This window comes from Prosthecobacter sp. Pr1 (assembly GCF_057652315.1).
In genome coordinates, this window is record NZ_JBYFBS010000006.1 from 113,676 (window position 1) to 171,346 (window position 57,671).

Here is a 57,671-nt window from a genome sequence, read left to right on the forward strand (position 1 = left end):
GCTGGAGGGTGACACGCTGACCACCGGCGACTTCGTGCCAGGCACGGACACGAACATCCGCATGGACGGCCTGCTGAGCTTTGCACCTGTGGCGATTCGCGGGAAGGACGTTTATCGGGTGCGGCCTGAAAACGAACGGGGAGTCATGCGCCATCGGCTGGGCGCCAAAGATGACAGAGGCGAAGTGCTGACGATGGGGGGATATATCGCCCCACCTGTGCTTACCAAAAATCACGTCATTGTGGGAGATCTGAATGGACGCCTGCACATTGAGCCTATTGCAGAACATCTTGCGCGCGCCAGCTCCATCGAGGTCTCGGATGCAGCGATCTCCGCCCCGGTGGCGGTGGCTGATGGTCGGATCTATGTGCCCAGCGAGGACGGCCGAGTCCATGTTTTTGGTCCCAAGAAAGCCGAGACTGGAAAACATGACCGGGACGACATTGCCAAAATACGCAGCCCGCTCACCGGCAAGCTGGCCGCCTCCGAGTACGACTGGTACACGAACTACGGCAACTTCGCGGGGCAGAACTCTAATAACCAGGGCATCACGCCACCGTTGCGCATGCGCTGGGCGCGGCGTCTCGAAGGCACGGTGAAGCATCTGCCAGTGTGCGGAGGCGGACGAATCTACACGCACACCGCCGAGGGCCAGATCATCGCGTGCGAGCAGGACACGGGTAGGCTGCTGTGGCGGCGCTGGTGGCCGGATGTCTACTTGTCTTTCACGTCGCCGCTGTACATCGACGGCAAGCTCCTCATCCCGCAGGCAGGCATTAAAAAATCCTTTGTGCGCTGTCTGGATGCCGCGACAGGGCAGATGCTCTGGGAGGCACCCTTTACCGGTTCACCAAGCTGGAGCCGGCAGTTTCCGCCGGTCGTCTCCGGGAAGATCGCGATCTATGCGAGCGGCAGCGGCGACTACGCACCCCAAGGAAGCGAGAAGCCATGGACTTTTGGCGGAGCACCGGTCAAACCCGCCGACGGGCATGATGTGATGAGCTTCATCTATTCCAATGACAATCCGTACTACCCCACGAACCACCACCCGCGTGTCTGGGCCTGGGATCTCGACACCGGCAAGGTGGTATGGGAGAAAGACTTTTCCGATCAAGGCCGCGGCGGCAACGACTGCGGCATCTGCATCCTCGACGGCAAGCTGTATTACTCTGTGTTTTTCGGCTATGACGCCGACCAGCGCGCGCGCCGTGGGCAGCCGGTGGGAAACAACGGGCTCACGGTGTGCATCGAGCCGAAGTCAGGCAAAATCCTATGGCAGACCAACGACTATTACGTCACCGCCAAATGCACGCTGAGCGCACGCGACGGCAGGCTCTACATCGGCGGGTACAACAAGGCGGACGCAGGCACGGAGGACCGCTTTGTCTGGTGCCTTGACGCCAACACCGGCAAGCTCGTCTGGAAATCCGACGCCGTGACCTCGGCGCTGAACGTGGTCAGCGTCGGCGAAAGATTCATCTTTTCCAACGCGCTTCGCGGCAAAGGCAACATCTTTGACCGCGACACCGGCAAGGTCACCTACAGCATCCTCACGAACTATGCATGCTGCCGCTTCACCCTGAGCGAGCCGTATGTACTGGGCGCAAACATGGACATGATCGACCTCTCGCAAGAGGGCAAGCTGGTCTCCACAGGACCAGCCATCGATTCACGCGAATGCCTCGGCGCGGTGGTGAGCAACGGCCGCATCTTTTACACCTCACAGGCGAGCGGTTTTGTCGTGTCGCAAACGTATGGGCCGGAGTCCAAGGAACTGCCGCCAGCATGGGAGGTGCGGAGCGCTGTCAAACCTTGATGAGGATGCGTGCAACGTTCACTTTACCCAGCGAATGCACGATGGCATCGGCATCTCGACTGGAGCGCCGGTGGCTGTGATTTTCCCGCTCGTGGCATCAATCCGAAATACGACCACGCTGTTTCCCGGCATGTTCGCGCAGAGAAGCCATCGGCCATCCGGGGTGATGAGCAGGTTCTGCGGCCCTTTGCCGAGGCTGGGATCGATGGAGAGCAGTGTGAGTCTGCCATCGTCACCTATGCGATACGACGCGATGCTGTCGTGACCCCGATTTGTGCCGTAGAGAAACTTGCCGTCGGGGGTGATTTTCAAATCAGCCGTGTAGCTCTTGCCACTGAATCCGGAGGGAAGCGTGGCGACGGTCTGCCGCTCGGTGAGCGTGCCGGATGCGGCTGTATAATCAAAACAAGTCACCGTGTTTGCCAGTTCGTTGATCACGTACACATGCCTGCCGTTCGGATGAAAGGTGATGTGCCGCGGACCGGATCCGGGCTGCATCTTCGCAAAGGGCTGGGCCTCATTTGGCGTGAGCTTTGCCTTGGCCGCATCAAGTTGGTAAACCAGGATCTTGTCGATGCCCAGATCGGCAGCGAGAGCGAAGCGGTTGTCTGGACTGATGACGATGCTATGCGCATTGGGTCCCTTCTGGCGCTCGGGATCAGTGCTGGAGCCGCTGTGCTGCACAAATGTGGCTGCCTCTCCCAGCAGACCATCCTCTTTCACCGGCAGCGACGCGACACTTCCTGACGCATAATTTGCCACCACCACGGTCTTTCCCGTGGCATCGACATTAAGGTAACACGAAGCTGTTCCAAGCGCAGACTGCTGATTCAGCTTCTTCAGCCGGCCGGCACGGCCTTCAAGAGCGTAGGCCGCCACAAATTCATCATCCGCCCCACCGAACTTATCGGCATTGATCGCATAAAGGAAGCGTTGGTCGGGCGAAACAGCCAGGAAGAACGGATTCTGAATATCAGTGGTTCGATGCAATGGCTGCAAAGCGCCTGTCTTCGAGTCGAAGCGAAACGCATGAATGCCAGCTTTGTCCCCCGAGGCGAACGCGGAGATAAACACCACAGGCTCTGCCGCCGAAAGCGTGACGGAGGCCATGCAGAGAGCAGCTAGAAGTGAAGACGTAAAATAGCGCATAATGGAATGATATGCCTCACGCAAGAATGCCAGTCACCACATCACCGTACACGTCTGTCAGACGGAAGTCGCGACCGGCATAACGATAGGTGAGCTGTTCATGATCAAGGCCGAGCTGATGCAGAATGGTGGCATGCAGATCATGAACATGAACCTTCTTTTCAACGGCATTCATGCCGAGTTCATCGGACGCACCATAGGCAAGGCCGCCTTTGATGCCGCCACCGGCCAGCAGAGTGCTGAAGGCGGTGTGGTGATGATCGCGACCACGGCGCATGGGATCGACCTGCTTGTTTTTGTCCTGCGTTTCCTGCGAGTAGGGCGTGCGGCCAAACTCACCGGTCCAGACGACGAGAGTGTCCTCCAGCAGGCCGCGCTGCTTGAGATCGCTGATGAGTGCGGCGGAGGCGCGGTCGCTGTCGGCACAGAGCTTGGGGTGGTTCTTGTAATGGTCGCTGTGCGTATCCCAGGGCTGGTTGCTGCTGCTGGTGTAATAGACGCTGATGTAGCGCACGCCGGATTCGGCAAGACGACGCGCGAGGAGGCAGGAGCGGCCAAAGGGGGTGTCGCCATACATCTCGCGCATCTTTGCGGGCTCGCGACTGATGTCGAAGGCATCGCTGGCGGCGCTCTGCATGCGGTAGGCGGTTTCCATGGCCTTGATCTGGCCTTCGAGCGCCTGGTCCTGCTCGCGCTTGGCGGCGTGCAGGTGGTTGAGCTTTTGAATGAGGTCGATCTGGCGCCGCTGCTGCGCGGGGGCGAGCACGGAGTTGCGCACGTTGGCGACGAGCTTGTCCACGCTCATGTCGGAGGTGATGACACCGGTGGCCTGATACTCCGAAGGCAGGAAGGAATTGCTCCACAGGGCGGGGCCCACCACGATGTTGGGAGTGGGCCGCAGCACGACGAAGCCGGGCAGGTTTTCGTTTTCACTGCCCAGGCCATACAGCACCCATGAGCCCATGGACGGGCGGATGGGCTGGAGGTTGCCGGTGTTCATCATGAGCAGCGCGGGCTCATGATTTGGCACATTGGTGTGCATAGAGCGGATGACGCAGCAGTCATCAATGATGCTGCCCAGCGCGGGCAGGCTCTCGCTGACCTCGATTCCACTCTGCCCGCACTTGTGAAACTGCAGAGGGGATGACATGAAGCCGCTGGTCTTCGGCGCTTTGTAGAGTTTGCCGGAAGGCTGCTGGCCTTCGTATTTTTTCAGCGCCGGCTTCGGATCAAAAGTATCGATGTGCGAGGGCGCACCGTTCATGAAGAGGAAGATGACCCGCTTGGCGCGCGGAGTGATCTGCTGTTTCACTGCGGCACCGGCCTGCGAACCCATCATGCCCGCAAGGCCGATGGCACCAAAGCCAGCCGAGAGACGATGGAGGGCTTCGCGCCGGGTGAGCTGCGCGGGGTTGGGATCAGTCCACATAGAGCATTTCATTGGTGGCGAGAAGCGCCTGCGCGAACTGCTCCCACGCGTTGGGGCCGGATTCGGTGGCGGGCTGCTGCAAAAAATCACGGGCGATGGCGAGCTCCTCCGCCTCGGGCTCGCGGGCAAACAGGAGTGTGTAGGCGTGGCGGATGCGGGCGGCATCATCGCCGCCGCTTTGCTGGATGCGCCGGGCAAGTTGTTTTGACTGCTCGATAATGAAGGGGCTGTTCATCACATAGAGCTTCTGAGTGGGCGTGGTGCTATTGCTGCGCCGGGCGGCATGGACATTGGCATCCGGGTAGTCGAAGAGCATGAGCGTTTTGTTCAGCTCTCGGCGGCTGACCTGGGAGTAGATGGTGCGCTTGTGGTGCGTGGGTTCGTCCAGGTTCTGCGACTTGCCGCCCTCGAGCGTGAGCGTGCCTGCGGTGGCCATGATGGCATCCCGCCAGGACTCGATGCCGAGCTGGCGGCGGTTCATGCGCCAGAGGTGATCGTTAGCTTCATCCAGCTGTGCATTGGCCGCGCTGCCGCTGCTGCCCTGGCGATAGGTGGCGGACATGACGAGCTCGCGCATGAGGCGCTTCACGGACCAGCCGTTCTGCATGAAGCGCAGCGCGAGATCGTCGAGCAGTTCGGGATGCGTGGGCTTGTCTCCGGTGGTGCCAAAGTTGCTCGGAGTGCGCACCAGCGGCCTGCCGAAGAGCAGGTCCCAAACCCGATTCACCATCACGCGGGCGGTGGGTGGGATTGGTGATCTGGCGGGCGAGCTCGACGCGGCCGCTGCCTTGCTGAAACTTCACCGGCTCATCCTTGCTGAGCACCTGCAGCCAGCCACGCGGGACATTGGGGCCGGGCGTCTTAACATCGCCGCGATCATAGACGGGGAGGTCATGCGGATTCACATCACGCACGATGTGCAGGGTGCCGGGGTCCATTTTATCGGCCAGAGTTTTGCCGTCCTCATCCTTGCCATCGGGGCGCAGATTCACCAGCTGCATGGAGGCAAAGACGCCGGCCATGGCGTAGTAATCGCGCGCGGTGATGGGGTCGAACTTGTGATCGTGGCAGCGTGCGCAGGCCACGGTGAGACCGAGGAAGGTCTGTGACACGGTGTCCACCTGCTCCGACCACTCCTCCGCCTGCACATCGAGCTGGCCGCGGGCATACAGCTTGTGCCCGAGACCGAGAAAGCCGAGCGCCGCCAAGTCAGCCTTGTTCTGCGGCTCGATCAAATCCACCGCGAGCTGCTTCTGCACAAAGGCATCGTAAGGCAGGTCGGCATTGAAGGCGGCGATGACCCAGTCGCGATAGCGCCACGCGTTCGGATAGGCGAAGGAGGAATTGTTGCCCACCTGATGAGCCTGATCTTCGGCATAGCGGGCGAGGTTCAGCCACATGGCGGCCATGCGTTCGCCAAAGGCTCGGCGGCTGAGGAGACTGTCCACAAGTCGCGCGTAGGCGTCCGGGCGTGTGTCATTCACAAAGGCATGTAATTCTTCAGGCGTGGGCGGCAGGCCGGTGAGGTCAAAGGTGGCGCGGCGGATCAAAGTGCGCGCATCGGCCTCGCGTGTGGGCGTGAGGTCGGCGGCCTCCATGCTGGCGAGAATGAAGTGATCCACGCGCTCGCGCGGCCAGGAGGTTTCCTTCACCTTCGGCAGGGCCTGAGCCTTGGGCGGAACAAAGGACCAGTGCTGGCGCGCTTTGGTCCAGTCAATCGGCGCAGGATCCGCTGCCTGCGTGGTGACGCAGAGCAGAAGCAGCGTGGTGATGGTTTGAAACGGGGCGTTTGGCACCCGGACAGTACGCACGCAGGAGCCTTCTTTTACGCTCGATAATCGCTGCTAGGCAATAAGCCCCTTCACCACCTTGGCCGGGTTCACGCCGGTGAGGCGGAAGTCGAGGCCTTGGAAGCGGTAGCTGAGCTTGTTGTGATTGAGGCCGAAGAGATGCAGGATCGTGGCGTGGAAGTCGTGGATGGACACGGGATCACGCGCGACGTGCCAGGCAAAATCATCCGTCTCGCCATGGACCTGGCCGCCCTTGATGCCGCCGCCGGCCATCCAGAGGCTGAAGGCATAGGGATGATGATCGCGGCCAGTGACCTTCTTGAATCCTTTTCGATTTTCTCCCAACGCGGTGCGGCCAAACTCGCTGCCCCACACGACGAGCGTGGTATCGAGCAGGCCGCGCTGTTTGAGGTCTTTGAGCAGTGCCGCGATGGGCTGATCGACCATGCCGCAATTGTGCGCGAGCTGGGGATCAAGGGCGCTGTGGTGATCCCACGAGGCGTGGATGATGTTCACGAAGCGCACGCCGCGCTCCACCATCCGCCGTGCATTCAGGCAATGCCGCGAAAAGGTCTGGTAGTTGCCGATGCCACCGAGATTGCTCTTGATGGGCGGCTCGATGCGGTTCACACCATAGGCATCCAGCGTGGCCTGGGATTCACCGCTCAGGTCCACCAACTCCGGGGCGGCGCTCTGCATGCGGAATGCGAGTTCGTAACTGTTGATGCGGGCCGCTATCTCAGGATCACCGATGTGCTGGTGCTGAAGACGATTGAGGTCGTTCAAGGCGCGGATGCTCGCAGACTGCATCTCCGGCGAGATGCCTGCGGGATTGCCCAGGTTCAGAACAGGCGAGGCGCCATTGCGAAACATCACTCCAGAATAGGAGGATGGCAGGAAGCCGCTGGACCACGTGGAGCTGCCGCCCGGCAGCCCGCGACCTTTGCTGACCATGACGACATAAGATGGCAGCTCCTGCGAAGGATTGCCGAGACCATAGGTCACCCACGAACCCACGCTGGGGCGGCCGAGGCGGGATTCGCCGCAGTTCAGCATGAGCTGGCCCGGGAGGTGATTGAACTGCGTGGTGTGCATGGAACGCACCAGCGCAATGTCATCCGCACAGGTGGCGATGTGCGGCAGCAGATCGCTGATTTCCATGCCGCATTGCCCGTGCTTTTTGAAGACGCGGCTGGTGCCCATCACCGTGGCCGTGTCTTTTTGCAGGAAGGCAAACTTCGCATCTCCTACGATCGAATCGGGCAGCGGCTGGCCATCGTATTTGTTAAGCAGGGGCTTCGGATCAAAGAGATCCATCTGCGAGGGGCCGCCTTCGAGGAAGATGAAGATGCAGCGCTCCGCCTTCGGCGCAAAATGCGGCCTGCGCGTGGCCAGAGGATCGGCCGGCATGTCCGCGTCCGCAGCGAGCAGGCCATCCTGCTTCAGCAGGGAAGCCAGGGCGAGCGTCCCAAGGCCACAGGAACTCGTCGCTAGGAAATCCCGACGCGTTTGGGTGATGTACTCCTGTGGCGACATGATGGTCAGGCCAGTTCCTTGATCGACTGGAATTCGTTATCGACGAGATAGTGCGGACGCCCGGAGAAGTCGGACACCGTGCTGGTGTGGGGATTGATGCCCAGATTATTGTACAGCGTGGCGAAGATCTCCTGGAAATGCACCGGACGGTCTGTGGCCTCACCGCCGAGGCGGTCCGTGGCGCCGATGACCTGGCCATTCTGCATGCCGCCCCCGGCGAGCAACGCGCAGGACACATTGGGCCAGTGATCACGTCCGCCTTTGTCATTCACGCGCGGCGTGCGCCCAAACTCGCCCCAGGCGAGCACGGTCACATCCTTGTCCATGCCGCGTTCATGCAAATCCTCCACGAGGGCGGAGATCGCCTGATCAAAGTCCGGCAGGTTTTCCTGCGCGTTCTTGAAGTTCTGCCCGTGCCAGTCCCAGAAACTGTAGCTGAGTGTCACCACTCGCACACCGGCTTCGACCAGCCGACGCGCCAGCAGAAACTGCTCATTGAGGCGCGGCGCGGCATCGCCCTGGATTTTCTCAGTGCCTTTGCCGTAACGCTCGCGGACCTTGGGAGACTCTTTGGAAAGGTCGAGCGCATCGACAAGCTGCGAGGAGGTCAGAATTCCATAGGCCTGCTGCCGGAAGACATCGATGCCCGCCATGGTGCCCGAGGCATCCGTCTCGCGGCGGAAGGTGTCAAAAGCGGAGAGCAGTCCGCGGCGATCCCCCAGGCGCTCCAGTGTCACCCCATTGAGCGACATGTCTTCCTTGCCCCGCTCCAAAGGCATGAAGGGCGCATGTGCCACACCAAGGAAACTCGGACGCCCCTGATTGTAAGGCGTGTGCTTCATCTGCTGGGAGAGGTTTACATAGCCGGGCACCGTGGGTGCGCCGCCCTTGAGCTTGGACACCACGCTGCCGATCTCCGGCCAGCCACCCGGAGGCGCATTGTTGCTGAGGCGACCCGTCACACACTGAAAGCTCTCATGCCGGTCCTTCGCTCCCACGACGCTGCGAATGAAGGTGAGCTTGTCCGCCATCTTCGCCATGCGCGGCAGATGCTCGCTGATCTGGATGCCTGGAACGTTCGTGCCGATGGGCTTGAATGGTCCGCGAACCTCTGAAGGCGCATTCACCTTGATGTCATACATGTCCTGGTGCGGCGGTCCACCGGGCAGGTAGACAAGGATGAGCGCCTTCTGCGATTTGCCGACTCCTTGTGCCGACTCCGCACGCAGCAGTTCTGGAAAGCTCAGGCCCCCGAGACCGAGACCGCCGATGCGCAGGAAGGAACGACGCGACAGGCCATCGCAGCAGCGGTTGGAGGACTGTTTGGAAAAAAGGGTGAGCATGGGGTCTATACGGGGGCAGGGCGTAAGGTGTTGCGGTGGCGAGGTGTGGAAAGAAGGCTATTCACGATTGATGAACTCATCCAGATTCATGAGCACTCGCGCGACAGCGACGAGAGTGGCGGCTTCGATCTGATCGGGCAAGGGAACCAAGGTGCTGGTGCTGCCAAGGACCTCCAAGGTTTTTGCACCGCCCGTTTCCACACGGGCTTTCTGTTCATTGTGAAAACCGACAAGGCGCTGCATCTCCTCCGCGCGCGGCGAACGGTTGAGCGTCCATTCAAACAGGTGCCGCAGGCGGCTGGCCGTGTCGTGCGCTGACTCCCGCATCGCGCGCAAGGCGAGCGCCTGTGCAGCTTCCACGAAAACGCTGTCGTTCATCATGGCGAGAGCCTGGAGCGGTGTGTTGCTGCGCTCGCGCCGCACGCAGGCGTCTGCGGCATCGGGTGAATCAAAGGTGGTGAGAGTGGGATACAGCACGCTGCGCAGAGTGATGATGTACAAGCTGCGGCGGTAGATTTCGTCACCAGGACTGGCCTGCCAGTTTGATGAGCGACCCACATCAAAAACATCTTCTGGAAGGGGAGGCCGGAAGCTGGGACCGCCGAGGGTGCGCTTTAGCAAGCCGCTGACGGCAAGCGCGGAGTCGCGCAAGATTTCAGCGTCCAGGCGGATGCGGTTCTGGCGGGCCAGGAGGCAGTTCAGGGGATCGAGTTCCACGATGTCTTCACGATGCGCCGAGGACTGGCGATAGGTGGCGCTCATCACGATGAGCTTGATGAGCTTCTTGCGGCTCCAGCCGTTGCGCATGAACTCGGTGGCCAGCCAGTCAAGCAGATCGGGATGCGAGGGCGACTCACCGGCTGTGCCGAAGTCATCCGGCGTGCGCACGAAGCCAAAGCCGAAGAGCTTGCTCCAGATGTGATTCACCGCGACGCGGCTGGTGAGCGGATGCTGCGGCGAGACAAGCCAGTGCGCGAGATCGAGGCGGCCGGGCTCCGGCTGAACGGGCTTTGCCATCGGCGGCAACGCGGAAAGGCTGGCAGGAATGACGTCCGGACCGCGGCGGGTGTAGTCGCCCGCCAGATGGACATAGGTCTGGCGGCGATCCTTGTCAGCCTCGGCCAGGGCCTGCGCCTTGGTCTTCGCATCGTCACGGTCCACGGTGTTGTCGAAGAAGGCGTAGAAGCTGTAGTAGTCGCGGATGGTGATGGGATCGTATTTGTGCGTGTGGCACTGGGCGCAGCCCACGGTGAGGCCCATCCAGACACGACCGGTCGTATTGACTCGATCCACGAGGTTTTGATAACGCGCCTCCTCCTTGTCCACACCTGCCTCGGTGTTGAGCGCGGCATTGCGATGAAAGCCGGTGGCGGTGATTTGATCCGGCGTGGGTAGCTGCAACAGGTCGCCAGCGATTTGATCGATGGTGAACTGATCAAACGGAAGGTCAGCATTGAAAGCACGAATGACCCAGTCACGATAAAGATAGGCGTTGGGGCGAAGGCCATCACCGAGGAAGCCGTTTGAATCCGCGTAACGCGCCATGTCCAGCCAGTGGCGCGCCCAGCGCTCGCCAAAATTCGGCGAGGCGAGGAGGCGGTCCACGATCTTCTCGTATTTTTGTTCCGACCAATCGGAAAGAGCCGCGAGATCTGACGGAGATGGCGGCAGGCCGGTGAGATCGAGATAAACGCGGCGAATCAGCGTGGCAGGTGAGGCTGCGGGTGCGGGCTTGAGTCCATGCGTGCGGAGTCTGGCGGTAATGAAAGCATCAATGGGATTTTTACCGTCCGACTGCGGCACGGCAGGACGCTTGATCGGTTCGAAGGCCCAGTGATTCTGGTACTCAGCGCCTGCTGCGATCCAACGACGGATGAGGTCGCGCTCGATTTTGGTAAGCTGCTTCGGCGACGAAGGCGGCGGCATCACATCAGCGGGATCGGTGTGGGTGATGCGTTTCCACAGTTCACTCGCTTCAGGCTGGCCCGGCTTGATGGCCGTCTTCACGGCCTCAGCACGCACATCCAGCCGCAGATCCGCCTCGCGTTTGTCTTCGTCCGGGCCATGGCAGGCATAGCACTTCGCGGCGAGGATGGGGCGTATGTCGCGATTGAATTCCACACGTGGTTCTGCAGCGAGAGCGCTGCTGAAGACCATGATGACGAATGGAATGACAAGACGCATGGCTAGCTTATCAGCAGTTCACGGAAGGGCAGAGTCTGCGCGATCTTGGTACCGCCGTCTTCTCCGAGGACCTTCACCGTGATGGTGGCAGCGGCCCAGTCAATGCGCAGATGGCCAACGTTGGGCAGGTGGTAGGTCTGGGGAATGCAGCGGTGCTGGTTCGGCGTGGGCGTGCCGCGCGGATGCTTCTGCGTCATCGAGCTGGTGGTGAAGTCGAACACGCCATTGTGCGAGAACTCGCTCCAGTGGCGGTCGCCGCTTAAAATCACCGCCGTCTGCCCCTGCAGAAGTTTCAGCAGCCGCTGCTGCTCGTGCGGCATGTTCGCCCAGCATTCACCGCCATGTGCCTGCGGGGCAAACTGGATGCTGGACACGATGAGGCGGAGTTCCGCTGGCTGCTGAAGCACCTGGGCGAGCCAGCTCCACTGCGCGTCGCCCAGCATGGTGGCGGCAGTATCATCCGTGGGCACGTAAGAGCCGCCGAGCATGGCCTTGTCCTTCGGCACTTTTTTGAGCGGACTGCGAAAGTAGCGTGTGTCCAGCATGACGACCTGCACGCGCTTGCCGGCCGGGCCGAAGGTCTGCGCCTGATAAACGCCCTCCTGCTGACGGCGTGGTGATGTGACGGGCTCGTCGAGCCAGTTCCAGAACTCCACCTGCGCCTCCTTTTTGTGCGGGTAGCTCCCGCCACCGTCGTTTTCGCCAAAGTCGTGATCATCCCAGGTGGCGAGGATGGGCTTGTTTTGCAGGCCTTTGAAAAAGCGGCTGTTTTTAAGCAGCGCGTACTTTTCCTGCATCATCGGGATTCCGCCTTTGTCAGCATAGATGTTGTCACCCATGAAGATGAAAAGGTCACGCGGCAGCGTGAGGGTGCGATCGAGCATGGGATGCTCATGCGTGTCCAGGCAGGAGCCAAAGACGATGTCCTGCAGTGGAGAGTCATCCGCTGCATGGGCAGCAGCCCAACCGATGGCAGGAAGGGTGGCGAGGAAATGGCGGCGGGTCTTGAGCCTGGGCATAGAAGGGGGTGCTGAGTTCATGGCACAAGCTTCGCCGCATCTTGTTTCGCCTTCGCCAGCACCTCTGCCAGCGCGACAGGTTTGCCGCCTTGGCGCAGGCTTTCATCAGCTGCCTCCATGAAGGTGAATATTTCGATCGTCTCGGCTTCACTCACCGGCGGCTCTCCAGTACGGAAGAACTTGCCGATCTGGCGGCACAGCGCCTCATAGCTGATGGTTTTGGCCCCCTGACGCACGCCTTTGCTGCCATAAACTATGGCACCGAATTCGGCCTTTCCCCTCACAATGCCACGATAGGTGCCAATCCGCCCATCCTTCCACACGCCCGTGACTTGATCAGTGATGGGGCCTTTGCTGCGTGACACGGTTTCACATCCAGTTCCCATGAGCGTGAATAGGGATTCGATGCCGTGAATAGCGTAGAAAAACAAGTCCGGCGTGCCGCTCTGATATGAACACGGCCCCCAGGTGGTGACACCGAGGATGTCGCCAATTTCCTCATTGTCTTTCAAGGCGAGGAGATCGGCCCCGAAACGTGAGGATGAACTCGACCAGGTCTTGACGTGGTGCTTCTTTGCGAGCTCAAACAACGCGATGGTTTCTGGAAGAGTGCCAGCAATGGGTTTGTCGATGTACACGAGCTTGCCCGATTGAAAGACCTCACGCGCCTCTTTCAAATGGATGCGGCCATCCACGCTCTCAATCAGCACGACATCGACCTTTTCGAGAAGCTTGGAAATGGAGTCCACAATCTCCACGCCCATGCCGCTCACCTGCTCGGTGAATTTGGCCACGCGGTCTTTGCTGGCAGGCATGTCTGTGCCACCGGGATAACCCGCCACCACCTTGATGCCTGCGAGATCACCATCGGCCTTCGGATTGTTGAAGAGCTTGGTGAACGCGGGCACGTGTGAAGTATCGAGACCGATGATGCCGGCACGGAGTGGCTTGAGCGTGTCCTGGGAGAGCGCGGAGGCTGCCAGACTGAGGAAGAGAGCCGCTGCGAGCGGAAGAACCTGTTTCATAATGGCTTACACGTACGCAATGAAGTACTGAGGTTGATCAGGTCATCAGCCCCTGAATGTCGATCAGGTGCAACTGGCGCCCTTGATCGGCATGCGGAGCGTCGATGCAAACCCACCGTTCGTCACGGCTCGAACGCGGGTGACTGTCCACACGCCATTCGCCGGAGTATTCGCGGGGTAAGTGGAACTCGCCGAGGTCGATGCGTTTGTTGGTAGCGATGTGATACAGGTGTGGCGTCTGGATGCGGCGCACGCCTTTAGGATAGGTGTCGTTCAGAATCCACTCGTTGTGGCGCAGGTAGGTCAGGTGGCCGCCACTGTCGAGAACGCCATGACCTATCTCCTCAACGATGCCGCTGTCCTTGTCTTCGAAGAGGAAGTCGCCCCACTCCTTGTTGCCGAGCCAGTCCTTGGCCTGGGAGAGAATGTGCGTGGCATCGCGCCAGATGAAGTGTGAGGCATAACCATTGGGAATGACGATGCGCAGATCGCTGCCGTCCATATTGGCAGTGATCAGTCGGGTCAGATGCCCGCCCTTCGGTTGCGTCCAGCGATGCAGCATGATAAAGCGTTTGCCATCGGGGCCGACGAGAAGGTGGTAAGCGTGATGCTTCGAGTCGGGATGGTTTTCCATGACCACTCCGGTCTTGGCGAGCAGTTCGTGCGAGACGATGAGCTTCTCCTTACCGGTTTCGAGATTCACGTGGGTGACACCGCTGCCCGCAGGCGCCATGTCATCGAAGAAGCGATCCTTGATGCCGGCATAGCCGTAGCCGGGCCGGCAGTCGGCCACGCGTGAGAAATCACAGCTCACGGCTTCTTTGCCATTCGGAGCCAGCGCGTAGATGGGGCTGGGAATCGTGTGCTTCTCGCCCGTCTTCACATCAAGGATGTGACTCACGAAGCGATCCTTCTCACGATCATTCCAGATCACCTTGGATTCGGTTCCGGGAATCCATTGCAGCATGCAGCCCTGCTGCCAGCACCAGGCGCTGGACTTGCCGAGAGGGATCCATTTGTCTTTCTCCTGCAGATCGACCATGCCGACTTCGATCTCGTCGTCCGCAGTCGGAGAGCGATGTTCGAAGCTGGCTTTGTTGCTGAGCACAAAACGGTTGTCCGGCGAGAACTGGAGCTTGTCATAGTAGGCGAACCAGTGAAACCCGGGGCCTTTGGTGATGACACGCGTTCGCGGAAACTTGGGCGCATCCTGCCCACGTGCGACGAGCGATCCGAGAGCGAGCGTGGAGAGAAACTGACGGCGGTTGGGGAATGAGGTCATGGTTGTAAAATTTGACAATCTGTTATTTGGCGGCCTTTGCATCGAGCTCCGACAGTGTGAAACGGACGCTCACGATGTAGGGAGCCTCGCCTTCCGTCCAGTGGCCATAGGTGGTGGTGACGATGGTACCGTCTGGCAGCACTTCGATGCCAGGATAGGTGCAGTCAGCGCCTTTGGTGTTGTCCATGATGCGCACCCGATACTGACCCTCGGCGCCGTTGACGATGTCCTCGTATTTGCCCACCCATCCGACCCAGTCGCCTTTGGTCGAACTGACATGCGTGGTATCACGAAAGCTGATGAACAGGCGACCATCGGGCGTGTATTTGGCGACGTGCCGATCTCCCGTGAGTGCCGCAGGCAGTTCCTTGGGCTCGCTCCAGGTCTGGCCTTCATCGTTCGAGAAGATGACGAACGAATTGTACTTCCGTGAGTTCTCACGCAGCAACACGGCGATCTGCTTCCCATCCGGCGAGCGCAACGCGCCCGGCTCGCACAAGTTCGCATCTGGCAGCATGGCAATCGGGGTGGGTGCACTCCAGGTGAGGCCGCCGTCTTTGGAAAGCGTGGTGTAAACCCAGAAGCGCCAGGCTTTGGCCGGCGCGCCATGGATGAACCGACCGTCATCATGGAAGAAGGCCAGATAATGCCCCGGTGTTTTCAGATCGATCACCGTGCCCATGGTGACAATGCCGCCAAAATTGCCGATGGGATTCAATTCGCTCCAGTTTGCCCCATCATCCTCGGTGACAGCCATGCGTATGGGGTAAAGGCCGCTGAACATGATGATGCGCTTCTTGCCGCTGGCATCCACCACACGGTGCAGAGTCGGCACCTCCACTGAGGTCTCCCATGATTTTGGCGTCGGCAGCCGCTCGCTCCACGTCAGTCCCGTGTCGTTGCTGCGCTTGTAAACAATGGGGCCGCGCCCGTGACCCTTTGGATAGACGATGAGCATGGTTTTGTTGTCTTCGAGCAGCAGCGTGGTTGGATGACCAAGATACTGGCCTTTCTCCCGATCCACGATGACCTGGCGCTCTTTCTCACCGCTGATATCGACGATGGGAATCGTGTAGCCGGGAGCGAGTTTCGTTTTTAGGTTTTTCGGCGGCAGCAGCGTGACGTCCGCTTTTTGCACCCCGGTTTGTGCCAGAACGGAAGTGAGCAGTAGGGGAAAAAGGATGACTAGGGATCGACGATGCATGCAAAGCAAACGGACAACCTCGCGGAGGCTTTGCAAAGGAATCATCTTGGTGAAGCGGACTCACCACCCACTCACGGCGATCAAACTCCCAGGAGTTTCGTCATCGGATGTCCCTCGTTCTGGTCGATGCGTTCGGGACGGCCTTTGTGGTTATAGACGAGCTTGGTATGATCCAGGCCCATCAAATACAGGATGGTCGAATGGATGTCATGCACATGCAGGCGGTCTTCAATGGCATAGAGGCCGAGGTCGTCGGTGGCACCGTAGGTCTGGCCGCCCTTCACGCCGCCACCGGCCATCCACATGGTGAAGCCTGTGGGGTTGTGGTCACGGCCATCGCCCTGCTCGCTCATGGGCGTGCGGCCAAATTCGCCGCCCCAGATGACGAGGGTTTCGTCGAGCAGGCCCCGAGCTTTCAGATCGGCGAGAAGGCCAGCGATGGGCTTGTCGACAGCGTTGCAGAGCCGTGAGTGATTCACCTCTATGCCCTTGTGGCTGTCCCACTTGCTGCCAGCACCGCTGTAGAGCTGAATGAAGCGCACGCCGTTTTCGACGAGGCGGCGGGCGAGCAGGCAGTTCCGGCCAAACACAGCCGTAGCTTCGTTGTCCATGCCATAAAGCTGTTTCGTGGCCTCGGTTTCTTTGCTCAGGTCCACCGCCTGCGGCGCCTCGGCCTGCATCTTGTAGGCGAGTTCATAACCGCGGATGCGGGCATCGAGTTCAGTATTGCTGGCACGAGTTGCGCCGTAGTCGCGGTTCAAGGCACCGAGCAGGTCGAGTTTGTCGCGCTGCCGCTTGCGGTCCACGCCTTTGGGATTTTCGAGGTATTTGATCGGCACGCCGTCAGAGTTGAACTCCACGCCCTGATAAACGGCGGGCATGAAGCCGTTGCCCCAGTTGCGCACACCATTCACCACGGTGGCTTCGCTGTCCTTGATGACCACAAAGCCAGGCAGATTCTGATTTTCAGAGCCAAGTCCGTACGAGGCCCAGGCACCGAGCGAAGGCCGTCCGCCGAAGACGGAACCAGTGTTCATGGAGCACACGCCGCCTGCATGATTGATGCCGCTCGAGGCGCAGGAATGGATCACCGCAAGGTCGTCCGCATGCTGTGCCACGTTTTGAAACCAGTCCGAGATCCACAGGCCGCCCTGGCCGTACTGCTTCCAAGTGCGTTTGCATTCGAGCAGAGGCGACTTGGATTCACCCATGGCGGTGATCGGCGGCTTGAAACTTGCAGGCAAGGACTGGCCGGCGAGCTTGTTCAGCAGCGGCTTGTAATCAAAGGTGTCGAGATGGCTTGGCCCGCCTTCCATGAACAGGAAGATCACGCTCTTGGCCTTCGCCGCACGCTGCGGAAGCGTGGTGGCGGCAGAAACGTTTTGTTCACCCATCAAACCGGCCAGCGCCACAGCACCAAAGCCGCAGCCTGCGGTTTGAAGAAACTCGCGCCGTGTGTTTGGAAAATCGAATCGATTGCAGCTCATGGTGTTAGTGAAGGTAAAAGAACTCGTTGGTGTTCAGCAGGACCTGGCAGAGATCATTCATGGCCTGATGGAAGGGATCGTCCGCCTCAACCGTTTTCGCGTCCGAGCCCGACCACGCCAGCTGCGAAGTCAGCGGATCGGCAGAACGCCAGATGACGAGACCGGCCGCCCATTTCTCCGCGTCTTCATTGAGCTCCTTGTCATCCAGCGCGCCACTGGCCACGCGCAGAGCCTCGATCCGGCCATCCCATTGATGAGTGGGGGCGCGCTTGTGCAAACCACCAATCACAAGCTGCGAAGAGCCCATGCTGAGTTTCGAACGAATGTCCATGGGTACCACTGCAGTCTGCGCGGCAGCACCCGCCGTGTCGAGATCACGCACGGTGAAGGTGACGGTATGCCCCACGCATGAAACACGTGCAGCAATGTGATAACGGCGGCCCAGTTCAATGTGGATGTCCGAAGGCACGACCTGATAGCCGATGTTGGAGTTTTCATCCTCCCCAACCACCTGGATGATGACATTGCGCGGCTTGTAGCGTGATTTTTCACCTGTCACCCCAAGGCTCCAGCCAAACGCCTCCAGACTGTCCTTCCCGCCAAACCAACGCGAAGCGATGGTGCGCACTGAGGCATTCACATCGACGCTGTTGAGACTCGCGATGGCCTCCACGGTGAATTCATCGCCTTCCTTCTCGCCGTTTTGGACAATGAGGCGCTCATGCGGAGAGTTCTCCTTGAAAGCGCCGCTGCTTTCATCCGCATCGTTCGAAGCCACCGGCGCAGTCGCGGTTCCAGCGCGTTTCTTCAAAAAGGATTCCGCCTTTTCGCGTTCAATTTTCGTCGGCAGGCGACCCAGCACGGCGAGCCAGACATCATCAATGTTTTCCACGCGTCCAGCCAGCTTGCGCGCACGGGCCAGCAGCCAGTCGCCATTGAGCAGTTGCAGCGCCTGCGTCGGCGTGGTGGTGCTCTGACGTTCAGCCGTGCTGGCAAAACCGGCGGGCGCATCGAGAGCGCGCAGCAGCTCGTTCTGATTGTTGCGCTTCTTCATCGTGTAGATGGAGCGGCGCGTGCCGTTTCCATCTTCGGAGGGACCGCCGGCCTTCGCATCGAGTTCACCGCTCGCGGCCAGCAGCGCATCACGCACCTGCTCCGCATCAAGACGGCGGGGGTTGAAGTGCCACAGGTAATGGTTGGATGGATCGATCTGCGCGATGGCGGAGGTCGGCTCGCGTCGTGCCGTCTGGCGATACGTTGCGGAGAGCATGATCTCACGGTGCAGAGGCTTCAGATGCCAGCCATTCGCAACGAACTTGGTGGTCAGGTAATCGAGCAGTTCGGGATGCGTGGGTTTTTCGCCCAGCTTGCCAAAGTCACTCGCCGTCGCGACGATGCCGCGGCCGAAATGATACTGCCATACACGGTTCACGATGACGCGTGTGGAGAGCCGGTTGTCAGGGCGCGTGATCCAGTTTGCCAGGACAGTGCGGCGACCAGTGGAGTTGCCGATAGGTTTGATCTCGGGCTCCTTCGGCTCCAGCAAGGTGAGAAATCCGGGCGCGATTTCCTGCTCACCCTTGCGCGTCTTGAGCGCTACTGAGGGTGCTTTAGTCCCGGCATCCGTCGCCACAAAAGCATCCAGCAAAGGCTTCGGCTTGAGCTCGTCGAATTTCTTCAACTCCTCCGCCAATGCCTTGTATTCCGCCTTTTTTTCCTCCGTCTTGAGACTCTTCATCGGATCAAAGGTCTTGCGCTCCCGCTGCAATTGCCGCTCGCACAATCCGGCGAGCTGTTTTTCCAAGGCCTCGCGCTGCGCATCCGGCTTGCGCACCATTTCTTGCAAATCTTCGGTGAAACGTGTCAGTGCGCGCTCCACCTTGGGCTCGACCAGAGGCTTCGTCAGCGCGTCCATCTTGGCGCGAATGTCAGCGGTGGCGGTCTCCCACTTGGCCTGCTGCTCATCATAAGCTTTCTTTTCAGCAGGAGTCGCCAGCTTCATGTCATCGCGCCATTGCACCGGGGCGAGGAAGGCACGCAGACGGTAGTAGTCCTTCTGCAGGATGGGATCAAACTTGTGATTGTGGCAGTGCGCGCAGCCCATGCTCAGGCCGAGGAAGAGCTCGCCGGTGGTGTCTGTCATGTCGGTGAGAATGATGTCCCACTGACCCTTCACATCGCGCTGGTTCCATTCGTACACCGGATTGCGCAGGAAGCAGGTGGCTATCAGCACATTCGGATCATTCGGCGCGATCTCATCACCCGCGAGCTGCTCGCGCACGAACTGGTCGTAGGGTTTGTCGTCGTTGAATGATTTGATGACGTAGTCGCGGTAAGGCCACACGGATGGGCGATACTCATCTGCATTGTAGCCGTCGCTCTCGGCATAGCGCACGAGATCGAGCCAGTGCTGCGCCCAGCGCTCTCCGTATTGAGGACTGGCCAGCAGTTCATCCACCAGCTTTTCATAAGAACGTGGGTCCTTGTCATTTACAAATGCATCGATCTGCTCGCGAGTCGGCGGCAGACCATGCAGATCAAAATACACGCGTCTGACCAACTCATTACGGTCCGCTGCCGCAGCCGGGTCGAGTTTCATCTCCATTTGTTTCGCAAGTACGAAGCGATCAATGTCGTTGCGCACCCATGAACTCTTCACTGTGGGCGGTGAAACTTTTGCCACCGGCTTGAAGAACCAGTAGTTGCGCTGTTCTTCGGTGAAGCCGCCCTCCGTCACGACGACTTTCTCAGCCGCATCCTGAGGCCATGGAGCGCCCAGCTTGATCCACTTTTCCAGAACGGTGATCTCAGTGTCGGGCATCTTGCCGCCATTGTTTTTAGGCGGCATCTGAAACTCTTCGTCTTTATAATGAATCGCCTCGACCAAGGCCGACTTCTCCGGATGACCAGGAATCAAGGCGGGGCCGGTGTCACCGCCCGTCTTCAAATAGCCAATGTTGTCCACACGCAGGCCGCCTTTCTGCTTGGTGTTGCTGTGGCATTCGAAACAGCGTTTCACCAGAATCGGGCGCACCTCGTTTTCGAAGAATTTCATGGCCGAACGCGCTGCGTCGTCGTCTGCAGCAGACAACACTCCCGCAGTGTGGCAGGTGAGGAGAAAAAGGAAGGCTGGAAGGCGTGACCGTGTCATGTCGATAGTAAAAGGCCTGAAGAGTACGCTTTTGGACACGAAAATTGGCAAAATCCCTGCCTAATTGAGTGCGACTGCTCCCGTCATGCGACATGTCGCCGGCCTGTGACACCTGATATATTCACCGAATATATCAGGGAATCGCCTTCACCAGGGCCGCAGCGATGGCCGCCATGCCTTTGTCTCCAGGATGATTCGCCACGCCCGCGTGTTTGTAGGGCCGCTCTGAACGAGCGTAATTCGCTTCATCTTTACTCAGGCTGCCGATGTTGACGTAAATGCCATCCACGGCGGTGCAGGCCTGCTGGAGGGCTTCGTCCTTGGCGGCGTTGGCCCAGAAACAGCTGCGCACGAGGATGGTGGGCTTGCGATCGCCCTTGAGAGCACGCAGCAACGTGGTCACACTGGCTTGCAGTTTCGTCTTGTCTTCGGACGTCTTCAGACCCGGCACGTTCTCGCCGATGGCGAGGATGATGAGGTCCGCTTTGAACTCGATGGCTTCCTTCATCTTGGCTGCAATGTCGTAGCCAGAATAAGCGCGCTCAAAGTCGGCAATGTTCTTCACCATCACCTGGGGTGCAGTGCCTGCTTTTTCCGTCAGCGCCTTGGTGACGAGGTGCACGTAGTCGTTTGCCTCGGCACTCGCCGCCATGCCCCAGTTGCCTGACCAGTCGATGTCTTTCTTCGGACCATGTTTGGTGATGCTGTTGCCGAGGAAGAGAACCTTGGTCTGGGCAGTTGCGTGAACCGTTGCACAGACAAAGATGAGGGTGATTAGGAGGCGATGAATGGTCATAAGGATGGATGGAAAAAACAAGTGGCTATTGTGCAGGTGACCGCATCACCCAGTCCCAGCGATCACCCGCTTGCCTGAGCTGAGGTTCGAGATCTTGCTCGCTGAGGAGCCGTTGGCTGATGAGTTTTTGCAGGACGTCTTTCACCTGGGACAGATAGACTTCGCGGGATGCATATCGTTCCGCCAGTGCTGGACGAGGATCATGCGCCGCTTCGCGTTGTTCACGCGTGGCTGAAAAAGGAACCCAGGCACCGCGCAGCAACACAGGCTCCAGCGGTGAGCCCATCGAAGCCGGGCGAAACACCCATCCAGTCGCCGTTCCCAGAGGCACCGCCACGTCCGGCATGCGGATGCCCGCGATGTCATTGCCGTCCGCATCCACCTGCGGCACCAGCAGCGGCAGTTCCTGGCCTTCACCGGCACCATCCGCCCATTGCGGATTGCGCACGCGACCGCCAGCTTTCAGCAGCCTCGGATCTCCCATGCCTGGAATGGTGGGAAAACGCACCTCTGCGACCGGAATGAGCGTGCCGTCAGCGAGTTTCGGATACACACTGGGCGGCGGAGCGATGCCCTCCGTCACCCAGCGATGCATCGCCAGCCTCAGGGCCGTGACCACAGCGCTGGCATTGACGGGATTGGCCAGCGGCGCGCCCTTGGCCTGCGCGGTGGGAGGGAAGCTCGCTGCGCCATGCTGCGTGCCCGCGAAGAAGTAGGAGCGCACATTTTCCGGAAATGAAATGTCCTTGGCCCCGTCTGGAGTCGTATGCGTCAGCGCGGCCACGCGGCCCGCACCCCAATATTCAGCAGCGGTGTTGGTGTAAAATATTTTGGGCGGATGTTTCACCCGTGAGTTTTCCAGGAGCCCTTCCGAATGACCGCTCGCGGGATCAGCCTGCGCTGTGTCGGCAAACGGATACGAGGCCGTGTAAAAGCCCGCCACCGCACGCGGGGTGGACCAGCGCTGGTTCAGCACCAGCCGCCCTGCGCCTGCCACATGGGACATCACACCATCCAACGTCAGGCGGTCCTGCTCATCGGTATTGAAACCTAGATAAACAAAATCGCGCAAAAACCGTCCGCACTGCGAGGAGCCAAAAGCATACGCATGTTTCACCGGTGCAAGCGAGCTTTCATCATGCTTCAGCCATGCCACGGCATCGCGGATGGCCGCATAGCCGAGCCCGGCCAGAGGTGGTGCTTCTGCCAGATAGAAAATTTCATACGTTTTCCCTGGCTTAAACCCACCCTCCAGATGGAGGCGGTCGCCCTGCAGGCTCCATTCTTTTCGCGGAATCTCGGCACCCCCGGGATAGGCCATGCGCGTCCGCACGATCAACCGGCTCTCAGGTCCCTCCACATTCACAGGAGGGTAATTCGTCAGATCCGTGAGTGTTTGTTCATCCGCAGGTTTGTCCGGCGTAAAGGTGGCACTCACCACGCCGCGAATCGCACTGCCATCCTTGTTTCGCGCCGATGGCACCTTGATGCTCATTTTTCCGGGCTGCGCAGGCACATCGAACTCCCAGCCGACATTCAGCACGGTGAAGCCCTGCTTCACGATCCAATCGCTCAATCCCGCTTTGCCGCCGCGATTCGGGATCTCCACCCAGGCAGCGCCATTGCTGTGCGCCGCATCTTTCGGCTTCAGGAGGCGCAGATCAGATGAAAAACTGACCTTGCCAGCCGCATTCACCGGAGCCAGCGACACATCGGCGATGATGGCATTGCCGGGCAATGCTGGATCAATTTCGAAATGCAGTCGTCCGACGATCTGCTCATAGCCGGTCGTCCCCATGTCCGAACGCTCCAACACCTCCATGCGCACCACTGCGGCATGTGTGGAGCAGGCGGCCAAAAGGAAAAGAAAAAGACGTGGGAGTAAAGTCATCGATTTGATACCACACGGATTTCTGTTTTTTGGCAGCATCATCATCTCACGATCGTGGGGGGATATTCACAAAAAGTCACGCGAGACCTACATGCTTCAGCGCCTCGATAGGGGGCCCTTCGAAGGTGCCTGAGGGCATGTTGCCCACATAGCCAATGGCCTTCATGCCTTCGGGCGTGGTGTAGTAACCGCCTGCGGTGAGATCGCGAAAGCGTTTGAAGAATGACGCAGCCTTCTTGTGAGCAGGCAGCGGCTTGGCGGCAGCGATGTCAATGCAGATGGCAGTTTGTTGTTCGAGCGCGAGATCGGCAAATACTTTGCCAAAGCGAGTGTTTGCCTCCTGATCGATCCATTGCAGTCCTTCGAGCACGAGACGTCGATCGCCTGCCTGAGCTGGATAGGGTGAACTGATCCATTCATCAATGAAGTCCGGCACCCCGACAGCCGAGGCGCTGGGTGAAGTTTCATCCGCCGGCATGATGACATCGCACAGGGCACGCGTGGTGCGGCGCTGGGGCTCGGCCAATGTCAGCGGCCAGACATCACCGGGCTTGTAAACTTTCACCATCACGGGATCAGGTCCGTAGCCCTGGGCTTTGATGGGGCCGGGATCAGCCGCGAAAAGATTTGGATCGCGCACGGCCATGGTCGCCGTGGCGGTGAGCATCCATTGCAGCGCCTTGCGGCGGTCCATGCGTGGGAGGTCGTCGGGAGTGCTCATCAGATGTTTCCTTTCTTCATTTCGTCCATCAGGTGGTCGGCCATGCGCCACGCAAGCGCCATAATCGTGAGCGTGGGGTTCTTGTCCGCAGTGCTGGCAAAAGGGGCGCCATCAGCCATGAAAAGATTCTTCACGTCCCAGGTCTGGCTCCACTGATTGGTCACCGAGGACTCACGGTCTGCGCCCATGATTGCACCGCCGACCTCGTGAATCACCTCGCCACCGCGCCGGATCAGCTTGGCCGGATCTGAATCCGCCTTCGCCGCCACCTTGCCGCCCATGGCTTCAAGCAATTCACGGATGCGCTGCTGCTGATGGCGCACCTGATTGAGCTCGAAATCCGTCCACTTCCAATGAAACCGCAGCACGTGAATACCCCACTGATCCTTCAACTCGGGATCGAGTTCGCAGAAGGAGCCGTCGTTCGGCAGCATGGTCCCCTGCGCCCCAAAGCCAAGCTGACAGCCGTAGTACCGCCTTGCCTCTTCTTTAAGCTTTGCACCAAACAGCACGCCCTCGTGGCCCAGCTTGCTCTCGATGCCGTTCAGAGTCGTCAATGAAGGCATCTGCCGGCCGCTGGTGAACTCCAGATGATAGCCGCCGGGGAAGCCCAGCTCGCCTGTGCTATTTTGCGCATGCAGCGTCCATGGCACGTAAGCATGCGGACCACCGGCACCGTCCTCATTGTGGATCGGCATGCCCTCAAACGCCGGAATGTACGCGCTGAGACCGCTCGACACAGAATCCGTCACGTATTTGCCCACCTTGCCGCTGGAATTCGCGAGTCCCTGCGGAAACGCATTCGATTTCGAATTTAGCAGCAGGCGCACCGACTCCTGCGAACTCGCCGCCAGCACCACAGCACGACCCTTGGCATGAGCTTCGCTGCCGTTCGTCTTGTTAATGAAGGTGACGCCAGTGGCCCTGCCCTGTTTGTCCAGCGTGACCTCACGCGCCATGGCATTCGGCAGAATATCGAGATTTCCCGTGGCCAGCGCGGGGCGCAAATGTACCGTCTGTGAATCGTAGTTTGCCCGGATGGCGCAGCCGCGATGGCAGTCCGTGGCCCAAAAGCAGGGTGAACGTGTGCGCATGGAGTCCGCCAGGATGCTCTGCGCTTTCGCATTACCAGGGTGCAGCTTGGCAGGCAACGTGTCGGCATCCTGCGGCTTCGTCAGCACCGCACGGTGAATCGAGGCCACATGCGCACCGACCTTCTTTCCATGCTTCTGCGCATAGAGTTCGCCCACTCGCAGCTTTGGCGCTGGTTGCAATACGCCCGGCGATGAATTCGGCGAATTTTCCAAGCCCTCATTCGTGCCGAAGACGCCGATCAGCATCTCCACCTTGTCGTAGTAAGGCGCTATGTCGTCATAGCCGATCGGCCAGTCGAAGCCGAGGCCAAAGCGTGTGCGTGGTTTGAAGTCATACGGCCCGTTGCGCAGCGTGATACGTCCCCAGTGATTGGTGCGACCGCCCATCATGCGCTGCCGCCACCAGCGGAACTGGTCTGCGGGCTCCTTGCTCGCATTCGTGTAAGGTTCGCCGGGAATGTCCCAGCCGCTGTTGATCGAACAGTCGTGGAATCCGTACTGCTTGTCCGGCGTCTTCTCTCCGCGCAACGGCGCCTGGCTTGGCAATTGTAGCATCGCCACCTCAGACTGCACATCAAACGCACGCCCGGCCTCCAGAATGAGCACCTTCAGGCCCTCCATCGTCAGCGTGTAAGCCGTCTGCCCACCGCCCGCCCCCGAACCAACAATGACCACGTCATAGGAATCCTGGAGTTTGTCGGCGGTGATGATTGGCATGAGATGGAAGTGAAACTGAAAAGCGAAAACGCGGGTTTTTCAAACCTCTTCCAGCATCATTTTCGCATCGCCGAAGATCTTCGGGTGCTGGCCCATCTTGTCCATCATAGACATGAAGAGACGGCACATCTGGCGCTCAGGCTTGTCTTTGTAATCGAGTGCACGGCCACCTTTGAGGCGTCCGCCAGCGCCACCAAGGACAATCACGGGAAGCTGGTCGTTGTCGTGTTTGGCACCGGCCATCATGCTTGAGCAGTGCATGATCATCGTGTTGTCCAGCAGCGTGCGCGACCCCTCTTGAATGGCGTCCAGCTTGCGTGCAAGATAGGCGAGCTGCTCCATGAAGAATTGGTTCACCTTCAGCCAGTCCTCTCCGTCACTATGCGAAAGCAGATGGTGGATCATATAGTCGATGCCATGGCCGGCCTGCTGCACACTCGGCAAATTGGGAAATCGCAGGGCGCTGTGGTCGTTGTTCAGCTTCAGGGTGGTGATGCGCGTGGTGTCCGTCTGAAAACCGAGCACGAGAAGGTCCATCATGAGCCGCATGTGCTCGCCAATGTCCTGTGGAATGCCGTCGGCAGGACGCTTGATGTTCGGTTTGTCGAGCGTTGGCCGCCAGCCTTGCAGTTCACCACGCTTACCGGCATTTTCGATACGCTTTTCCACATCACGCACGGAATCCAGATATTCGTCGAGCTTGCGCTGGTCATTGCGGCTGATATCACGCCGCAAATCCTGCGCGTCGGCCAGCACCGCATCCAGCACACTCTTGTCGGCTGGAGATGCTTCATCCTTGAACAGGCGGTCAAAGGCCAGCGCTGGATAAAGCTCCAGCGGAGTCGGTGTCGTCGGTGAACTCCAAGAAATGTGCGAGCTGTAGAGCATCGAATAGTTTTTGTGCACCGACGGATTCGATTTCTCACACGCGAGCACAAGGCTTGGCACCTTGGTGCTGCGGCCATAAGTCTGCGCCAGCACCTGATCAAAGCTCGTGCCTGAACGGATCTCACCACCCGAGGCAATCGGCGCGCCCGAAAGCATGTTCCCGGTCTGCGACGAATGAATGTTCCCCTTCCGCGCTTCTTCATGATACAGGCCGCGTACAAACAACATCTTCTCACGGAATTCATGCAACGGCTGCAGCACCTTGCCCAGTTCCATCGCCTTGCCCTCCCCCTTGGCCCACCACTCTTTCGAATGGAAGCCATTTCCGGAAAAGGTCACGCACAGGCGTACCGGTGCTTCACTGGCCGGTTTGTCTCGTTTCGGTTCATCGCCCCAGACATTGAAGGATTCCAGCCACGGCAAGGCCATGGAGACGCCGGTTCCGCGCAGGAAAGCGCGACGTGAGTAACGGTGTGTGCTCATAAAGTGATTCAGTGTTGGGCGATGGTGTCTTTCCCGCGCACTTCGCGAAACTGCGGGCTGCGAACGATGAGATCAATCAGCGTGCCGATGCGATGATCACTGCGGACCATCGAGTCGATGAGGGGTCTGTCTGAAAGCTGCACACTGCGACCCAAGGCATAGCCGAGCAGCTTGCGGCAGAACTGGCGGAGGAAATCATCGCCACGTTTATTGGTCAGGTAATCACGCAAGTCATTAAGACCATCGACGGCGGTTCCATCCGGCAGCACGGTCTTTGTGTCAGCTATGCGAGCGCGACCAATGGCATCGAAACCTTCAAGTGCGAAACCAAAGGGATCAATGCGACGATGGCAGCCGGCGCAGTTTTCATCGCGGCTGTGTCGTTCGATGAGCTGTCGTTCGCTGAGGTCTGCAGGAGTTTCTTCGGGCAAAATAGGCACGCCTTTTGGCGGAATGGGCAGTTTGTCACCGAGAATGACTTCGCTGAGCCAGGTGCCGCGCAAGATGGCGCTCGTGCGTGAGGCACCGGACTGCTTGGACAGCGTGGCGGCGAAGCCGAGGATGCCGCCCCTGCCTTGAGACTGCAGGCCGTCGATGCGCTGCCAGTCATCTCCCTTCGCGCCAAGCCCGTAGTGCTTCGCGAGGCTGGCGTTGACGAACGTATGATCGGCATTGAGCAGCGAAAGCACGCTGCGGTCGTTTTGGAGCAGGTCGATAAAGAAACGCACCACCTCCTCCTGCATATCAGCGCGCAGGGAGACGAAGGTCGGAAAATGGCGCTCGCTCTTTTCATCCAGCGTCTCGACATCGCGCACATGCAGCCACTGGCAGCCGAACTCCGTGGCGAGACGGCGGATCTTATCGTCCTTCAGCATGCGTCGCGCTTGGGCCGCGAGCACCGCGGGGTCACGCAGTTTTCCAGCAGCCGCGAGCTGGTGAAGCCCCGCATCCGGGGATGACGACCAAAGGAAATAACTCAGGCGTGTGGCGAGCTCTCCATCATTCACAGGCGCGGATTTTGTTCCGGGCATGGCTTTCTCACCGCGATACAAAAACGCGGGGGCCACAAGCACACGAGCGATCAGCATGCGCACAGCAGCAGCATGCGGCAGTTCCTGCTTGCGCAGCTTTTGATATAAGGAACGCAGCTCAATCTGCTCCCCATCGCCGAGCGGGCGGCGCCACGCACGTGTGGCGAAGTCAATTACAGCCTGTACATGCCGGGGTTCGGCGGCAAGCTGCTGCTGCTTGAACAGTTCGGCGTCTCGGTAAATCGGCTCACGCAACGGCTCAAAGGCTTTGGGATCGGCGTCCTGAGTGGCGAACTGCCAGAGCTGCTCAAAGACATCGATCTGCTTCAAAGGTGCCTCACTGATGAAACGCAGTTCGTCCCACAAGCGGTCGATGTCAGAGATCTGATTCTTGTTAAGCATCAATTGCTTCAGCTGCTCATCTTCGCGATAGAACAAGGTGAGCGTTACCACTTCATCCGCAGGAACGATCTTCGTGTAGCAAAGAGCGGCGGGGAACAGCGCACGAAAATCAGCGATCTGAGCAGTGAGCTGCTTCCGCATCTCGCTGTTGTCCCCCACGAGGATAGGCGCATTAAAGCTCAAAGGTTTTTCGCCATCCGACCAGGTTCCTTTTTTGCCGGGTTTGTTGATGGTCACCTGAGTGGCAACCAGCCCCGCAGGCGCGGCAGGTTTCGCTGTCAGCACGCGTACTTGCACGGCACCCTGCGAATCGGGATGCAGGCGGACATTGACGACAAATTCAGCATCTTTGCCGATGTCAGCAGGGATGACGGCTTCCTCTTCGGAAATCGAAACAGGACGGTCCTGCTGACCCGGCGTGACAATTCGCGCATTTTCCCAGACGGCGCTGGCCTTACCAAGGGCGAACGAGGTCAAATAAAGTTTCGTCACGCCACTGGCAGGCAATTTGACCCTTAGCACCTCGCTGGCGGTCAACGGCAGCACCGGCACCTGCCACGACTTAGGTCCATTGAGCTTGCCGATGTGCCCAATGCTGCTGAAGCGCCACAGCGCCTTCTGCCATTGTGTGATGGTTCCAGCCATCTGTGCCGCCGATGCCCCTGCACGCCACTGCTGACGCACGAGGTCGAGGATGACACTGGACTCCTTTCCTCCCAGCGCCGCACGAAGTTTGCCGATGTATTTGGGATTCAGCCTCGCTGCCAATTGATCATCCCGAGTCGCCGCAAGATATTGCTCCAGAGGCAGAACGCCGCTGTCGCCGGTATCCAAATTGATCCCCTGAGCCTGCACTTTTGATCCGCTGCCGGATGCGGTGAACTGCGCATAGAAGGCGCGAATTTTCGCCAGCGCCTCGTCCGTCCAGTCGCGCTGCGAGGTGCGCGATGAAAAGCTCAACCCTTGCGGTGTCAAAACCGCGTGACTGGCGACATCCTTGGCCGCATCGAGATACTTGCTCAACAACGCAGGCGACATGACGAGCGCCGCTCCTGCATTGGTAAATCCTTCGCCTGCTGCACCGTCCACGGGAAACTCCTTTGCAGGATCAAGCGACTCCACTCCGGTCAAATCTCGGAGAGTATAAGTGTACTCCATGTTCGAGAGCCGCCGCAGCACCACCGGGCCAGGATCACCGGCACTGGCAAGCGCCACTTCATCCAGCCGTTCCTGCACCCATTTTGTCAGCTGCTTTTTCTGTTCGGGAGCCAGCTGCGGCTCTTTCTTCGGCGGCATCTCGCCCATATGAAGCTGGTCCAGCACGCCTTCCCAGATCATCGGCTCCCGCTTGATATCTGCGACAGAAGCAAACCGCTCCAGATCAAGATCCCCCTTTTGTTTTTCGGTGGAGTGGCACGAGTTGCACCGCTCTTTCAGCATGGGCAGGATCGAAGTTTGAAAGTCGTCTGCACCAAATGCAAAACTGCGAAGAACCATGCATGATGCGATGACTCGGATTGAATAGAAATACCTCATGCCAAAATCTCCTTCACAACATTGCCATACACATCCGTGAGCCGGAAATCGCGGCCAAGATGCCGCCACGTCAGTTGCTCATGATCGAGCCCGAGCTGATTCAAGATCGTGGCGTGCAAATCATGCAGATGCACCTTCCCGGAAACGGGGCGGAAGCCAAAGTCATCCGTCTCACCGAAGGTGAAACCGGGTTTGATGCCGCCACCGGCCATCCACGTGCAGAAGCTTTCCGGCTGATGTTCACGACCGTGTTTTTCGATGGGCGAAGTACCGCTGAGGTCCTGACTCCAGGGCGTGCGGCCAAACTCACCGCTCCAGATGACGAGCGTGTCTTCCAGCAGACCCCGTGATTTGAGATCTTTGATCAGCGCAGCGCAGGGCTGGTCACTGGCGGCACAGCTTTTCGGCAGCGCATTGCGAATGTCGCCATGATGATCCCAGCCTCCCATCGTGACCTGCACAAAGCGCACGCCCGCTTCGCTCATTTTGCGCGCCAGCAGGCAGGCTCGGGCGTTCTTGTCGGTCTCCTTGCCACCAATGCCGTAGAGCTGCTTCGTTGCCTCGGACTCGTTCGAAAGATCCACGAGTTCGGGTGCCGTCATCTGCATGCGAAAGGCGGTCTCCATGCTCTCAATCATGCCCTCCATGCGCGCGTCGATTCCAGCCCGGTCGAGCAGGCGTTTGTTCATGCGCTGCGTGAAGTCGATGCGTGCACGCTGAGCCTTCGCATCGCCGGAGATATCGGCGAGGTAGTCGATGGGGGACTGTTTGTCGCTGGAGGGAATGATCACCTTGGTGCCCTGGTGCGCGGCGGGCAAAAACGACGAGCCGTAGAGGCGTGTGTCGCTGTCGGGATGGATGCTGATAAAGCTAGGCAGGTTTTGATTTTCCGCACCGAGACCGTAGCTGATCCATGAGCCGATGGAGGGACGCACATCCGCCGTGACGCCGGTGTGAAACTGCAGCGCGGCGGGCTGATGCTGGTTGTTGTCTGCATGAACCGCACGCAGCAGGCAGATCACATCCGCGATGCTTGCCGTGTGTGGCAGCAGATCGGAGATCATCATGCCGGATTGTCCACGCGGCCTGACTTCGCCATGCGTGGCAAGGGCGAGAAACTTGTCCGTGCCTACCCGAAGTTCATTGGTGTTGACCGGCGCCGTGATCTTCTGGCCATGCATGCGCCGGATGTAATCCTTTGGATCAAACAAATCCGGCTGCGACGGCCCGCCGGACATGAAAAGGAATATCACCCGCTTTGCCTTGGCCGGAAAGCGTGGAGTCTTCACTGCCAGCGGACTCTGCGCGGCCTGAACCAAGTCGTGCAAAGCGAGCGCTCCGAAGCCGGTGGCTGTGCGCTGGAGCCAGGAGCGGCGGGAGATGGTGGCGGAGTTCATAGGCGGAGCAAAAATTCGTTGGAAGACAGCAGAGCATGGCTCAGTTCGGTCCATGCTTTATCGGCGGGCATGGTTTCGAGAAACTTCACCGCATCCTCACGTTCAACGCTGGTGATCGGGCGGCTGAGAATGCGGAGCCAGAGGGCTTCAAGGCGCGCACCGGAGTTGGCCTCTGAGTCGGTGAGCTGTTTGGCCACCTCGTTGGCACGAGCGCGGACGGTGTCGCTGTTGAGCAGGAAGAGCGCTTGCGTGGGCACGGCGGTCTCGGCGCGTTTGCCGGCGATCTGCGCGGGCTGAGTAAAGTCGAACACATCGCGCAGCTTCGCGGAGCCGGGCTGGGTGGCCGTGCGAATGACCGGAAGATAGATCGTTCGCTCAAAGTCCTGCACAGGGCGCATCTTCTTGAAGGCAAAGGCGGGTGGATTCACCGCCTTCGGACTGAGACTGTTGACGTTTTCAGGGAACTCCAGCGGCAGGGCTGGACCGCCGCTTGATGGCGTGAGCTTGCCACTGATGGCGAGCATGGAGTCCCGGATCGCCTCGGCATCCAGACGCTGGCGGTTCATGCGCCACAGCAGGCGGTTGTCAGGGTCTTTGGCTTCGGCGATGGCATTGTGTGCACTGCTCATACGATAGGCACGACTGAGGACGAGTTCACGAATGAGCTGCTTTTGCGACCATCCGTTTTGCATGAAGCGAGAGGCGAGGTAATCGAGCAACTCAGGATGCGTGGGTGTCTCGCCACGTGCACCGAAGTAATCGACACTGCGCACGAGACCTTCACCAAAGAGCTTTTGCCAGATGCGGTTCACGGTGACACGTGCGGTGAGCGGATTGCGTGAATCAGCAATCCAGTCAGCAAGCTGCACTCTGCCGCTTTGCCCCTCAGGAATAGGCGGAAATTCGGCCCACGATGCGACGCGAAGCGCGCCACGCTTCACTGAATCTCCGAGCGCGTAGGGATTGCCACGAATGGTGACACGCATGTCGGCGGTCTTTTCACGATCATGCACGGCGAAGGCTTTCGGCGCAAAGGGGGCAAAAAACTTCGCGTGCTCAATCTGGCCATTGATCACCTTGATGCGCGCGGCGAGTTCATCACGCTTCTTTTCAAGCCCCGGCTTCGTCTCCTTCGTGGCACTGGCAAGCTGCGACTCCAGAGCCGCCTTTTCCTTGTTAGCATTGTCACGCTCAGTTTCCCACTGGCGGATTTTTTCCTCGTTCGAGGCGAGCAACAGTTCGCGCCCGGCCTTTTGCTCCGCCGTCTCTGGCAGTTCGGTTTTGTGGACACTGCTCCAGACGCCGTTGTCAGTCTTGTAAGTGGCATCAGTGCTGCGGAACATGCCGGCGATGGCGTAGTAGTCAGTCTGGGCAATGGGATCAAATTTGTGATCGTGGCACCGCACGCAGCCAAGCGTCAGGCCGAGAAACGCAGTGCCGATTTTGCTGACCTGCTGATCAACGAGATCATGCTCCATCTTGAGCTTGTCCACGGCGACGATTTCGACGTCGCCCAGCACCAGGAAGCCAGTCGCGGTGATGTTCGCAGCCTGTTCCTGAGGAGAAGATGCAGGCAGCAGGTCTCCGGCGATTTGTTCCCGAATGAAGCGGTCGAAGGGTTTGTCCGAATTGAAAGCGTCGATGACGTAATCACGGTAGCGCCAGGCATGCTCGGCAAAAACGTTGTTCGAGGTGCCGATCTGGTCCGCATAACCCGTGAGATCCAACCAGTGGCGCGCCCAGCGTTCGCCGAAGGCGCTGGATTGTAGCAGGCGATCCACGGCAGCAGCACGGGAGGCGGGAGAGCCGTCAAAGCGGGCAAGATCTTCCGGAGTTGGAGGCAGGCCTGTGAGATCCAGTGAGACCCTGCGCAGCCAGGTGTAAGCGTCCGCATCCGGCGCGGGAGAGAGGCCATTGGCCTCGAGTTTGGCCAGAACAAAACGATCCACAGGATCCAACGGCCAGCCCGTCTGCTTCACGGCGGGAGCTTGCTCATCATGCACAGGCCGGAAGGCCCAGAATTTCTTCCCTTCCCTGATGTCAATCACTCGCGCGGCTTTCGCGGCGGTCTGTTTCACGCGTGAATCGGGCGCGCCCATGGCCACCCATTGCTCAAAGATCTCAATCTCACTCGCCGACAGCTTGCCCTTTGGCGGCATCTCCATTTCGGGATCGGCGTAGCGCACCGCCGCGATAACATGACTTTTGGCCAGATCTCCCGGCACGATGGCAGGGCCGCTGTCGCCGCCGGTCTGCCAGCCAGATTTCAAGTCGAGCGCCAGCCCGCCTTTGATTTTCTTCTCATGCGAATGACATTCATAGCAGCGGCTTTGCAGCAGCGGGAGCACCTTCGATTCGAAAAACGCCATGCCATCTCCCGCCTGTGCCGGGGCCAGCGTGAGCATGACGATGCCAAAACTCTGGAAGACACGGTTCATGAGGAAAGAGGCAGCCATTCACGCCAGCCGAGGATGTGCTCGCGCATCAGGCGCTCGCAGGTGGCCGGGTTCTGCGAACGAAAGCTCTCAATGATGGACTGATGCGCATCCACGGTCTCTTTGAGAGTCTCCTTGGTTTGAAGCTGATGGCTGCGGTGCAAACGCCCCAGCCACAGCTCCAGCTCGCCGCGCAGCGAGCGCCACAGCTTCAGCAAACGGGCGTTGCCAGAGGCTTCGAGAATGACCTGATGAAACTCCAGGTCCAGCAAAGTCACCTCCTGCACGGACCGGGCACGGCGGGTGGCGACCAGATTTTTTTCGAGCTTCGAAATGTTCACCTTAAGAGCCGGAGCCGCCAGACGGGAGGCCAGAGGCTCCAGCGCAAGCCGCAGCACATACAACTCCTCGAAATCTTGCGGCGTCAGCGCTTTCACAAACGCCCGCCCCGTGGGGCTGAATTCGACGAGGCCCTCCCGCTCAAGCGCAAACAGGGCCTCGCGCACTGGCACACGGCTGACTCCAAGCCGTTTGGCCACGGCAGATTCAGCCAGCAGCGCCCCCGGCGCGGAGGTGCCATTCAAAATTTCTGCCCGCAGCAGCGAGGCGGCAGAATCGGAGCGAAAGGCAGGATTTGGTGCGAGGTTCATTCGGTATACCGTTTCAATACGGCCCGAATGATTCCATCTTTCTTACGTGATGATTTTCTTTGCAGTCAGCCCGGTGCTGCCGGGCAGGCGCGTCAGCGTCACCTGGCGTTCTTCGCGATGAACTCAATGATCGGCGTCGAGTCGTCCAGCCCATGCGGATGATGGCCCACACCGGGCTTGCGAATCAGCGTGATGCTGCCGCCGAGCTCCTTGTAGCGTGTTTCGATCAAACCGGTGTTTTCGTCCCAAGGCACCACATCGTCGGCATCGCCAAAAACATGGAGGAGGGGCACATGGTTTTTGGCCAGCGGAGCCAAATTGTCCACGGGATTGCCTTTGTAGGCGAGTGCCTCAGCCTCGTCTTTGAAGCCCCAGAGCTTGGGCACCAGCGCCCAGTTCTTCGCATCGCCTTTGCCTTTGCCCTTGCCGCCAGGCCAGCTTTTGAAATCACACACGGGCGCGTCGGCGTAAATGCAGGAGACTTTGTCGGGGTTCGCGATGGCCCAGTTGTAGCAGTATAAACCTCCGCGGCTGAGACCGACAAGGGAGGGCTTGGTGCTCAACCCATAATTATTGGTGAGTTCGGTGTAACACTGGTTCCACAACTTCACAGCGTCAGGACAGCCCAGCATGTCGTTGATTTTCATATAGACGATGTGAAAGCCTTTGCCCAGCAGCGCGATGTCCGGCGCGGGTTTGTGGCCAAAGAACTCGCCATGCCAGACCCATGGGCGGCCAGCGGCGACGGTTTTCGGCACAACAACGGTCACGGATTTGCCAGCAATGGTGAGCTCATGTTTCGCGTAGCCGTTCCATTCACCGGTTTGATTGGGAAAAACGATCTCTTTTGAAGAGGCCAACTTGTGGGCCTCGGCATCCAGTTCAGCGGCCTTCGCCTTGGCTTCCTCAATCGGCAGCCCTGGAGGATTCCCAGGACGCTTGTGTCCCACATAGCTCAACCATGCCGGACGCAGGATGGCGTGCTTCTTTTTCACCAGGGCAAGAATGGCCGCACCATTGGGATGATCGGGCGTACCATCCGGCTTCACCTTGAGACCCCAGACATCAAGCACGGCGCGGGCCATCAGCAGATGGCCTTCCGGTCCGGGATGCACACCGTCTTTGGAAAAGGTGAACTCGGGATCCGTTTTCCGCTTTTCAGCAATGGCGGCGTTCATCGGACCGTGAATGTCCAGCACCTCCCAGCCCTTCTGGCGCATGTCGAGCAGCCAGTCGGAGTAGAAGTCGAGCACTTCATTGTAGCCCTGGTAAAACTGGCCCGGCTTCACTTGGTCGCCAGGAACCACACGCTGCTTGATCGGCACCGGATCAAACACCGGCGGGGTGAGATGCACGATGCGCGCGCCGGTGGCGGCAACTTTTTCATGCAGCTTCTTCATGCCATCCTGAAAAGCCTTGGTCCGCACCACGCCCAGAGGCAGGTAAATGCCGTCGTTCATGCCGTAGCAGGCAAAGACAAGTTCCGGCTTCGCTTTTTCCAGAGCACGCTCAAGGCGCTCGTGCAAATCCGGACGCGGAAACTTGCCACCGGCATGGCCATCTTCGCTCAGGCCGCTCACCGTTTCACTGCTGAGGCCCAGTGGGATGATCTCCTTCGTCACCTCCGGATGCTGCGCGATCAAGGCCGCATCAATGAACTCGATGTAGCCCCCTCCCTGAGTGATGCTGTCGCCGAGAAAGACGATGCGCTGTTCTTTGGGAAGTTCCGCAGCCGCTGCGGTGATGGTAAGGAGGAGGGAGAGGATGAGATGACGCATGAGAATGAAAATTAGACGCCGACGAGTTCGCGCAACGGCACACCGCCGTCGGTCACAGTGCGCGGGCGCTGCACCGCGTCCATGAATTCGTGATTTGGATGAATGCCTAGCAGGTGAAAAATCGTCGCGGCAAGTTCCGGCGGACGCACGGGCCGATCCGATGGAGAACCCCCAATCTTGTCGCTCGCGCCGATGATTTGACCACCGGCGATGCCCGCACCGGCCATGGCGACGGAGAACACATTGCCCCAGTGATCGCGCCCGCCGCTTTTGTTGATGACGGGCGAGCGACCAAACTCGCCCATGACGACGACGAGTGTCTCATCCAGCAAACCACGCGAATGCAGATCTTGGATGAGCGTGGAGTAAGCGATGTCAAACTGCGGACACAAAACCTCGCGGACACGCGGACCGTTGCGCTGATGCGTGTCCCACAGCGGGCTGCCTTCTTTTTCATCGCCGGGTTCGCGCGGCCAGTTTACCTGCACCAGCCGCACTCCGGCCTCCACAAGACGACGCGCCAGCAGCACGCTCTGGCCAAATCTATGTCTGCCGTAGCGGTCCCGCATCGCCACCGGCTCGCGCTCGATTTCCAGCGCCGCACGACTGGCCTCCGAGTGAATCAAATCAAAAGCGCGCTGCTGCATCGCATCAGTCTCCTCCATGAGCGGATTCGCCAGCGAGCGGCGGAATTGCACGTCCAGCTGCCGCAGCAGGCTGCCGCGCTCGGAAAAACGCAAATCCGTCATCCCCTCGGTCAAACTCATGCCTTCGATGCGCAGACGCTCGGCACTGGGATTGCACTTGATGAGCTGCGGATGCCACGGCGCCCCCATAAATCCGCCGTTCTGGCCGGGCCACACGACGTTGCCATTGTTTTCGAGACGTTCCGGCAAAACAACCGAAGAAAGCGGCGACCGTCCGCTCGGTTTCAACGCGCCAACAACGGACGCGATGCTCGGCCAGTCATTAGCACTCGGCGGCACGCTCTCAGCTTTTGACGCCGGCGCATAGCCCGTGAGCATGAAGCAGCCGCTGGTCGAATGCGCGTTGATGCCCGTGGTCATCGAGCGGATCACCGCGAGGTGCTGCATCAGCTTCGCCGTACGCGGCAACGTCTCGGAGAAATGAATTCCCGGCACCGAGGTTGGGATGGATTTGAAATCACCTCGAATCTCCAGCGGTGCATCCGGCTTCGGATCAAACGTCTCATGCTGCGGCGGTCCGCCGCTGAGAAACAGAATGATGCAGCTCTTCGCCCGGCCAAATGACGCGTCCTTGCTGGGAGCCCTCGCATTCAGCACGGATGGCAGCGACAACCCCAAACAACCCAGCCCACCCACGCGCAGCCATTCGCGGCGATTGAAAGCAGTGGTTGAAAGAAGTGGCTGCATGGACGTCATCAACTACGCCCAGCCAACGTGGCTCTATCACACCCGGTGCAGCTTGTATGGATACACTTGGTCCGCATTCCACTGGCAGCTGTAAAGGTTACCGGCGTCATCCACACACACATCATGCACATTGCGGAAGACCGGCTGGTCCTGCAGCAGGAGGCCGACCTGATTGCCCTCATATTTCGGCTGCTGGCCGCCCGGAGCGGAGATGACGCGGTTGTTCTTGTCGAGGATGATGATGAAGCCGCGCTCACGCCACATGCGGTAATCATTGGGCTTCATTCCAAAGCACACACCGGAAAGCAGCAGATCACCTGCAATGACCGGCCGGCTCATGAAGGCTCCTGGCAGATACACGGAATGCGAATACGTACCGTCAAGCTGATACCAGTGGAACTCGTTGCGGATGCGTTCCGTGCATAGCACCAGCGGCACGGGTCCGCGTGTATCGATTGTAACTCCATGCGCTTGCATGAATTTTCCTGCATTCATCGCCTGCGTGCTATTGCCGCCGAATTTGCGGATGAATTTTCCCATGGCGTCAAACTGCAGGATGAACTGCGAGCCGTAGCCATCTGCCACATAGATGTCGCCGTTCGGGCCCGCCACCGCCTCCGTGGGTGCGTACTTCGTCACGGCATCATACGCGCCGCAGTCCTTCGCATGCGGCAATTCCAGCACGACCTCACCGGTGAGCGTAGTTTTCACCACGCGTCCGCCACCCGGATCGCACAGCAGCAGGTGTTCTTTGCCGTCCCGCACTTCCAGACTCAGGCCGTGGCCGCCGCGCAGCTTCAGCGTCCACGCATCGAGCACCTTGCCCTCCTTGTCGAAGATCAGAATGTTGTTCTTCGCCTCGTCGGTGATCATGATCAGCCGTTTCTGCGCATCCATGACCATCTCATGGCAGTTTTTGACCGGATGCACCTCCCGCTTCGCCTTGCACCACTCCAGATCGACCCGATACCGATGCTCCCCATGACCGATGATGGCTCCCTGAAGCGAGGTCTTGCTCTGCGCCCGCACAAACGGGGCGGCAAGAGCAGTGGCGGCGGTCGTGGCAATGAAATGGCGGCGGTTCATGCCTTCTGAAACACCAAACTAACGTCCCAACTATCTAGAATCCTGAGTTCGCGTCCAAAACGTCGGCAAACGCAGTTTCCAGCGCATCGCCGCGAGCCGCAGTGTCAGTATAACCGCCATGCCAATGTAGCGGTCACTTTCCGAGGCTGGATACCAGTGCCGAAGAAGCACAAAGACCAGTGCACCCACTGAAACTGCCGTGGCATACAAGTCGACCTCCGCCTGAAACACCCACGGCACCTCGCTTCTCAGCACATCACGCATGATACCACCCGCCACTCCAGTGACCACCCCGAGCAGCACCGCCACCACGCCCGGCGTGCCAAAGGCCAGCGCCTTCTCTGTGCCTGCGATGCCAAACAGCGCCAACCCAAACGCATCCGCAATCGCGAGCAGCCTTTTTGGCAGGTGCGTAAACCGCACAATGACAAAAGTCGTTACCGCCGCGCCGAGCGCCGTCCACACATGCAGCGGCTGCTTGATCCAAAACACCGGCTGGGCACCCAGACACAGATCACGAATCGTGCCGCCACCTACCGCTGTCACCAGCGCCAGAACCATCACACCAAACAGATCCATTCGCTTGCCCTCAGCCGCAAGCACACCCGAAATGGCGCACACAGCGACGGCAAAGTATTCGATCCAGGGGGGCATCACTTGTCTTGAGGTTCAGACTTTTCCACCGTCGGCGGCTCAGGATTCCATTCCAGTTTGGGCTGAATGCCCAGATGCTGGTAGATCATGGGCACCAGTGCTGTTTGCGGCGTCTCCTCATTCAGCAGCTTTTCTCTCGGCAGGCAGTCGCCGTGTGCAGCTAGCCAGATCTTGCGCTCCTCATCACTGTCGCCGCCATGCTTGTTGCCGCGTCCTCCATGATCTGTCGTGACGAGCACCAGCCAGCTCTCATCATTGAACTTTGGCCGCGCACGCATCGCACACAACAGTTCGCCGATGTGTGAATCCACATGGCTGATGGCATTCAAATAGAGGGCGCTGTCCGGTGAAAAGCTGGCACGCGAATCAACCGCCCCATGCCCAAATTCATCGACCTGGCCAAAATAGACAAACATCACGTCTGGATTGCTTTGACGCAGCGTTTTGAGCGCCGCATCACGCACCTCAATGTCCTTTTCGGGATTGTCCACGAAGTGATGTGCGGCATCGGGCACACAGGTGAACTTCACATCCAGGAACTCCGTCTCGCCGATGCGTGAACCATCTGCGATAAAATCATGAATGGGCGGCCAGTCAGCGAAGGACGCACAGAAGGCCTTTGGCTGCACTTCTTTGATATGCCGCATGAAATGCGAATAGCTTTGAAAGCGCCCCCCAATGAAACGGTTGTCCTTCACGCCATGCCGGTCCATCCACACGCCGGTGAGCAGGCTGCTCCATCCCGGCCCGCTGATGGTAGGCTGGTGGGTGGGGGGGCCCATCTCCCCACCCGCATAGAATTTTCGAGTGAACAACCCCTGCTCACTTTCGCACAGCTTCTTCAACTGCGGCGCAAGACCACGCTCCATGGCCGCAGCCAGTGCATCCGCCCGACAACCGTCAACGCCGATGAACAGCACCCGTTTACCTTTAAAATCACTGTCCTTTCCGGGTCCATGCGCGCAAAGCTGGCATGCGAAGCCAAGGCAAAACAAAACGAGGGCTGCAGCAGGTTTCACGATGGATGTCATAGTTCAGTGCTTCATGTAATGTTCAATCCCGTTGAGCAGCATCTGCACGGCCACCATGACAAGGAGCATGCCCATCAAACGCTCAACCGCCATCGAGCCTTTCTCTTTGAGCACGCGGGCAATCGCCGGCGCGCAGAGCAATACCGCCGCTGTAACACCCCAGGCGATCAGCAGGGCGGCAAACCAGCGCCAGATCTGTTCCGGTTGCGTGCTGACGAGCACCAGCAGCGTCGCCAGCACGGACGGCCCCGCGATCATCGGCGTGGCTAGCGGCACGATAAACGGCTCGATGATCGATTCGTCTGCATCACGCCGCGACGGCGGAAAAATCATCTTCAAGGCGATGAGAAAGAGCACGATGCCACCGCTGATGAACAAAGCCTCCTGCTTCAAATGCAGCAGGCTGAGCAGCCAGGGCCCGAGAAAGAGAAACACGACCAGAATCACCAAGGCGATGACGAGTTCTCGCGCGATCACCCGCAGCCGCCGTTCCGGCGGCACCGGACGCAGGCCGGACACAAACGTCGCCACATTCCCAAGCGGGTCCATGATCGTGATCAGCAGCAACGTGGCGGAAAGCGTGTCCATGGTCAAAATCAAGGCTGCAGCGATTTCATAAAGAGAGCCCAAAGCTCATCCACCGTTTTGCCGGTTAAGCTGTTCCACAACTCATTTTTATACGAGCCTGCTCGAAGTGCGGCATTCATTTTCACCATCACACCTGCGGTATGATGAAGTTCAATCCATTCCAGAAACATCGCCGCAGTCTTGTAGGCATCCTTGTAGCTCGCCTTGGAGGGATCAAGCTTCGGGCGCGGAGCCTTCGGCTCAAAATGAACGATGCGGATATAATCAGCAATGCCTTCCACCAGCCAGCCCGGACCTCCGGGTGGATAGGACTGCACAACATGAGTCAGCTCATGCACGACGATGCCAAAGTCATCAGGATGCGCTCTCACAAAGGCAGCGGAGATCGTGATCTTCCCGCCAAAAGCATGTGCCACTCCCTTCATCTTAGGATCAAAATAGAGCGTGACCTCTTTCGGAGCAGCAAAACCAGCGCTGGGCAGCAATGCGGCAATCTTTGGAAACCACTCAACACACAACGTCCCCGCCTTGTTTCCCCACTCCTTCAAATCGGGTGCATCGTTCGCATCCACCAAAGCACTGGCATCTTTGGCGCCGATTCTGACAATGCTTCGAGGCTCCGCATGCAGGCCTGAATCAAACGCCATGGTGATAAGAAAACCGCCGCACCACAGCAGTAGAAGAAAATGGATACGGGATGTCATAGTGTTCATTTAAACGACTTTGGCCAACGGCGACATTCAGTCCGCATTTCCTCCCGGCGCAACCAGCGGTGCACGATCCTCACCCGAGCGTGTGCCCAGGTTTCCATAGCGATGATAATCAAAGCTCACACTCTGCTCCTGCACATACCACAAAAGCTCCACCCGGCCCTCGGCCAGCACCGGCGCATCGGCGATGAATACACACGCCTCAGCCGCAGCACGGCGGACGATTTCAGGCACACGCCCAGCCGCAGCATAACGCACGCGGCACACATGGCCGCCGCCAATCGCCTCCGCGAACTCCTCGTCGCTTTCATCGACAAATTCAATCAGGCCAGCCCAGTCATGGGTCAGTTTCTCCAAAAGACTCAGTTCGCGCGTATCCAGACTATGCGGTGTGCTGACAATCGTTCTAGCACCCGTCACTCTCGTCGCGGCCACACGCGTAAAGATTTCGAAGAAACTGTCCTCACAGCTCACACGGACATGCACCGCACGCAGCGGCAGATAACGCCGCACGTTGTCCTGACCGATCAGACGAAAGTGATCATGCTCCCGGCCAAACTCAGCGCTCCACCATTGGTCACAGCTCTCCATGGCCTTCAGGGTGCGCCAATACTGCTCTTCCGGCACACCGCAGGACTCATTCACGATGTTCAAAGCCAGGTGCTCCAGCGCAGGATTTCTCAAAGGTTCATCGCCCGGCCGTGCAGGCACTTCCTGAAATCTCATGAACTGCGAAACATAGTTTGGCCCGCCAGCCTTGAGACCGGGACCAAAGGCACTTTTGCCCATGCCGCCGAAGGGCTGCCTTAAAACGATCGCGCCAGTGGTACCGCGGTTGATGTAAAGATTGCCCGCAAGAATGCCCGCCTTCCATTCGGCCTGTTCGCGATCATCGAGACTCTCCAGACCACTGGTCAGGCCGAACCTCGTTTGATTCACCAAAGCAATGGCCTCGTACAGTTTCTCGAAGCGCATCACGCCAAGCACAGGGCCGAAGAACTCCGTCATATGGGTATAGCTGCCCGGTTGCACGCCCCATTTGATGCCGGGAGACCAGAGACAGTCGTTGCCATCCAGCTTGCACGGCATCAGCGCCCAGAATTCCCCGTCTTCGAGCGTGAGCAATGCATTTTGAAGGTCCCCCGACGGCGACCGGATCAGCGGCCCCATCTTGGTCGGCAGATCCCATGCAGAACCGACAATGAGGCTCTCTGCCGCTTCAACCAGCGAACGTTTGAACTCGGGGTCATCATAGACCTCGGACTCCAGCAGCAGCAGAGATGTGGCGGAGCATTTCTGCCCCGCGTGACTGAAGGCCGAATGCAGCACATTTTTAATCGCAAGATCCCGGTCCGCTATGGCCGTGACGATGGTGGCGTTCTTGCCGCCGGTTTCGGCGCTCAAGGGCAGCTCAGGCTTGGCCCGCAGCATGGCCAGTGCGGTTTCCGTTCCGCCAGTCAGGATGACCGCATTCACCAACGGATGCTGCACCAGCTGCGCTCCTTCATTGCCACCAGAACATGGCACGAACTGCAGCGTCTTTTTCGACACCCCACCGCGCCAGAAACACTGGCACAGTTCCCACGCAGGCAGCACAGCATCAGACGCTGGTTTCAAGACAACCGTATTCCCCGCTGCCAAAGCTGCAGCAATGCCGCCGCATGGAATCGCGATCGGAAAATTCCAGGGTGATACAACGACCACCACCCCTTTGCCGGATGCAGTGACATTCGGCAGCTCAAAAAACGTGCGCGCACTGCCCGCGTAGAACTCGACAAAATCGACCGCCTCGCTCACTTCAGGATCGGATTCGGCCAGTGTCTTGCCGCAGTTTGCCAGCGCCGCGCCCATCAAATCTGCACGTGCCCGGCGCAACTCGCTTGCGACCTGCCGCATGGTTGCCTGCCGTTGCTGTGGAGACAAAGCACGCCAGCCGTCATCGTCCTGCGCAGCACATTCCACCGCCTGCACAATATCCCCGCCATTGGCCAGCCGATAACGACCCACCACAGACCCCGGGCGCGATGGATCGAGGCAGTCGCGCGTGCCGCGAGCATCGATGATCTCCACACCATCAATCACAAGCGGCACGTCGACACAGCGCTTCTCCCACGCGGTCACAATCCCCTGGGCCCATTCCGCATGATGTGGCAACGACCAGTCGGTGTCGGGCTCATTGACGAAGGTGTCAGACAAACTATGAGCCTGTTTCAAATCCCGCCGATCCTGCGTGCGGCGCGGTGCGGCACTCAGTGTGCCAAGGCGTGTGAATGCAGCACGGAAACTCTGCTCCAGTTGGTGCCAGTCTTCGCTGCCGGGCACGAGTTTGAACGTGTGGCGCAGGAAGTTCTCCGGCCCGGTGTTTTCATCAAGCCGCCGGATGAGATAGCCGATGGCGCTGAGGAAGTGCTCCTTGTGGCACACCGGCGCGTAGAGCAGCAGATGCGGAGCCTCCTCGAACAGTGCCCGACGCTGGTGATTGGCCATGCCTTCGAGCATCTCAAACTGCACCCGCTCCATCGCATTGCCAGCCCGTGCCAGAGTGAGCGCATAGGCAACATCGAACAAATTATGCGAGGCGATCCCAAGCTTCACCGCTGCCAGATTTTCGGGGCGAAAGCCTTCGTGCAGCATGCGCTTGTAGTTCGTATCCGTGTCGGCCTTCGTTTCAAAGGGCGCCTGCGGCCAGCCTTTGACCGCCGCTTCAAAGCGTTCCATCTCCATGTTCGCCCCCTTCACAATGCGCATTGTGATCCCCGCACCGCCTTTGGCGACACGCTCACGCGCCCACGCTTGCAGCCGCTCTTGCCAGAGGCAGGAGTCGGGAATATAAGCCTGCAGCACGATGCCCGCGCTCACCTGCTCAAGCCCGCGCCGATCCAGCGTTCGCATGAAAACCTCACACGTGAGGCTGAGATCGCGATACTCCTCCATGTCGAGGTAGATGAACTTCGGCACCTGCGTGCCATCTCGGCGCGTGAATGTGGCGCGTGCGGCGCTGCGATACAGGCGCTCAAGCCGGTCGCTCAGGGTCGCGATTGTGTGCTCGCGCGCGAGCGGTGACATCTGCGAGTACAGCGTGGAGATTTTCACCGAGAACACCTCCGTCTCAGCGTGCTGCATCGCTTCGAGATACAGCGTCAGCCTGCGCTCCGCCTCCGCCTCGCTGAGGATCGCCTCACCCAGAAAATTCACATTCATGCGCACGCCCTGCGCAGTGCGCTGGCGCAGATGCTCCGCCAGTACTTCGGGTTCCGCAGGCAGTATGACATTGGCCGTCTCATGCTGCATGTGCTCCTTCACCATCGGCACCGAGACACCCGGCAGCCAGCCGCCAAACGTCTGAAACCCGCGCAGCAACGCCCGGTCCAGCGGACTGAAAAAACGCGGCACCCCCTGCACATCCAGAATGTGGGTGAACTGGTCCGCCACACGCGCGGCTGATCTGGGTCGGAACGCCTGATCCGTGAGCTGTACCAGCGTGGCTTTGTCCGAAGCGGTCTGCAGCATGCGGTCCAGCTCCGCCTGCTGGCGTCTCTCGGCAGGCGTTTGCAGCTCGGTGGCGCGCAGTTGCAGCCTGCGCGCAAGATCAACCGCAGCATCAATGAGTTCCGCGTTCATGAGAATGACACGTCAGACACCCAGATCCTGTTGCACCGCAGCAAAGGCTTTCACCGCATTTTCCAGATCAGCCCGCGTGTGCGCAGCACTGATCTGCGTGCGGATGCGCGCCTTCCCCTGCGGCACCACCGGATAGCTGAAGCCGATGACGTACACACCCCTCTCCAGCATCGCGTCCGCAAATTTCGCGGCCAATGCTGCATCGCCAAGCATCACGGGCACGATGGGATGCTCGCCGGCCACAATTTGAAATCCCGCAGTGACCATCTGCTCACGGAAGAATCGGGTGTTGGCTTCCAACTGATCACGCAGGCTCGTGGACTGCTTCAGCAGGTCCAGCGCCGCGATGGACGCACCCGCAATGCTCGGGCAGAGCGTATTCGAAAACAGATAGGGCCGCGAACGCTGACGCAGCAGTTCGATGATTTCTCTTCTCCCGCTGGTGTAGCCACCACTCGCACCCCCAAGAGCTTTGCCCAGCGTGCCGGTCAGGATGTCGATGCGCCCCATCACATCACAATGCTCATGCGTGCCCCGGCCTGTTTTGCCCATGAAACCCACGGCGTGAGAATCATCCACCATCACCAGCGCATGGTATTTGTCCGCCAGATCACAGATCTCTTTCAGCGGAGCGATGAAGCCGTCCATCGAGAACACACCGTCGGTGGCGATCAGCTTGAAGCGTGCTCCTTTCTCATCCGCTGCGATCAACTGCGCCTCCAAGTCGGCCATGTCGCAATTTTTGTAGCGATAGCGCTGCGCTTTGCACAACCGCACGCCGTCGATGATGGAGGCATGGTTGAGTTCGTCGCTGATGATCGCGTCCTCCGGCCCGAGGATCGTCTCAAACAGCCCGCCGTTGGCGTCAAAGCAGGAGCCGTAGAGGATCGTGTCCTCCGTTCCGAGAAAGTCTGACAAGGAAGCCTCCAGTTCTTTGTGCACTCCCTGCGTGCCGCAGATGAAGCGCACGCTGGCCAGCCCATAGCCCCAGTGCTCCAGCGCCTCATGCGCCGCCTGCCGCACCTTCGGGTGCTGCGCCAGGCCGAGGTAATTGTTCGCGCACATGTTGAGCACCGCCTTGCCACCATTCGCACGTACCAGCGTGCCCTGCGGTGTGGAGAGCACTCGTTCCCGTTTGTAGGTGCCCGCAGCGCGGATGGCCTCAAGCTGCGTTGTGAGATGCGTGGAGAAGGTTGGATTCATGGCTGCCGATATACTGGACACATGTCCTGTATTTTGGCAACATGGATTTTCCGGTGGTAATCAAACCATTTTAGACAGCAGTCGAAAGTTCAGAACTCCTTCACAGACCACGCGGCTTCTCCGAATGAGCTGCTTCATCTTCAAAAAGCCTTCATCACCAGTTCGCGAAAGGCCCGGACATGCGCAGGCTCGAACCGGCCCTTGCGCTGCACCAGAAAGACCTCCTCATGGCCAAACAACGAAGCAACTTCACGCACGACGACCTCAGCCTCCCCAGCCCCTCGTTTCGGTGGCTTCACGCTCGCCGCGCTGGTGCCAATGGCAATGCCAAACCCAATCGCCACATAATTCATCAGCAGGGCACGGTTCGTGGCTGTAACCGTCACGTTCATGCGTTCCGCCAGGCCTGCCTGGGCAAACACCTGCCGAATCTGCCGGTGAGAGCTGCTTTCCTCCGGTGCCAGCACCAAGGGCTGGCTGATGATGTTGGCGAGTGTCAGCTGCCTCGCGCGAGTCAGCGCATGATTCGCCGGACACATGAGATAAAAGGCATAACGCGCCAGCGCCTGATACTGAAACTGCGGCATCACTTCGTCACCAGTGGCCATCCCCATGATCGCCAGATCCGCTTCATCCTGCTCGATTACCTGTCTGGCCATGTAGGAGGGCCGGTCAAGCAGCACGAGCTTCACCGTTGGGTGATTCTGACGGTACAGAATGATCGGCCGTCGCAGCGCACCGGTGAGCATGGCAGACGGAGCCACCACCGTCAGCGTGCGGGCGGCCGAGCTTCGCTGGTCTTCAAACATCGCCCGCAGGCCGTCAAAGGATTCGACCAAGGGCGCAGCCAGATCCACCAACGCACGGCCATCGTCTGTGAGCGAAACCTTGGAGCCTTCCGCCACGACAAACTGCACGCCGTATTCATCCTCCAACGCGCGAATCTGCTGCCACACAGATGGCACGGCCAGATTCATGGCCGCTGCTGTCGCCGCAAAGCTGCCCTGCCGCGACAGCTCCACCAGCGCGCGAATCTGCCTGAAGCGCACTTCCTTGAAGTAACGGCGCGCAGGAGAGTCGGCCGTCGTGCCGATTCTTTGAGGGGCGTTAGGTTTGGCTTTCATCGTTAGGTCTTTCCTAACGAATATCGCAGAAGATAGCAAGAGCCGTAAATCTATGCGGACCAGTCAAGCACCACCTTGCCACAGTTGCCGGACTCCATGGCGGCAAAGCCCTTTTCGAATTCAGTGTAGTGGAATCGATGAGTGATGACCGGCTTGATGTTGAGACCGCTTTCAAGCATCACGCTCATCTGATACCAGGTCTCATACATCTCGCGGCCATAGATGCCATGGATGGTGAGCATGTTAAAGATCACCTTGTTCCAGTCGATGGCGATCTGCTCGCTCGGAATGCCGAGCATGGCGATCTTGCCGCCGTGGCACATGTTGTCGATCATGCTGCGGAAGGCGGCAGCGTTCCCGCTCATTTCGAGGCCGACATCAAAGCCCTCCTTCATGCCTAGCTGCTTCTGCACATCCTCGATCTTCTCAGTCGAGACATTCACCGCACGCGTCGCACCCATCTCACGCGCCAGGTTGAGGCGGTACTCGTTCACATCCGTGATGACGACGTGTCGCGCCCCCGCATGTTTCACAACCGGTATCGCCATGATGCCGATGGGACCGGCCCCCGTGATGAGCACATCCTCGCCGAGACATTCAAACGCCAGCGCCGTGTGCACGGCATTGCCGAACGGGTCAAAGATGCTCGCGACTTCCTCATCCACTCCCTCGCGGTGATGCCAGACATTGGTCATCGGCACGCTGATGAACTCGGCAAAGGCCCCAGTGCGGTTCACACCGATGCCGACAGTGTCTTTGCAAAGATGACGCCGGCCCGCGAGGCAGTTGCGGCAGCGACCACACACCACATGCCCCTCGGCGCTGACGATCTCGCCGGGATGGAAATCATTCACGTTCGAGCCGACAGAAACGACCTCCCCCACAAACTCATGCCCCACGACCATCGGTACCGGGATCGTCTTCTGCGCCCAGGCATCCCATTTGTAGATGTGCAGGTCCGTGCCGCAGATGCCCGTTTTGCGGACCTTGATGAGGACATCATTGATGCCGACTTGCGGCTCCGGGACATCCTGGAGCCAGAGACCGCGTTCAGACCGTGCCTTGACGAGTGCTTTCATGGTGGTTGGTTATGTCGATATATTGGACACTCGTCCATTAAATCGGCAACTGATATTTTTTACCTCACGCCAGGATCTGCGGAATCACCTTGCCGAAATCCCGCTCCAGCCGCTTGCGGCCGGGGATTTCCAGGCGATGTGGATCCAGCCCAAGCAGATGCAGGATGGTGGCATGCACATCCGTCACGTAGTGCGGGTGCTCCACCGGGTGGAACCCGAGCTCATCGGTGCCGCCGTGGATCGTGCCGCCTTTGATGCCGCCGCCGGCCATCCACACGCTGAAGCCATACGGATGATGATCACGGCCATCACTGCCTTGGGAGCCTGGCGTGCGGCCGAATTCGGTGGCAAAGACGACGAGCGTGTCATCCAGCATGCCGCGCTGCTTGAGATCCTTGAGCAGACCGGAGATGGGCTTGTCCACCTGCTGCGCGAGGCTGGAGTGGTTCTTCTTCAGCCCGGAATGCGAGTCCCACGCACCCGCCGCCCCATCGCCATGCTGAAGCTGGATGAAACGCACGCCACGCTCAGCGAGACGACGCGCCACGATGAGCTGCCGGGCAAACGGTTCCGCCACCTTGTCATCCATGCCGTAGAGTTTTTTCGTCTCCGCGCTCTCAGCATCGAGGTTCATCGTCTCCGGCACGGCGGTCTGCATGTTGTAGGCCAGCTGGTAGCTCTTCATGCGCGCAGCTAGCGTCTTGTCTCCAGGATACTGCTCCGCATTCAATCCATTGAGCCGGTGGATGAGATCAAACTGGGCTTCCTGCTGCTGCCTGCCGATCTGAAACTCCGGCGCGGCATAGGTGAGGGGATTCTTCGGGTCCACCTTCAAGTTCACCGCGTCATAGGCAGGGCCAAGATAGTGGCCGTCCCGCACATCAAAAAAACGCGGCCCCATGTTGATGAAGGAAGGCAGATTGTCCGTCATGGAGCCCAGGCCATAGGTCACCCAGGCGCCGAGCGTCGGCACCCGTGGCTCCAGCATGTGCCTTCCGCTGTGGAACTGCACCTGCGCCCCGTGGTTGTCATCCGTCGTCCACATGCTGCGGATAAAGGAGATCTCGTCCGCGCATGAGCCAATGTTCGGAAACCAGTCGCTGATCTCCACCCCACACTGCCCATAGCGCTTATAGCCCGTTTGCAGCGGATAAATGACATTGCGCTGCTGGCCGTTTGCATCGTTCACCACCACCACGCGCACCTTCTTGAGCTTCTCGGGATTCTGCACGTCCTTGTAAGGCGTCTCGCCAATGGACTTGCCCGCATACTTCGTGAGCATCGGCTTGGGGTCAAAGCTCTCCATGTGGCTCACCCCACCGCGCATGAAGAGCCAGATCACACGCTTGGCCCGCTGGGGAATCATCGGCAGACCATCGGGCGGCAGCCATGCTTCCTCTCCTCGCAGCATGGACGCCATGGCAATGCTGCCGAGTCCACCGAGGATGTCGCGGCGCAGGAAAGGCGTGGGTGGAAGGCGCGGTATCATCGCAGGGTGACGAAGTCGTTGTGGTTGATGAGAGCCTGGAGAAACAAACTGCGGTCCTCGTTCAAGGCATGGAATCCTTCGAGGCTGGCCTGTCGCTCCGCCTCCAGCGGCAGGCGGCCCAGGATTGCAAGGAACGCCTGATCGATAAATGTGGGCGCATCGAGCTTGGTCATCGACGCAGCCAGCGCATTCGCACACTCACGGCTGAGCCCGCTGTTCGTCAGCGCCAGCGCCTGCTGCGGCACCACACTTTCATTGCGGCGGTAGCACTCCAGCACGTTGCTGTTGTCAAAGACCGCCAGGAACCGATGCTCCACATCGGCATTCTGGATGAAATACAATGAGCGCCGCAGACTGGTCTCCGCTTTGGCGGGGTCCAGACTCGGACCGCCCTGAGTAAGATCCAGTCGGCCGGAGAGGTGCAGCAGGCTATCGCGCACGAGCTGGCTTTCCATGCGGCGCGGATTCATGCGCCACAGAAAGTGATTGTCAGGATCTGCGGCAAGGGTTTGGGGATCAGCACCCGCATTGGAGGAACTGCGCCGATACAAATCCGACAGCACCAAGGTGCGATGCAGCCACTTCATGCTCCAGCCATTCTCCATGAAGCCCGTCGTCAGACTGTCGAGCACATCCTGGTGCAGCGGCGCTAAGGAACGGCGGCCAAAGTCGCCCACATCTGCAACCAACGGAACGCCAAAATGCCGCGCCCACACATGATTCAACAGCACCCGCGCGGTGAGCGGATTACGCTTGTCGGCGATCCATTGGGCCAGCGCCAGTCTGCGGCCCGTGCTGGTTTCGGGATAAGTTTGCACCTTGGCATTGCCATTCTCTCCGGGGCCTTCCTGCGCTTTGAAACTCGCAGTCAGCGAAGTGTATGTGTCGCCCGGCGCGGACACCTTCGTTCTGGCTTTCTCCAGCGCCTCCCGCGCCGTCTTGATCTTCTTCTCAGCATCCTTGGCCGTGGGCGCGGCCTCTGCCTTGGCGAGATCATCCGCCGCCTTGGCTTCGCCATAACGCGCCTCGGCCAGCGCCGCCACTTGCGCAGTGGGTTTGTCACCCTTGGCAAGGTCAGCGGCATGCACCGCCTTAATCATGGCGAGACGAAGTCCCGCCAGCTTCACCGCTCCTGCATCCCCAGACTTCTGCGCCTGGGCCAGCTGCTGATCCGCCGCTGCAAGATGATCCTTCAGCACAAACGGCAGCAGCACCGGTCTGGACGAGGAAGGTGGCAGCTTCACAGCCTTGGCCTCATATGAGGCAAACTCCAGCACGCGCGGAACACCTGGCGGCATAGGCCGAGACTTGTCCTCGTTTTTTTCATCGCCGCGCACATGGCGGTAGGTCAGCTGATCGAGATGCAGATCAAACACACGCGGCAGGCCGTTCTTCTCGAAATCAGATTCCCCTTCCCAAGGATCAAGCCTCACATGCAAAGGCTCGAAGATGGCACGCATGCGGTAGTAGTCCGCCTGCTCGATGGGATCATACTTGTGGTCGTGGCACTTCACGCACTGCATCGTCAGACCGAGGAAAGCGCGGCAGGTATGCTCAATGGTCTCATCCAGCCAGGTGGTGCGGTTGAAGAGAAAGTAGCTACGGGCCAGGAAACCTGTGGCACGCAGATTAGAGCGATCTTCCGGCGCAAGTTCGTCAGCAGCCAGCATCTGCACAATCATCTGGTCGTACCCCTTGTCGGCATTGAGCGATTCCACAACCCAGTCGCGCCAGTGCCAAAGGTGCTTCTGACTGTGGCGGAGCTGGGCGCCGAGACCGTACCAGTCGCAGTAGCGCCAGATGTCCATGAAGTGACGCGCCCAGCGCTCGCCATATTGAGGCGTGGCCAGAAGCTGATCCACCAGCCGCAATCGCGCAGGGGCCGAAGTATCCTTCAAAAAGGAATGAATCTGCGCGGGCGTGGGAGGCAGACCGATGAGATCCAGATAAACGCGGCGCAGCCAGAGCTCCGGCGCGACCTCCGGCTGCGGCTTCAATCCTTTCGCGGCGAGGCGGGCGGCCAGCAGCGCATCCATGGAATGGCCGGAAGAATGGGGCGGCTGGTAGGCCCAGTGCGCACGCGGGTCATCCTCGGGCTTTTCCTGCGCGGGAGCCGGAGCACCAGCGGAAACCCAGGCCTGCAGTTTGGCCACCTGCTCTGCTGTGAACATGGAACCCTCACCCTCCGGCGGCATGCGGTCATCTTTGTCAGCAGTCGTCACGCGCTCCAGCAGCAGTCCAGGATCACCTGATAAAATATTGCCATTGTCACCGCCCTTGCTCATGGCCGTGGCGGTGTCCAGCCTCAGCCCTGCTTTCTGCTTCAAAGCCCCATGGCAGGCATAGCAGCGCTCCTTGAGCAGCGGCTTGATCTCCTTTTCATAGTCCACCGCCAGCACCGCAGTGGGCAGAAGTGCCAATACGCCGCTGCTCAAGGCGCGGGCAAGGACACGACAAAATACGGCAGGGTGAAAAGACATGGGCACAGGCAACTACGTCACTGAAGCCGCGACTCTTTTGCACTTCTACCCACTGCGACCGCCGGGTTCGCAGCAGGACCTTATTTTTGATGTCCAAAAACATCCTTCCCAAGCCTCGATGTGCCTGCCATCCTCCTCTATTCCATGCGCTCCCTGATCCGAATTCTTCCCGCCCTCGCCATCACCTTGACATCAGCCTTTGCCGGCGACGCCACCGTCATCGAAAAGACACCCGGCCTTGTCGGCTTCTGGACCTTTGGTGAGGAGGCGGGCCAGAAACGTGCCTCGCAAGGCACGCCGGAAAAACACCCGCTCAGCGAAGTGAACGGTCCGATCAAACGCGCAACCGGCGGGCCATTCTCCGGTTACTCAGCAGATCTGAACGGGCATCAGTATTTTGAAATCAAGCATGCCGAGACGGGTGATTTAAACATTTCAGGCAAGGACGCGCAGGTGACACTCTTCGCCGTCGCGCGCATCGTCGATCTCAAAAAGAGCCGCACCATCGCCGGCATGTGGAGCGAGGGCAAAGGCGCCAACGATGACACCGGCACACGGCAGTACGCGCTGCTCATGAACATGCCCACCTATGGCGGCCCGCGCAATCTCGTGCCCCACATCAGCAGCGAAGGCGGCGTGACGATGCGTGCCGACGGCACCAAGTTCCCCTGGTGCGCCGACTATGCAGCCACGAAGCTCGAAGTTCCCGAAGAGCAGTGGTGCACACTGGCCTTCACCTACGACTCGAAATACATCCGTGCCTACATCAACGGCGTGCTCGACGTGCGCACGCTTGAGGCCGTGAAAGACAAGCGCAACGATCCCTACTTCATCAAGGAAGGCCCTGACGGCAAAGATCGCGGCATGAACCCCTACTACCATGGTCGCGGCATCTACAAATACGATCCCGCTTTGCATGCACAAACCAAGATCGCCCCGTCCGACTTCACCGTCGGCGCACGCATGGCCGTCGGCTCGATGACCGGAGAGGCCACGATCGGCAAATTCGGCGGCCTCGCAGTGTTCAACCGCGCCCTGAGCGATGCCGAGATGCAGAAGCTGCATCAAGCCGCAGACGTCGGATCGATTCAGCCCTGAGCGCGATGACTTGGCTCTTCTCAATCCACCTCGCGGTCACCTGGATGCTAGTCGGCCTGATCTGGGTTGTGCAGATCCTCGTCTACCCGCAGTTCCGCCGTGTGGCCCCGGCAGAGTTTCGAGACTACCATTTCGCCCACTGCTTCCGCATCGGCCTCATCGTCGCGCCTCTGCTGTTCGTGGAGGCCGCCACCGCCGCATGGCTTCTTTATGAAGGGCGGCAGGCGCAGCTATTCATCATCAGCACAGGCCTTATCCCCATCATCTGGCTCACCACGGCGGTGTTTCAGGCCCCCTTTCACACCCGGCTCGGGCGCGGTTTCGATGCCCCTCTCATCCAGCGGCTCATTCTCACCAATTGGATCCGCACGCTCGCATGGACAGCGCGCGGCATTCTTGTTAGCCTCACGCTTCTATGAGCAAACACCTGCTTCTCTCCCTGCTTGTTTTCAGCACCCAGCTCTGCGCCCAGACCACACTGCAGCTCGCGCCACCCACCGCAAAGCGCAGCCCAAGCGGCATCGTGACCCTCGAAACCACAACCCCGAACACCACGATCCTCTACACACTCGATGGGGCGGATCCCACGGAGAAATCGAATCCCTACCTCGCTCCCATCGACCTGATCCGCGGTGGCACCGTGAAAGCCCGCACCTTTTCCAAAGATCGGAAGACCATGAGTGAAGCCACCGAACAAGTATTTCGCCCTGTGCCAAGCTTTGTCGTTCCCGTGCCGAGCACCGTCGTGGCCACCACCCAAGACCGTAGCTGGCCCAGCTACGACTGGGCCAAACGCCACGAACTCACAAGTGCCGCAGTTAAAAAAGCCAAGCCGCAAATCCTCTTCATTGGCGACTCCATCACGCACTTCTTCGGCGGTGAACAGTTCGACAGCTACACCATGCGCGGTCAACAGACCTGGGGCGAATTTTATGCACCTCGCAACGCCGGCAACCTCGGCTTCGGCTGGGACAAGACAGAAAACGTCATCTGGCGCCTCCAGCATAGTGCCATCGACGGCATTGCACCCAAACTCGTCGTCATCATGATCGGCACAAACAACACGGGCACCTGTTCCGCATCCGACATCGCAATCGGCATCGAGTCCATCGTGCTGGAGTTCAATCAGCGTTTGCCACAGTCCAAAATCCTCCTTCTGGGTATCTTCCCTCGCGGCGAAAAGCCCAACCCGCAGCGCGAGAAGATCGCCGAAATCAACGGCATCATCGCCAAGCTCAACGGCACCCACAACGTCACCTTCCTCGACATCGGCCCGAAGTTCCTCACGCCTGAAGGTTTGATCACGAAAGACATCATGCCCGACTTCCTCCACCCCAACGAAAAAGGCTACCGCATCTGGGCAGAGGCCATTGAGCCCACGGTCAAGCAGCTGATGGGCGAGACCAAATAGGCACAAAAAAGCAGGGGACCTCAGTCCCCTGCTTCTCAAAAAGATCGTCTACCTTACTTGGCAGCCTTCCAGTTGCGCACAAAGTCCATGCACTGGGTGATCTCAGGCACGCTGGTCTCCCAGTTGTGCTCATATTCGCAGTGAAGGGGGCCGGGATAGCCTTGGGCGGTGTATTCAGCAAGGATGGCGGGGATGTCGCTCTTGCCGGTGCCAAAAGGAAGATCATGAGCTTTGACGTCACCGAAGGCCGTGAGGTCCTTCATGTGGCTGTCAAAGATGCGGCCCTTGAGGATCTTGATGCAATCCACGGGGTTCAGCCCGCTGCGCACCCAGTGGCCCACGTCTGCGCAGGAGCCCATGCGAGGGTCGCGGTTTTTGACGAGATCGAGCACGTAGTTCGGGTCCCAGAACATGTAGGCGCGGTCCAGCGGGCGCTTCGGATGGTTGTGAATGGCCATCTTGATGTCGAATTCCTTCACAAGCGCTTCGATCTTGTCGAGCGCGGTCACATCAGGCTCCGTGACGATCACGCCAATGCCCAGCTTCTTGCAGAACTCAAAAATCTTGCGGTTGGAAACGTCATCCTGGCCAAGCTTGACCACACCGTAGCCGACAGCGGTGAGCCCCTTGGCTTCGAGGTGCTTCATGACCTCGTCGATCATTTCCGGCGTGGCATTGTGGTCCCACTTCGCATCCGGCTTGGCAGTTGAAAATTTCTGACCAGGGTAGAATTCGATGGTCTTGCCACCGCTCTGCGCGGTCTTGTCGATGGCTTCAAACACATTGTACATGCGGAAGCTGTAGGCCTGGCAGCCTGCGAAAAACTGGCCGACTTTGGCGGCTTCAGGGATCGTGGCCGCAAAGGATGCGGTGGCGAGGAGGAGTGAGAGAAGGATGTGCTTCATGGATGGATGGAAGCGGGGATTTTGGCGAGTTCTCGGAGAAATGGAAGAACTGAGAATGGAAAAGGGCACCGTGGAGCAGCGTTGTGGAGAGATGCTGAAACACTCCTTCCTGTTTTTCATTTCTGCCACGGCTGCCCTGGCCCAACTGCCCACAGCGAAACCCATACCGCGCGTGCAGGCCGTTCCTATGCCGCATCACATCACCTCGTTTCAGCTCGAAGGCCGGGAGCTGACCGCCATGCATTTCGATCCGCAGGACATGCGCCCATTCTGGCACCCCATCCGGGCCTCCAAAGACGTCAGCCTCACCCGCATGGGGCATCCGCATGACCCGCTGACTCATTCCCACCACAACAGCGTGTGGGTGACGCACAACATGGTGAACGACCTCGATTTCTGGGGCGACTACGCCAAAAAGCAGGGCCGCATCATCAATGTGGAGGTCTCGCGTGAAGGCTACGAAGACACCGACGAGTTTGCCTCCATGCGCATGGTGAACCACTGGATCAGCGAAGCAGACAAATCGATACAATTGACCGAGGTGCGCCGCACGGAGATCCGCCCCATCGACGGTGCCAAAAGCTGGTTCATGATCATCGACCTGGAGTTCTCACCCCCGAAGGGCAAGACGGCAACCTTTGGCGCCACCGGCTTCGGGCTGGTGGCGGTGCGAATGGCGAAGAGCATCGGCGTGCACGACGGCGGCGGCCGCATCCTGAACTCCGAAGGGCAGCTCAATGAGGAAGCCGTCTTCCGCAAACCAGCGCGCTGGTGCGACTACAGCGGGCGCATCACCAACGACGCTGACGGCTTCGGCGGCATCACCTTGATGAATCACCCCATGAATCCGCACAACCCCACCGCCTTCCATGTCCGCAATGACGGCTGGATGGGCTGCTGCCTGAGCCTGGACACCCCGGTGGAGGTCACTGAGGAGAAAAAGCTGCGCGTGCGCTACGCCCTGTGGGTGCATGACGGCGTGGCTTCGCAGGCCGAGAGCGAGGCGCAGTGGCAGAAATTCATCGCCATGCCCGTGGTGGATTTGGCGCTCAAACCGGCCAAGAAGTGAGCATGGCCGAATACCCCGCCGCCTTGGGCGAACTGATCACCTTTTTTGAATCGCTGCCCGAAGGCGAGCGACGGGAGAATTTAATCGACCTCGCGGCTGCTGCGCCCAGCTACGCACCGAAAGCGGGCGAAAAGTTTGATCTGGAGAATGTACGGCACGATGCGGAATGCACGGACACCGTCGGGGTACACGCCCGCCTTGAGCACGGAGACCACGTTCATTTTGCCATCAGCCTGGGGCCCAAGGTGCAGACCCTGACGAAAGCGATGGCCACCATCCTCTGCCGCGGGCTGAATGGATCGACGCTCTCAGAGGTCCTGGCGGTGCCGCAGGATTTTGTGCCTCGCATCGTCGGTGCAGACCTGGTCCGGCTGCGCAGCCAGACCGTGTACTACGTCCTGGGCCGCATGAAACAGGTGGCCCAAGCGCTGCAAAAAGCTGTGAATTAGCCCAGCCTCGTGGTCTGTCCCGTGCGCAGTTCCTCGGGAATCTGGC

The 57,671-nt window shown here is 59.4% G+C and carries 42 protein-coding genes and 1 pseudogene (2 of these 43 cut by a window edge); 6 read left to right on the forward strand and 37 right to left on the reverse strand.

The window, feature by feature from the left end:
* On the forward strand, positions 1-1,816 hold the 3' portion of the coding sequence (locus AC24GY_RS12235) for an outer membrane protein assembly factor BamB family protein (RefSeq protein WP_487683189.1). 974 nt of this gene lie to the left of the window's left edge; 1,816 of the gene's 2,790 nt are visible here — the last part of the coding sequence; its start codon lies beyond the left edge, outside the window; its stop codon occupies positions 1,814-1,816.
* 18 nt (positions 1,817-1,834) lie between these two features.
* On the opposite strand, the gene AC24GY_RS12240 is transcribed toward AC24GY_RS12235, so the two are convergent.
* The 35 genes and pseudogenes from AC24GY_RS12240 to AC24GY_RS12410 form a co-directional block, all read right to left on the reverse strand.
* A complete protein-coding gene (locus AC24GY_RS12240; protein ID WP_487683191.1) occupies positions 1,835-2,926 on the reverse strand; it encodes a lactonase family protein in 1,092 nt (363 codons plus the stop codon).
* Positions 2,927-2,981: 55 nt separating this feature from the next.
* Entirely contained in the window at positions 2,982-4,394 is a 1,413-nt protein-coding gene (locus AC24GY_RS12245; protein ID WP_422314674.1) for a DUF1501 domain-containing protein, read from the reverse strand.
* Positions 4,384-5,124 (reverse strand): DUF1553 domain-containing protein, encoded by a 741-nt coding sequence (locus AC24GY_RS12250; protein WP_487683193.1) that lies wholly within the window; start codon positions 5,122-5,124, stop codon positions 4,384-4,386. The genes AC24GY_RS12245 and AC24GY_RS12250 overlap by 11 nt, the downstream gene beginning before the upstream one ends.
* 277 nt (positions 5,125-5,401) lie before the next feature.
* Positions 5,402-6,205: pseudogene (locus AC24GY_RS12255) on the reverse strand (DUF1549 domain-containing protein); the annotation flags it as partial.
* Positions 6,206-6,238: 33 nt separating this feature from the next.
* The gene (locus AC24GY_RS12260; protein WP_487683195.1) at positions 6,239-7,720 is read right to left on the reverse strand and encodes a DUF1501 domain-containing protein; all 1,482 of its coding nucleotides are present in this window, start codon (positions 7,718-7,720) and stop codon (positions 6,239-6,241) included.
* 5 nt (positions 7,721-7,725) lie between these two features.
* Positions 7,726-9,063, reverse strand: coding sequence for a DUF1501 domain-containing protein (locus tag AC24GY_RS12265; protein ID WP_487683197.1), 1,338 nt, complete (start codon positions 9,061-9,063; stop codon positions 7,726-7,728).
* A 57-nt stretch (positions 9,064-9,120) separates the two neighbouring features.
* Positions 9,121-11,247: a PSD1 and planctomycete cytochrome C domain-containing protein gene (locus tag AC24GY_RS12270; protein WP_487683199.1), complete on the reverse strand. Its 2,127-nt coding sequence runs from the start codon at positions 11,245-11,247 to the stop codon at positions 9,121-9,123.
* A gap of 2 nt (positions 11,248-11,249) precedes the next feature.
* Entirely contained in the window at positions 11,250-12,266 is a 1,017-nt protein-coding gene (locus tag AC24GY_RS12275) for an alkaline phosphatase D family protein (protein WP_487683201.1), read from the reverse strand.
* Between the two features lie 17 nt (positions 12,267-12,283).
* On the reverse strand, positions 12,284-13,291 hold the full coding sequence (locus tag AC24GY_RS12280; RefSeq protein WP_487683203.1) for a Gfo/Idh/MocA family protein: 1,008 nt from the start codon (positions 13,289-13,291) through the stop codon (positions 12,284-12,286).
* 37 nt (positions 13,292-13,328) lie between these two features.
* Positions 13,329-14,573, reverse strand: a complete 1,245-nt coding sequence (locus AC24GY_RS12285; RefSeq protein ID WP_487683205.1) for a hypothetical protein — start codon at positions 14,571-14,573, stop codon at positions 13,329-13,331.
* Between the two features lie 22 nt (positions 14,574-14,595).
* Positions 14,596-15,777, reverse strand: a complete 1,182-nt coding sequence (locus tag AC24GY_RS12290; RefSeq protein WP_487683207.1) for a sialidase family protein — start codon at positions 15,775-15,777, stop codon at positions 14,596-14,598.
* A gap of 80 nt (positions 15,778-15,857) precedes the next feature.
* Positions 15,858-17,264, reverse strand: a complete 1,407-nt coding sequence (locus AC24GY_RS12295) for a DUF1501 domain-containing protein (protein ID WP_487683209.1) — start codon at positions 17,262-17,264, stop codon at positions 15,858-15,860.
* A gap of 4 nt (positions 17,265-17,268) precedes the next feature.
* Positions 17,269-20,319: a PSD1 and planctomycete cytochrome C domain-containing protein gene (locus AC24GY_RS12300; RefSeq protein WP_487683211.1), complete on the reverse strand. Its 3,051-nt coding sequence runs from the start codon at positions 20,317-20,319 to the stop codon at positions 17,269-17,271.
* A gap of 229 nt (positions 20,320-20,548) precedes the next feature.
* Positions 20,549-21,211 carry an SGNH/GDSL hydrolase family protein gene (locus AC24GY_RS12305; RefSeq protein ID WP_487683213.1) on the reverse strand — a complete coding sequence of 221 codons (663 nt, stop codon included), beginning with the start codon at positions 21,209-21,211 and terminating at the stop codon, positions 20,549-20,551.
* Between the two features lie 25 nt (positions 21,212-21,236).
* The gene (locus tag AC24GY_RS12310) at positions 21,237-23,102 is read right to left on the reverse strand and encodes an alpha/beta hydrolase domain-containing protein (protein WP_487683215.1); all 1,866 of its coding nucleotides are present in this window, start codon (positions 23,100-23,102) and stop codon (positions 21,237-21,239) included.
* 76 nt (positions 23,103-23,178) lie between these two features.
* Positions 23,179-23,823, reverse strand: a complete 645-nt coding sequence (locus tag AC24GY_RS12315) for a gluconate 2-dehydrogenase subunit 3 family protein (protein ID WP_487683217.1) — start codon at positions 23,821-23,823, stop codon at positions 23,179-23,181.
* A complete protein-coding gene (locus AC24GY_RS12320; protein ID WP_487683219.1) occupies positions 23,823-25,634 on the reverse strand; it encodes a GMC oxidoreductase in 1,812 nt (603 codons plus the stop codon). Before AC24GY_RS12320 ends, AC24GY_RS12315 begins: the two co-directional genes overlap by 1 nt.
* Before the next feature lie 39 nt (positions 25,635-25,673).
* Positions 25,674-27,005, reverse strand: a complete 1,332-nt coding sequence (locus tag AC24GY_RS12325) for a DUF1552 domain-containing protein (RefSeq protein WP_422314644.1) — start codon at positions 27,003-27,005, stop codon at positions 25,674-25,676.
* A gap of 8 nt (positions 27,006-27,013) precedes the next feature.
* Positions 27,014-29,878, reverse strand: a complete 2,865-nt coding sequence (locus tag AC24GY_RS12330) for a DUF1592 domain-containing protein (protein ID WP_487683222.1) — start codon at positions 29,876-29,878, stop codon at positions 27,014-27,016.
* Positions 29,879-29,970: 92 nt separating this feature from the next.
* Positions 29,971-31,371, reverse strand: coding sequence for a DUF1501 domain-containing protein (locus AC24GY_RS12335; protein ID WP_487683224.1), 1,401 nt, complete (start codon positions 31,369-31,371; stop codon positions 29,971-29,973).
* A complete protein-coding gene (locus AC24GY_RS12340) occupies positions 31,368-33,809 on the reverse strand; it encodes a PSD1 and planctomycete cytochrome C domain-containing protein (RefSeq protein WP_487683226.1) in 2,442 nt (813 codons plus the stop codon). Before AC24GY_RS12340 ends, AC24GY_RS12335 begins: the two co-directional genes overlap by 4 nt.
* Positions 33,806-34,456 (reverse strand): GntR family transcriptional regulator, encoded by a 651-nt coding sequence (locus AC24GY_RS12345; RefSeq protein ID WP_422314636.1) that lies wholly within the window; start codon positions 34,454-34,456, stop codon positions 33,806-33,808. The genes AC24GY_RS12340 and AC24GY_RS12345 overlap by 4 nt, the downstream gene beginning before the upstream one ends.
* Before the next feature lie 98 nt (positions 34,457-34,554).
* Positions 34,555-36,234: an SGNH/GDSL hydrolase family protein gene (locus tag AC24GY_RS12350; RefSeq protein WP_487683228.1), complete on the reverse strand. Its 1,680-nt coding sequence runs from the start codon at positions 36,232-36,234 to the stop codon at positions 34,555-34,557.
* Positions 36,235-36,245: 11 nt separating this feature from the next.
* Positions 36,246-37,628 (reverse strand): DUF1501 domain-containing protein, encoded by a 1,383-nt coding sequence (locus tag AC24GY_RS12355; protein ID WP_487683230.1) that lies wholly within the window; start codon positions 37,626-37,628, stop codon positions 36,246-36,248.
* Positions 37,629-37,664: 36 nt separating this feature from the next.
* Entirely contained in the window at positions 37,665-38,714 is a 1,050-nt protein-coding gene (locus tag AC24GY_RS12360; protein ID WP_487683232.1) for an NHL repeat-containing protein, read from the reverse strand.
* A 30-nt stretch (positions 38,715-38,744) separates the two neighbouring features.
* Positions 38,745-39,368 (reverse strand): trimeric intracellular cation channel family protein, encoded by a 624-nt coding sequence (locus AC24GY_RS12365; RefSeq protein ID WP_487683234.1) that lies wholly within the window; start codon positions 39,366-39,368, stop codon positions 38,745-38,747.
* Complete coding sequence (locus tag AC24GY_RS12370) at positions 39,368-40,399, reverse strand: alkaline phosphatase family protein (protein ID WP_487683236.1); 1,032 nt, start codon at positions 40,397-40,399, stop codon at positions 39,368-39,370. The genes AC24GY_RS12365 and AC24GY_RS12370 overlap by 1 nt, the downstream gene beginning before the upstream one ends.
* A 3-nt stretch (positions 40,400-40,402) precedes the next feature.
* A complete protein-coding gene (locus AC24GY_RS12375; protein ID WP_487683238.1) occupies positions 40,403-40,987 on the reverse strand; it encodes a MarC family protein in 585 nt (194 codons plus the stop codon).
* Between the two features lie 8 nt (positions 40,988-40,995).
* Positions 40,996-41,691: a basic secretory protein-like protein gene (locus tag AC24GY_RS12380; protein ID WP_487683240.1), complete on the reverse strand. Its 696-nt coding sequence runs from the start codon at positions 41,689-41,691 to the stop codon at positions 40,996-40,998.
* A gap of 36 nt (positions 41,692-41,727) precedes the next feature.
* On the reverse strand, positions 41,728-45,318 hold the full coding sequence (locus AC24GY_RS12385; protein ID WP_487683242.1) for a proline dehydrogenase family protein: 3,591 nt from the start codon (positions 45,316-45,318) through the stop codon (positions 41,728-41,730).
* A gap of 12 nt (positions 45,319-45,330) precedes the next feature.
* A complete protein-coding gene (locus AC24GY_RS12390) occupies positions 45,331-46,521 on the reverse strand; it encodes a glycine C-acetyltransferase (protein WP_487683244.1) in 1,191 nt (396 codons plus the stop codon).
* Positions 46,522-46,661: 140 nt separating this feature from the next.
* Positions 46,662-47,645, reverse strand: a complete 984-nt coding sequence (locus AC24GY_RS12395) for a LysR family transcriptional regulator (protein WP_487683246.1) — start codon at positions 47,643-47,645, stop codon at positions 46,662-46,664.
* 50 nt (positions 47,646-47,695) lie between these two features.
* On the reverse strand, positions 47,696-48,724 hold the full coding sequence (gene tdh / locus AC24GY_RS12400) for an L-threonine 3-dehydrogenase (protein WP_397382014.1): 1,029 nt from the start codon (positions 48,722-48,724) through the stop codon (positions 47,696-47,698).
* 64 nt (positions 48,725-48,788) lie between these two features.
* Complete coding sequence (locus AC24GY_RS12405) at positions 48,789-50,213, reverse strand: DUF1501 domain-containing protein (RefSeq protein WP_487683249.1); 1,425 nt, start codon at positions 50,211-50,213, stop codon at positions 48,789-48,791.
* A complete protein-coding gene (locus tag AC24GY_RS12410) occupies positions 50,210-52,693 on the reverse strand; it encodes a PSD1 and planctomycete cytochrome C domain-containing protein (RefSeq protein ID WP_487683251.1) in 2,484 nt (827 codons plus the stop codon). The genes AC24GY_RS12405 and AC24GY_RS12410 overlap by 4 nt, the downstream gene beginning before the upstream one ends.
* Positions 52,694-52,813: 120 nt before the next feature.
* Between AC24GY_RS12410 and AC24GY_RS12415 the strand changes: the two genes are divergently transcribed.
* From AC24GY_RS12415 to AC24GY_RS12425, 3 genes are read left to right on the forward strand one after another with little or no spacing between them, the layout of a single operon-like run.
* Positions 52,814-53,791 (forward strand): hypothetical protein, encoded by a 978-nt coding sequence (locus AC24GY_RS12415; protein ID WP_487683253.1) that lies wholly within the window; start codon positions 52,814-52,816, stop codon positions 53,789-53,791.
* Positions 53,792-53,796: 5 nt separating this feature from the next.
* Positions 53,797-54,210, forward strand: a complete 414-nt coding sequence (locus tag AC24GY_RS12420; protein ID WP_487683254.1) for a hypothetical protein — start codon at positions 53,797-53,799, stop codon at positions 54,208-54,210.
* The gene (locus AC24GY_RS12425; RefSeq protein WP_487683256.1) at positions 54,207-55,202 is read left to right on the forward strand and encodes a GDSL-type esterase/lipase family protein; all 996 of its coding nucleotides are present in this window, start codon (positions 54,207-54,209) and stop codon (positions 55,200-55,202) included. Before AC24GY_RS12420 ends, AC24GY_RS12425 begins: the two co-directional genes overlap by 4 nt.
* Positions 55,203-55,255: 53 nt before the next feature.
* Here AC24GY_RS12425 and AC24GY_RS12430 read toward each other — a convergent pair whose 3' ends face one another.
* Positions 55,256-56,107: a sugar phosphate isomerase/epimerase family protein gene (locus AC24GY_RS12430; protein WP_487683258.1), complete on the reverse strand. Its 852-nt coding sequence runs from the start codon at positions 56,105-56,107 to the stop codon at positions 55,256-55,258.
* A gap of 40 nt (positions 56,108-56,147) precedes the next feature.
* Here AC24GY_RS12430 and AC24GY_RS12435 point away from each other — a divergent pair, with 40 nt between their 5' ends.
* Both AC24GY_RS12435 and AC24GY_RS12440 read left to right on the forward strand, forming a co-directional pair.
* Positions 56,148-57,176: a DUF6807 domain-containing protein gene (locus tag AC24GY_RS12435; RefSeq protein WP_487683260.1), complete on the forward strand. Its 1,029-nt coding sequence runs from the start codon at positions 56,148-56,150 to the stop codon at positions 57,174-57,176.
* A gap of 2 nt (positions 57,177-57,178) precedes the next feature.
* Entirely contained in the window at positions 57,179-57,625 is a 447-nt protein-coding gene (locus tag AC24GY_RS12440; protein WP_487683262.1) for a SufE family protein, read from the forward strand.
* Here AC24GY_RS12440 and AC24GY_RS12445 read toward each other — a convergent pair.
* A protein-coding gene (locus AC24GY_RS12445) for a hypothetical protein (RefSeq protein ID WP_294395960.1) crosses the window boundary here: on the reverse strand, positions 57,622-57,671 show its final stretch. It continues 211 nt past the right edge of the window; the window shows 50 of its 261 coding nt (coding positions 212-261); the start codon falls outside the window, past its right edge; the stop codon is at positions 57,622-57,624. The genes AC24GY_RS12440 and AC24GY_RS12445 overlap by 4 nt on opposite strands.

Excerpts from the sequence above, each read along its gene's own strand:
- AC24GY_RS12240 (WP_487683191.1), bottom strand. The coding sequence starts at position 2,926 with ATGGCCTCCGTCACGCTTTCGGCGGCAGAGCCTGTGGTGTTTATCTCC.
- AC24GY_RS12245 (WP_422314674.1), bottom strand. The coding sequence starts at position 4,394 with ATGTGGACTGATCCCAACCCCGCGCAGCTCACCCGGCGCGAAGCCCTC.
- AC24GY_RS12250 (WP_487683193.1), bottom strand. The coding sequence starts at position 5,124 with ATGGTGAATCGGGTTTGGGACCTGCTCTTCGGCAGGCCGCTGGTGCGC.
- AC24GY_RS12260 (WP_487683195.1), bottom strand. The coding sequence starts at position 7,720 with ATGTCGCCACAGGAGTACATCACCCAAACGCGTCGGGATTTCCTAGCG.
- AC24GY_RS12265 (WP_487683197.1), bottom strand. The coding sequence starts at position 9,063 with ATGCTCACCCTTTTTTCCAAACAGTCCTCCAACCGCTGCTGCGATGGC.
- AC24GY_RS12270 (WP_487683199.1), bottom strand. The coding sequence starts at position 11,247 with ATGCGTCTTGTCATTCCATTCGTCATCATGGTCTTCAGCAGCGCTCTC.
- AC24GY_RS12275 (WP_487683201.1), bottom strand. The coding sequence starts at position 12,266 with ATGCCCAGGCTCAAGACCCGCCGCCATTTCCTCGCCACCCTTCCTGCC.
- AC24GY_RS12280 (WP_487683203.1), bottom strand. The coding sequence starts at position 13,291 with ATGAAACAGGTTCTTCCGCTCGCAGCGGCTCTCTTCCTCAGTCTGGCA.
- AC24GY_RS12285 (WP_487683205.1), bottom strand. The coding sequence starts at position 14,573 with ATGACCTCATTCCCCAACCGCCGTCAGTTTCTCTCCACGCTCGCTCTC.
- AC24GY_RS12290 (WP_487683207.1), bottom strand. The coding sequence starts at position 15,777 with ATGCATCGTCGATCCCTAGTCATCCTTTTTCCCCTACTGCTCACTTCC.
- AC24GY_RS12295 (WP_487683209.1), bottom strand. The coding sequence starts at position 17,264 with ATGAGCTGCAATCGATTCGATTTTCCAAACACACGGCGCGAGTTTCTT.
- AC24GY_RS12300 (WP_487683211.1), bottom strand. The coding sequence starts at position 20,319 with ATGAAATTCTTCGAAAACGAGGTGCGCCCGATTCTGGTGAAACGCTGT.
- AC24GY_RS12305 (WP_487683213.1), bottom strand. The coding sequence starts at position 21,211 with ATGACCATTCATCGCCTCCTAATCACCCTCATCTTTGTCTGTGCAACG.
- AC24GY_RS12310 (WP_487683215.1), bottom strand. The coding sequence starts at position 23,102 with ATGACTTTACTCCCACGTCTTTTTCTTTTCCTTTTGGCCGCCTGCTCC.
- AC24GY_RS12315 (WP_487683217.1), bottom strand. The coding sequence starts at position 23,823 with ATGAGCACTCCCGACGACCTCCCACGCATGGACCGCCGCAAGGCGCTG.
- AC24GY_RS12320 (WP_487683219.1), bottom strand. The coding sequence starts at position 25,634 with ATGCCAATCATCACCGCCGACAAACTCCAGGATTCCTATGACGTGGTC.
- AC24GY_RS12325 (WP_422314644.1), bottom strand. The coding sequence starts at position 27,005 with ATGAGCACACACCGTTACTCACGTCGCGCTTTCCTGCGCGGAACCGGC.
- AC24GY_RS12330 (WP_487683222.1), bottom strand. The coding sequence starts at position 29,878 with ATGCTGAAAGAGCGGTGCAACTCGTGCCACTCCACCGAAAAACAAAAG.
- AC24GY_RS12335 (WP_487683224.1), bottom strand. The coding sequence starts at position 31,371 with ATGAACTCCGCCACCATCTCCCGCCGCTCCTGGCTCCAGCGCACAGCC.
- AC24GY_RS12340 (WP_487683226.1), bottom strand. The coding sequence starts at position 33,809 with ATGAACCGTGTCTTCCAGAGTTTTGGCATCGTCATGCTCACGCTGGCC.
- AC24GY_RS12345 (WP_422314636.1), bottom strand. The coding sequence starts at position 34,456 with ATGAACCTCGCACCAAATCCTGCCTTTCGCTCCGATTCTGCCGCCTCG.
- AC24GY_RS12350 (WP_487683228.1), bottom strand. The coding sequence starts at position 36,234 with ATGCGTCATCTCATCCTCTCCCTCCTCCTTACCATCACCGCAGCGGCT.
- AC24GY_RS12355 (WP_487683230.1), bottom strand. The coding sequence starts at position 37,628 with ATGCAGCCACTTCTTTCAACCACTGCTTTCAATCGCCGCGAATGGCTG.
- AC24GY_RS12360 (WP_487683232.1), bottom strand. The coding sequence starts at position 38,714 with ATGAACCGCCGCCATTTCATTGCCACGACCGCCGCCACTGCTCTTGCC.
- AC24GY_RS12365 (WP_487683234.1), bottom strand. The coding sequence starts at position 39,368 with ATGCCCCCCTGGATCGAATACTTTGCCGTCGCTGTGTGCGCCATTTCG.
- AC24GY_RS12370 (WP_487683236.1), bottom strand. The coding sequence starts at position 40,399 with ATGACATCCATCGTGAAACCTGCTGCAGCCCTCGTTTTGTTTTGCCTT.
- AC24GY_RS12375 (WP_487683238.1), bottom strand. The coding sequence starts at position 40,987 with ATGGACACGCTTTCCGCCACGTTGCTGCTGATCACGATCATGGACCCG.
- AC24GY_RS12380 (WP_487683240.1), bottom strand. The coding sequence starts at position 41,691 with ATGACATCCCGTATCCATTTTCTTCTACTGCTGTGGTGCGGCGGTTTT.
- AC24GY_RS12385 (WP_487683242.1), bottom strand. The coding sequence starts at position 45,318 with ATGAACGCGGAACTCATTGATGCTGCGGTTGATCTTGCGCGCAGGCTG.
- AC24GY_RS12390 (WP_487683244.1), bottom strand. The coding sequence starts at position 46,521 with ATGAATCCAACCTTCTCCACGCATCTCACAACGCAGCTTGAGGCCATC.
- AC24GY_RS12395 (WP_487683246.1), bottom strand. The coding sequence starts at position 47,645 with ATGAAAGCCAAACCTAACGCCCCTCAAAGAATCGGCACGACGGCCGAC.
- tdh (WP_397382014.1), bottom strand. The coding sequence starts at position 48,724 with ATGAAAGCACTCGTCAAGGCACGGTCTGAACGCGGTCTCTGGCTCCAG.
- AC24GY_RS12405 (WP_487683249.1), bottom strand. The coding sequence starts at position 50,213 with ATGATACCGCGCCTTCCACCCACGCCTTTCCTGCGCCGCGACATCCTC.
- AC24GY_RS12410 (WP_487683251.1), bottom strand. The coding sequence starts at position 52,693 with ATGTCTTTTCACCCTGCCGTATTTTGTCGTGTCCTTGCCCGCGCCTTG.
- AC24GY_RS12420 (WP_487683254.1), top strand. The coding sequence starts at position 53,797 with ATGACTTGGCTCTTCTCAATCCACCTCGCGGTCACCTGGATGCTAGTC.
- AC24GY_RS12425 (WP_487683256.1), top strand. The coding sequence starts at position 54,207 with ATGAGCAAACACCTGCTTCTCTCCCTGCTTGTTTTCAGCACCCAGCTC.
- AC24GY_RS12430 (WP_487683258.1), bottom strand. The coding sequence starts at position 56,107 with ATGAAGCACATCCTTCTCTCACTCCTCCTCGCCACCGCATCCTTTGCG.
- AC24GY_RS12435 (WP_487683260.1), top strand. The coding sequence starts at position 56,148 with ATGGAAGAACTGAGAATGGAAAAGGGCACCGTGGAGCAGCGTTGTGGA.
- AC24GY_RS12440 (WP_487683262.1), top strand. The coding sequence starts at position 57,179 with ATGGCCGAATACCCCGCCGCCTTGGGCGAACTGATCACCTTTTTTGAA.